Here is a 44,494-nt window from a genome sequence, read left to right as displayed (position 1 = left end):
CGGACGCGGGGTGGAGCAGCTCGGTAGCTCGTCGGGCTCATAACCCGAAGGTCGTCGGTTCAAATCCGGCCCCCGCAACCAACTCTTTCGTCAGCCTGCGATTGTGTAAACAGTCGAAAGCAGACAAACGCCACCAGGCTACTGCTCGGCTTGAGGGTGACAATTCGGACGCGGGGTGGAGCAGCTCGGTAGCTCGTCGGGCTCATAACCCGAAGGTCGTCGGTTCAAATCCGGCCCCCGCAACCAACTTTCTGTACGTTCCCTTCCTGCATTGCCAATTATTGAACAATCCTTCTTGATGCTCGTCACCGTCTGGTGATTGCTGCTATTTCTGACGCTTTTTCAAGACCAAAACTGGTCGTATCAACCATTTGTTGGGTATCATCAGGTATCTCTTCATGGATGAGGCACGCGCCTGTGATCACTCCCTTCACCTATCTTCCTCCTGCTATTGAAAGCCGGGATGCCACGCTGGCCGAAGCCCTTGCCCAAGGGCTGCCGTTGCAACTGCTGCTGATCGCCGAAGAGCAGAAGGAGTCCTTGCTTTCGCTCCCCGCCCTTGCGGGTCTCCAGACCCAGCTTGCGCTGGGGAAAAAAGCGCCCTTTACCCTGATGCACGGCAATACCCTGTTGCAGGTGATGTTTGTGACCGGCAGTGTGACGCGGGATCACCGCCTCTATAAACAGATCAGAGGCTGGATTGCTCCTCTTTCTGGGCTCAATGTGGAGCGCCTCGGGCTGCATCAGGAAGGTTTTTCCCCCTCCGAGCGAGTCATGCTGGCCGAAGTGATGTTGTCGGCCCTGCTTGCCGCCAATATTTCGTTGCCCACCAGCAAGCGCCGCAGCGAAATCAGCTGGAGCTATCAGCAGATCAAGGTTTCACCCTCAGTGGTGCTGGACTTGGCGCGCCTCTACAGCGAAGCGGGGGGCAACGGGCTGGCTCGCCATCTGGCGGTGTTGCCTGCCTCCGAGCTGACGGCCGCCAGCTATCGCGAGTTTGTCAGCAAGCTGGCGCAAGATGAGGGGTGGCAGTGCCATCACTATGATCAGGCACAGCTGGCCGAGTTGGGGGCGGGGGCGTTTCTGGCCGTTGCTCGTGGCTCGGAAGACAATCAGGGGGCCATGGTCAAGCTCAGCTACTATCCACCCAAGCCGGTGCGCCGCATTGCGTTGGTGGGCAAGGGGATCTGCCACGACTCTGGCGGTTACAACCTCAAGGTCTCCGGCAGCATGTATGGCATGCATCTGGACATGGGGGGCAGCGCGGTGGCGCTGGGGGCCCTCTACGCCATCAGCCGAGCTCAGCTACCCTACGAGGTACACTGCTGGCTGGCCATTGCCGAGAACCATATCGGCCCTCACGCCTATCGTCCTGGCGAGGTGGTGACTGCCATCAATGGCACCTCCATCGAGGTGGTCGATACCGATGCCGAAGGGCGAATGGTACTGGCCGATACCCTGGCGATGGCGGTGCAGGATACTCCTGATCTGCTGCTCGATTACGCAACCCTGACCGGGGCCTGCAAACGGGCGCTGGGTAGCCGCTACAGCGGCGTCTTTACCAATCGCAGCGAATGGATTACATCGCTGGTCAATCTGGGTCAGCGCAGCGGTGAACGAGTCTGGCCCTTCCCGCTTGATGACGATTACGACGACAACATCGAAAGCGAGTGGGCCGATCTGTTGCAGTGTGCGCCGGGAAGTTCGCCGGATCACATTGATGCGGCCCGTTTCCTCGCCCACTTCGTGCCCGAGCAGACCCCCTGGCTGCACTTCGACCTGAGCGGTTTTCGCAACAAGGGGGGCAATGGGGTGGTCTCCAGCGAAGTGACCGGCTTCGGCGTGCGTCTCACGCTGGATCTGCTGGCCAGCCCGCTTGGCAGAGTTGGTCGCCAAGCCTCTGAACAATCTGAATGATAACAAGGAGTTCTGTGAAACAACCAAGCTATGACTGGGTGCTGTTCGATTTGGATGAAACCCTGCTCGATTTTCCGGTCGCCTCCGCGCTGACGCACACCCTGCAGATCTATGGCGTACAGGCTGATGACGCCAGCATGGCGCAGTACCACGCCCTCAACCACGGGCTCTGGCAGCAGTACAACGACGGCGAGATCGATGCAACGGCGTTGCAGCAGACCCGCTTCTCCCTCTTTGCCCAGCAGGTTTCCGCCGATCCCATGGCGATGAACAACACCTTTCTGGAGCAAATCATTGCCCTTAGCATGCCTCTCGAAGGAGTGGTCGAGACCCTGCAGCAGCTGCGCAGCAAGGTGCGGATGGGGATCATCACCAATGGTTTCAGCGTGCCTCAGCGGGGGCGGCTCGGCAAACTGGGCTGGAGCGAGTGGTTCGAGCCGCTGGTGATCTCCGACGAGATCCGGGTGACCAAGCCGGCGCCAGCTATTTTCCAGCACACCCTCTCCCTGATGGGGCAGCCGGATCCTGCGCGGGTGCTGATGGTGGGGGATAACCCGAAGACCGATATTGCCGGGGCGGCGGCGCAGGGGCTGGCAACCTGCTGGTACAACCCGGCGCGGCAAGCGGGCGAGTGCGATGCCACCCACGAAATCCACCACTTCGCCCACCTTGCCGACATTGTGCTGGGACGCTGATAGCCAGGCTTAACCCATCACGTTATCGATGACCAAAGCGTCCTGGCAAGTTGCTACCAGGGTTGTTTGAGAACGGATTGGGTTTGCTTGAGACAGTAAGGGGAGCTGATGCTCCCCTTACTTATGAGTATTTTCCTGTGAATGCAGGGATCTGAACTGGTAGCGATCGAGGATCTGCTGATAGTCGGGACTCTGTTTTAATTTATCGATAGCCTGATTGATCCGCTGCAGTTGCGCTTCAGTGGTGCTCTCTTTGCTCAGCATCAGGTGAACTGGTGTCTGTTCGATATGCAGCAGAATATACAGCTTGTCCTGCACGCCATCCTTACCCTGCCACTCCTGCAGTCCGTGGGGGTCCAGAATAAACCCCTGGATCCGACCCCCTTGCAACATCTTCAGCAACTGATCCAGCCGCAGGCGCATCTGCAGACGGGGCTGCAGCTCGGGCCTTGCCATCAACTGGCGGAAGGTATTGCCATAATCAAAGCCCTTGAGCACCCCGATATGAAAGTCAGGGGTGTTGATCAACTGCTCGAGGGTGTTGATCCCGCGCCAGCGATCGGCATCTTGCCGACGGATGACGATGGCCGTCTCCTCTTCCCGATAGGGGTGGCTGAAGCGGGCATATTGCTGCCGCTCGGCGGTGATATTGGCTGACATGGCCAGTTGAACCGTGCCGAATTTCAGCTCGTGCAGCACGCGAGCCCAGGGCATTTCACTGAATTTGGCCTGATAACCGGCCCGCAGGAAGATGGCGTTGAGCAGCTCCACATCCAGTCCGCGGAGCTGTTGCTGTTCATTGCGATAACTGAAGGGCTGCCAGTCGACCCAGCCCACGACCAATGACTCCTGTGCCGTAGCCTGGCAACACAAACACCATAACAACAAGAGTCTGTACACAACGCATACCCTCGAACAGGCTGATACGGTGAGTATTGGACAGGAACGACGGAGTAACCAGTGCTGAGGGTTGAGCGGATGCACAGATGTGCATCCCTCACAGTTCGTGGGCGTGGAATCCCTTGCGATAGCGGGCTTCGCAGCGCGGGCAGCGTTGCAGGGTCGGATCCTGTTCCAGCTGTTCGATGGAAAGCGGCTCTTCACAATCGGAGCAGAGGCCATAGAGGCCGAGATCCATCTGGCAGAGTGCTGCATCGATCCGCTTGAGGCGGGCCACGCTCTGCTCAACCTTCGGCAGATCCAGCCGGCTGGTCAGTTCCACCAGTTGATCCTGCTCGCAGTGACCGACCTGCTCGGCCCACTCGTCACGGCGGCAGGCTTTGAGCTGACCGATCAGCGTTTCTCGTACTTGGGCCCAGTCTGACAGCAGGCGATTACGCCAGACAGTCAACTGTGCTTGCGTCATTTCACACACATTATCCCCCACAGGACAGACGACAGATTCGGGGCAGTATAGGGATCCGATAACTCTATCAAGATGATATGCGTCAAGTTAAACGTGGTTAGCCGTGGCTTTTGGCTGCTTGCAGCAGGGCATCGCGGATGGGAGCCGTCTCTTTGAGCACCCGGATCTCCTGAAACAGCAGGTCCGCTTCGGGATATTCCCGCTTGAGATAGCTGAACCACTGTTTGATGCGGCTGGGGTAGTAGTCGGCTTTTTCGCTGGCCAGATCTTGTTCGGTATAGCCCACCATCAACTGCAGCACCTCGGCCCAGCTCATGTGCGGGCAGCCGGTTTTCATCACGTTGGCCAGATTGGGCAGGGAGATGGCGCCGCGCCCGACCATCAGGGCATCGCAACCCGAGACTCTGGCGCAGGCGATGGCATCTTTATGATCCCAAATCTCGCCGTTGGCGGTGACGGGGATGGGCAGGGCGCGGCGAATGGCGTCCACATATTCCCAGTGGGCGGGGGCCTTGTACCCTTCGCGCTTGGTGCGCGCATGAACGGCCAGCTCGTTGGCGCCCCCCTGGAAGACCGCCTGAGCGTTCTCCAGATAGAGATCCTTGTCGTCGTAACCGAGGCGAATTTTGGCGCTCACCGGCAGATGGGCGGGCACCGCCTCGCGCACCGCCTTGACGATGCGGTAGATGGTCTCGGGCTCTTTGAGCAGCACCGCACCGCCCTTGCTCTTGTTGACCGTAGGGGCGGGACAGCCGAAGTTGAGATCGACGCCGGGGGAGCCCAGCTCGATGGCGCGCACGGCGTTCTCGGCCAGCCACTCGGGGTGTTGCCCCAGCAGTTGTACCCGCACCGGGGTGCCTGCGCGGGTTTTGCCATCTTGCAGCAGTTCAGGGCAGAGGCGGTAGAACACCTTGGCGGGCAGCAGCTGATCGACGACCCGGATAAACTCGCTCACGCAGAGATCGTAATCATTGACGGAGGTGAGTACCTCCCGCATCAGGTGATCCAGTACCCCCTGCATGGGGGCCAAAATAACGCGCATAACGGCTTTCCGACGAGAGTGGCAAGAAAAAAGAGCGCAGATTGTAGTGGGGTTGCGGCCCGCTGTCAGCACCCGCTCAAACTCTGTTAGGCTAGAGGGAGATAAATCACGCAAGGAGACGGAATGAAGCGTTGGTGTCTGATGGCGCTCGGGTGGCTGGCATTTGCCACCGGTATTGTGGGCATTGTGCTGCCGCTCTTGCCGACTACCCCCTTCATGTTGCTGGCTGCCGCTCTGTTTGCCCGCTCGTCGCCCCGTTTTCATCGCTGGTTGCTGACCCATCCCTGGTTTGGCCCGCCCATCGTCGATTGGCAGCAGTATCGCGGTATTCGTCGCCAGGCCAGACGGCGCGCCATTATCTTCATTTTGCTCACCTTTTCGGTGTCGCTGGCGGTGGTGCCACTGCTGTGGGTCAAGGGGCTGCTGGTTGTCATAATGGTGATCCTGCTCACCTGGTTAATGCGCCTGCCGGTGCTGGAGCCAGTTGCAATGGTGAAGTGAAGTCCCTAAGCTATTGCAGCAATAATGCTATGGAGTCGGCCTGTCATTTTTGCGTGACAGGCTTTTTTATTTCCCGCAGAAGGGAATTGAGAAAAAATGGCCACCCCTGGGTCAAAAAAATAAGCGGTCAACACATGAATCCGGAAACCCTGAAATTTATCGAAGCAAGCATCAAGACCATTCCCGACTATCCGAAGCCGGGCATTCTGTTTCGTGACATCACCAGCCTGATTGAGAACGCCGAGGCCTTCAAGGCCACCATCGATCTGCTGGCCAATCATTATCGTGATCAAGGGATCACCAAGATTGTTGGCACCGAAGCCCGCGGCTTCATCTTTGGCGCGCCGGTTGCCTATGCCATGGGGCTGGGCTTCGTGCCGGTCCGCAAGCCGGGCAAGCTGCCGCGCGAAGTGATCGAGGAGTCCTATGCCCTCGAGTACGGCACCGACACCCTGCAACTGCACACCGATGCCATCGTGCCTGGTGACAAGGTGCTGGTCGTGGACGATCTGCTGGCGACCGGTGGTACCGTTGATGCGACCGTCAAGCTGATCCGCCGTGCCGGTGGTGAAGTGGCCGATGCGGCCTTTATCATCTCCCTGCCGTCTCTGGGCGGCGATGCCCGCCTGACTGCCGCTGGCATCAAGGTGGTCTCACTGGTCGAGCTGGCCGGCGAGTAATGTCTCTTCGGCCCGATCCTCTGCATCGGGCCTGCGTTGAACCGGTGCCCTTTCGGGCATCGGTTTGAAAATCAAGCGATCCCTCCCGCTCTGACCGATAGCCGATACAGCCAGCCCGCCATTTGTGTTAGCATCCGGCCTCAATGCCCTGTCTTCCCTGCATGATGGATTTATGAGCTATCAGGTTCTGGCGCGTAAATGGCGCCCCCATACGTTTGAACAAGTGGTAGGCCAGCAACATGTGCTGACCGCCTTGACCAACGCCCTGGATCAGGGACGGCTGCATCACGCCTATCTGCTGAGCGGTACCCGCGGGGTCGGCAAGACCACCATCGCCCGTATTCTGGCCAAGAGCCTCAACTGCGAGCAGGGGATCAGCAGCCATCCGTGTGGCGTCTGCGATACCTGCCGCGAGATCGATCAGGGCAACTTTGTCGACCTGCTGGAGATTGACGCGGCGTCGCGAACCAAGGTGGAAGATACCCGCGAGCTGCTCGACAACGTGCAGTACCGTCCGGCCCGCGGCCGCTTCAAGGTCTACCTCATCGATGAAGTGCACATGTTGTCGCGCCACAGCTTCAACGCGCTGCTGAAAACCCTGGAAGAGCCGCCCCCTTATGTGAAGTTTCTGCTGGCCACCACGGATCCGCAGAAGTTGCCCATTACCATTCTCTCGCGCTGCCTGCAGTTTCATCTGAAGAGTCTGGATCAGACCCAGATCGCCAAGCAGCTCGAATGGGTGCTGGATCAGGAAGGGCAGCCCTTCGAGCCACGCGCCCTGCTGGCCTTGGCCAAAGCCGCCGACGGCAGTATGCGCGATGCACTAAGCCTGACCGATCAGGCGCTGGCCCACGGCAATGGCAGCGTGCGCCTCGAGAGTGTGCTGGCGATGCTGGGCACGCTCGATCACCGCCATCTGCACCAGCTGCTGGAAGCCATTTTGCGGCAAGATGCCCCCGCGACCATGGCCAAGATCACCGAGATCGCCACCCTGGGTCCCGATTTTGATCAGCTCCACGCCGAGCTGGAAGGCTTGCTCCATCGCATCGCCATGGCGCAGCTGCTGCCTGCCAGCGTGCAGGAGCAGGGGGCGGATGCTGATTCCCTGCTGCAACTGGCCAAGGCGATGAGCCCGGAAGAGGTGCAGCTCTGCTACCAGATCGTGCTGGGTGGCCGTAAAGATCTGCCCTGGGCCCCCGATGGCCGCACCGCGCTGGAGATGACCTGCCTGCGGATGCTCGCCTTCTCCCCAAGGCGCGATGCCCTGCATCCGGCCAGCCTCACCGCGTTGCCCCCGTCAATGACGAGCAGTGCGGCGAGCAGCGCTACTTCGGCTGCCTCTTTGCCGGGAAAGCGCCCGGCCGCTGAATCGGCTGCAGTGGCACCGATCAGCGGCGCCGTGCCTGCACCGCTAGCCAGCCCTGTTGCCAGCACGCCTGTTGCTACCAGTGCAGTGCCCGCGGTTGATGTCTCCCTGCCTGCGATGACGGATGACATCGGCAACCCCGCCGACAGCGAGGAGGATGCGCAAGCCGCCGAGCTGTTCAGCCAGCAGGATGAGCTGCTGCGTGAAGCCGCAGGCATGGGGTATCAACCAGAGCCCGCGTTGACCCATGCGCAGCCCGATGTGTCTGCGCACTCAGCTGCACAGCCCGCAGATGCTGATGAACAAGCTTCTGCCGCAGCCTACGCGGACCATTCCCGTGGCGAGTCGCTGACTGCCAGCATCGAGCCCGCGCTCGAACCGACAACCACGCCGGTTAGCGCACCTGAAGCTGTTTCAGCGGTGTCGAGCATGCAAAGCCTGCTTGGCAAGCGAAACATGCTGCGCAGCCGCCAGCGTGGTCAGGATGCCCCGGCGGCGCCCGCGCCGCGCGCGGTGCCGGTTACGCCAGCGCGCCCTGTCGCGCCCGCCGCCGCACCGGTCGTTGCTCCACAGCCTGCCCCGATCAGCCAACCGGCCGGGCAGGGGATAGCGGCGATGGGTCACTATGATGATCTGCCGCCAGTGGATCTCTATGGCGACGGTTACGAGCCACAGGGTGACAACGGGGAATACGAGGAGTACCTCAATCAGGGCTTTGCCGAGCAGACTCAGGTGATGAGCCACGCCCCTGTCACGGCACCGGCCCAGCCAACCGATCTGCCACCTTGGGATCTCGACGGGCAGCCGAGCTATCGACCCGGTGAACGCAGTGCTGCGGCGCCTGCGGTGACGCCAGCCCCTGCGACCCAGCCGTCCGTTGTTACCACGGCGGTGGCTGCTGCCCTTGTGACGCAGGATGAGCCCGCTCAGCCAGTGATGGAGACCATCGACTGGGATGAGCTCGAGAGCGACAGCGAGCCGCAAGAGGGGGAGGTGACTCGCCTTATCCCCTCCTCGCTACTCAATGGTTGCGGCGATGCTTGGGCCGAGTTGATCGCCCACACTCAGGTGGGAGGGCGGCTGCGCCAGCTGGCCATCAACTCGGTGATGACGCGGGAAGGGGACAAGGTACTGCTGACCCTCAAACCCGAGCAGCGCCATCTGGTGAGCGACAAGGCGCGCGCCGATCTGGCCGAGATCATCGGGCCAGCGCTGGGTCAACCGGTGCAGGTCGAGGTGACGCTTGGTGTGGTGCCTGACAAGGAGACCCCCCTTGAGATCGAACATCGCCTTTATCTCGGGGTGCGCGAGCAGGTGACCCGGGATCTGGAGCAGGATCCCAACGTGCAGTTTTTAGTTCAGCGGTTTGGTGCCGTGCTTCATCACGAGAGCATCGAGCCCCTCAACCGCTAAATTCCGTGGCCGGGAGCTTGCTTCCGGTTGAAAAGCAGTTTGGCTGTCCCCATCTAGGACAGACAAGCCCACAGCCCGGCGCTGGATGCCGGATTTCAAGACGAGAGACGACATATGTTTGGTAAAGGTGGAATGGGGAACCTGATGAAACAGGCCCAACAGATGCAAGAGCGTATGCAGAAGGCGCAGGAGCAGCTGGCTCAGATGGAAGTGACCGGTGAAGCCGGTGCTGGCATGGTCAAGGTCACCATGACCGGTAGCCACAGCGTCCGTCGCATCGAGATCGACCCCTCCCTGATGGAAGATGACAAGGAGCTGCTGGAAGATCTGGTTGCCGCCGCTTGCAACGATGCCGTGCGTCGTGTGGAAGAGCAGAACAAGGCCAAGATGGGCGAGCTGACCGGTGGCATGCAACTGCCGCCAGGCTTCAAGATGCCCTTCTAAGGCGACTCTCCCCGCGCATTCTTGCTCCCTTGTCGCTGACCATTCGGGTCACGGCAAGGGGGACGGCCGAGAGACCCAAAGACGCAGCGTTATTGCTCAGACGATACGCTGCGTTTTTTTATGGGCGCCATGCTGGCGTGGACGGGCTCTAACTATCTCTTCTGGGGAGAGGTTGCTACAGAGCAGGCCGATTGCGCCATGAAACGCAGCCGCCTTGCTAAGGCGGCGCTATTTGTCGATACCCGCTATCGGATATCCCGGTTTGGCGTGGCCGGGCTGGATCGGCATAATGGCGGCTTGCCGTATTGAGGAGATTGTATGAAATATATTGGAGCCCACGTCAGTGCGGCCGGCGGGGTGGAAAATACCATCGCCCGCGCCCAGGCCATCGGGGCCAACGCGTTTGCCCTCTTTACCAAGAATCAACGTCAGTGGCAGGCCGCCCCCTTGTCGGATGCCACCATCCGCGCCTTCAAGGCGGCCTGTGACAAGGCCGGTTTTCTGCCGGAGCAGATCCTGCCCCACGACAGTTACCTCATCAATCTGGGCCACCCGGATCCCGATGGTCTGGCCAAATCCCGCGATGCGTTTCTCGACGAGATGAAGCGTTGCGAGCAACTGGGGCTCTGTTATCTGAACTTCCACCCCGGTAGCCATCTCAAGCAAATTCCCGAATTGGCCAGCCTCAAGCTGGTGAGCGAGTCCATCAACTGGGCGTTGGAGCGTAGTGAAGGGGTGACGGCGGTAATCGAGAATACCGCCGGGCAGGGGACCAACCTCGGCTGGTCGTTCGAGCACCTAGCCACCATCATCGAGGGGGTGGAGGACAAGAGCCGGGTCGGGATCTGTTTCGATACTTGCCACGCCTTTGCCGCTGGCTACGATCTGCGCACTGCCGAGAGCTGCGCTGCCGTCTTTGCAGAGTTCGACCGCACGGTGGGTTTTCACTATCTCAAGGGGATGCATATCAACGGCGCCAAGTGTACCTTCGGTAGCCGTGTCGATCGCCACCACAGCTTGCGGGAGGGCAATCTGGGAGAGGCAGTATTCCACCACATCATGAATGATGATCGCTTCGATCGCATTCCGCTGATCCTCGAGACCATAGACGAGTCCATCTGGGGCGAGGAGATCAGCTGGTTGCGCAGTCTGGCGAAGTGATACTCAGAAGCGAATCAAAGAGAGGGAGCCGTGGCTCCCTCTCTGCTTTTTCCCATTGGTGTGCAGGTCTGCGAGCGGCGCTCCGAGCGGGCGTTACTCTGCGCGGCTCACCTCGGCATCCTTCACCTGAGCACGGCAGAAGTGGATAAAGTGGCGCAGGGAGGTGGAGTGGTACTTCTGCTTGTGCCAGATAAGGGAGAGCTGGCGCGGGAAGCGACGGGAGAGGGGCAGGGCGATCAGCCGCCCATCTGCCAGGCGATCCGAGGCTGCCAGCCGGGAGATAAATGAGATGCCAAGCCCCTTCTCCACCGCCAGCATCACCGCCTCCAGAGTGTTGAGTTCAAGCCCTGGTTGCCAGCGGGGCAGCTCGGGCTGGATCTGCTGGATAAATTGCTCGCGGCTGCCCGATTGTGCTTCACGCAATACCCAGGTCTCGCCCCCCAGTCGGGAGAGGGAGAGATCCTTCTTGTTGGCAAGCGGGTGACCGGGTGGAGCTACCACCAGCATCTCGTCCTGCAGCCAGGGTTCGGCGAGCAGGTCGGGGTGGTGGTTCTCCCCCTCGATCAGTGCCATATCCAGCTCGAAGTTGGCCAGCGCATGGCAGAGCAGGTGAGTGTTGTTGATGGTCACCTTGGGGGGGAGTCCCAGCTCCTGTTTGCTGCTGGCGAGCAGGGTGGGGAGCAGGTAGTTGCCGATGGTCTGGCTGGCTCCAAGGCGCAGCTGGCCGCTCGGCTCGGCATCGGGGCTGAACAGGTTCTCGATATCCTGCATCCGGGTCAGCAGCTCTTCGGCGGCCGGTTGCAGCAGGCGCCCCTCGTTGTTGAGCTGCAATCTGGGGTGAATGCGGTCAAACAACGGGGTAGAGAGCTGGCGCTCCAGCTCCTGCAGCGACTGGGAGACAGCCCCCTTGCTCAGGCAGAGCTCGTTGGCGGCAAGGCCAAGGTTTCCATAGCGGGCAATGGTGGCGAACACTTTCAGCTGCTGCAGGGTCAGTTTCATCGTGTTTGGTTTTCCTGAATGATTGATTTAATTCATTTAGATATCGTAAACGATAAGAGACCATTATCCTATCGCCATAGTCATCAATAGAAAGGTGTCATCATGATCGCAAGAACCCGTAAATCACTGGCTGCCGCCCCAACCCCCATGGCGGGTTTGGCGCTGGGCATCGCCAGCCTTGGTTGGTGTTGGGAAAATGCCGGTCACTTCGATGGCCGGATGCAACTGCTGGGCGCTGCCATCGCGGCCGTGCTGCTGGTGATCCTGACCTTCAAGTTTCTGCTTCACCCCCGCCTGCTGTTGCAGGATCTCGCTCACCCCGTGGTGGGCAGTGTGGTACCGACCTATGCCATGGGCACCATGGTGGTCTCCAAAGCGTTGGGTATGATTGCGCCGCAAGCGGGCGAGGCCCTCTGGCTGTTTGCCGTGGCGGTTCACCTGCTGTTCCTGGCCACTTTTATCTGGCATCGTGCCAAAGAGTTTGAAATTCACCACATGGTGCCGAGCTGGTTCGTGCCACCGGTGGGGATCATTGTGGCTGACGTCGCCTTCCCGGGTGGTCAGTTTGCCCCGCTGGCCAACGGTCTGCTCTGGTTCGGGATCATCTGCTACGGCCTGATGCTGCCGCTGATGCTCTATCGCCTGATCTTCAGCCATGAAGTGCCGGATGCCGCCAAACCGACCATCGCCATTCTGGCTGCCCCTGCCAGCCTCTCTCTGGCCGGTTACCTGACCGTCAGCCAGGAGCCGTCACTGCTGCTGGTGGCCGTGCTGTTGGGGATCGCCATCCTGATGACCGGCATCATCTATCTGGCCTTTATCAAACTGCTGCGTCTGCCTTTCTCGCCCGGTTATGCCGCCTTCACCTTCCCGCTGGTGATCGGTGCCACCGCTCTGTTCAAAGTGGCTCATCTGGTGGAAGGGTTTGCGCAAGGGAGTCACTACGTCGAGCAGATCAGCCTGCTGGCCCACTTCGAGCTGGGGGTGGCTACCGTGATCGTCGGGTATGTGGCACTGCGTTACCTGATGTTTTTTCTGCCGCAGCGTAATACCGAAATGAATAACGGCATGGCCCGCCAGGGTGCTCACCGTTAAATCTTGAAGAAGATGTGACATCGGGAAATGGATAAGCAGTGCGCTCCGAGAGCGACGGGATAAACGACCAGTCATACGATGGATGGACAAAGAGCCTCCACCCTGGTTGTGTAACGAGCAAAATGCCCCGCGGTGCGGGGCATTTTTTTATGGTTTTTTGATGTGGCGCTCGTGGCGGGCTATTTGCCATGGATTTAACTGGTATTACCTGTCAGGACGACTACAATGCAGCACCACTTTTTCGCTCGACCCCAATACATGTCGTCCCAAGATCCCGTATTTGACTCCTCTTTTGAAGCCCGTTTTCTGCATCCCCGCTACTGGTTCAGCTGGCTGGCGCTCGGCGTGCTGATGTTGCTCGCCTTTGTGCCGGTGCGATTGCGCGACCGTTTGGCCGAAGCCTTGGCACCGCTGGTGTTTCGTATCTCGAAAAAACAGATCTATATCGCCAGAACCAATCTGGAGATCTGCTTCCCGGACAAGAGCCCGGAAGAGCGGGATACCATTGCACTGACCTCGATCCGGGTCGGCCTCAAGAGTCTGTTGGGATTTGGCGAGTTCACCATGCGCAGTCAGCGTTATTTGATGAGCCGGATGCAGGTGATCGGTTGGGAGCATATCGAGGCGGAGCGGGCTGCCGGTCGTCCAGTGATCCTGGTAGTGCCCCATACTTGGCCGGTGGATGCAGCCGGTTACTGCTTTACCCAGCGCGGGGTGCCCATGTGCACCATGATGAAACGGGCGCGCAATCCGGTGTTTGACTGGCACCTCAACCGGGCACGAGCCAAGAACGGTTGCCGTGTTTATGAGCGCAGCGCCGGGATCAAGGCGGTGATCAGGACCATCAAGAGCGGTCGCAGCTTCTTCTATCTGCCGGATCAGGATCATGGCCGCGAGAAGAGCATCTTCGCCCCCTTCTTTGGCTATCCCAAAGCGACCCTGCCTGCTTTGCCCCGTCTGGTGCAGGTCAGCGGCGCCAAGGCGGTGCCGCTGCTCGCCTGCTATGACGAAGAGAACCACTGCTACCGGCTGGAGATTGAGGCACCGTTCGACAACTATCCCACCGAGGATGTGATGGCCGATACCTGTCGTATGAATGACATGGTGCAACAGCAGCTGATGCGCCATCCGGGTCAATACATGTGGTTCCTCAAGATCTTCGATACCCGTGAAGATCAGGAGGGGCTGGATGGCCTTTACGAGGCGGGGATCCAGCGGATCCGCAAGGGATTGTCGCCCCACGGCTGACCCAGAATTTGCGTTGATTGAAATGGCCCCAGGTGGGCCATTTTTTATGATAACTAGTCTGATCAGTGCCTTGCAGGTCGATGGCCTGTCTCCCCAGGGTAGAAAAAAATGTCAGGATAACTACAATAACCGTTTGTTTTTGATGACTTGATGGCCGCCATGTCTGCGTTAGATCCGGTATTTGATACCTCATTTCATAGCCGCCTGCTGCATCCCAAATGGTGGGGTAGCTGGTGTGCGCTGGGCCTGCTTTCCCTGCTGGCATTTACCCCCGCGAGACTGCGGGATCGCTTTGCCGATCTGGTCTCTCCAACCCTGCTGCGTTTTTCGAAAAAGCAGGCCTATATCGCCGATACCAACCTCAAGATCTGCTTTCCCGAGCTGGATGCCGCTGCACGGCAGGCGCTGCTGCTCAAATCGATCCGGGTCGGGCTCAAGACCTTTATGGGCTTTGGCGAGCTCAGCTGGCGCAGCAAGGCGCGGCTGACCCGTCGCATCAAGGTCACCGGCTGGGAGCATGTGCAAACCGAGCAGGCAGAAGGCCGTCCGGTGATCCTGGTGGTGCCTCACACCTGGGCGGTCGACATGATTGGCCGCTACTTCTCCATGATGGGCATCGAGATGTGCACCATGATGAAGAGCCCGAAAGATCAGGTGTTCGACTGGTACATCAACTGCGAGCGGGCCAAAGGAGGTAAAGTGTACGAGCGCAGCGCCGGCATCAAACCGGCGATCAAGTCGATCCGCGCCGGTGCCAGTTTCTTCTATCTACCGGATCAGGATCACGGCCGCGAGGCGAGCGTGTTTGTTCCCTTCTTTGGCCGCCCCAAGGCAACCCTGCCAGCCTTGCCCAAGCTGGTGAAGCTGACTGGTGCAAGAGCGGTGCCCATCTTCGCAAGCTATGACGAGGATGCGGGACGCTATCTGCTGGAGATCGAGCCGCCGTTTGACCCTTATCCCACCGCCGATCTGCTGGCAGACGTCAATGCCATGAACCGGGTGGTGGAGATGCAGGTGGCCCGCCATCCCGAGCAGTACATGTGGTTTCTCAAGATCTTCGAAACCCTGGAGCATCAGGAGGGGGATGACGGCCTCTATGAAGCGGGGATCCAGCGCATTCGTCAGGGTTTGCCGCCCGAACCTTGAAAATTGGCCCGCTTGCGGGCCATTTTTGTTGGTGCAGGGGCCTTTCGTATTTGGTCTGCTGCTGGTGGTTTTTAAGGCGAACAGGTGGACAAAAACAGCGCAAACAGGGGATAACAGGGTGTCTTATGAAAGGGAGAGGCAGGTGAGCGTGCGCGGAGCTATCTTCGAGAGCGGAAATAGGGTAAAAGGGCGGCCATGAAAATTCCAAATCGAATCCAACCTCTGGTTGATGACGGCCTGGTCGATGAGGTCGTCAGCCGGTTGATGAGCGGCAAAGAGGCCGACGTCTATGTGGTGCGCTGCGGCGACGAGATCCGCTGCGCCAAAGTCTATAAAGAGGCGTCCAAGCGCAGCTTCAAGCAGGCCGTGGTCTATCAGGAGGGGCGCAAGGTGCGTAACAGCCGCAGCGCTCGCGCCATGGAGAAGGGCTCCAAGTACGGCCGCAAACAGCATGAAGAGGTGTGGCAGAACACCGAGGTCGACGCCCTGTTCAAGCTGGCGGCGGCCGGTGTGCGGGTGCCGCAGCCCTATGTCTGCCTCGATGGTGTCCTCTTGATGGAACTTATCACCGATGAGGATGGCAATGTCGCGCCGCGCCTCAACGATGTGGCTCTCACCCCTGAGCAAGCGGTCATCGATCACCACAAGGTGATCCGCTATGTGGTGCGCATGCTCTGCGCCGGTCTTATCCACGGCGATCTCTCCGAGTTCAATGTGCTGGTGGATGAACAGGGCCCTGTCATCATCGACCTGCCCCAGGTGGTGGATGCCGCCGCCAACAACCAGGCCAAGGCGATGCTGGAGCGGGACGTCAACAATATGCGCAACTACTACGGTATGTATGCCCCCGAGCTGCTCAAGACCCGTTATGCCCAGGAAATGTGGGCGCTGTTTGAAGATGGCAAACTCACCCCCGATAGCGAACTGACCGGTCACTTTGAAGAGAGTCGCGCCGCCATCGATCTCGATTCGGTGCTGCAGGAGATTGAGAGCGCCGAGGAGGAGGCCTATGCCCGTCAGGCCCGGATGAAGGCGGAGCAGGAAGACAGCTACTAACGGTCTTGCCACGTTCGCAAAAAGGAGCGCCTTCGGGGCGCTCTTTTTATTACTGCTGCTATGCTCGGCTGGGGCAGGGGGCTAGCTGATACATCTCCAGCCAGTTGCGATCCCCCGGATGGAAGCGCCGCCCCAGCAACACGCCCCCGGCGGCCGTAATGACCTTGCGGGAAGCCAGATTGTCTAGGTCACAGCAGATCAGCACCGGCGCCGCCAGTACCTGTTGTTGCACCCAGCGCAGCAGCACGGTCGCGGTCCCTTCGCCACGGCGAGAGGGGCGAGTTTCGTAACCGATATGACCCAGCCACTGGCGGGTTGCCTCATTGTCACCGTGACGCAGACGCAGGGTGGCGATGATCTCCTCGCCATCGAGGGCAAAATAGGTGGTGGTCGGCAGGTATCCACTGGGCAAGTTGCGCCCTTCGGCGTGATCCAGCAGGCTCTGTAGCCAGCCCTCCGGGTCAAATTGTGCCACCTGATAGAGCGGCTGTCCGTCTTTGGCGCATTCGGTGACATAGCGCCGGTAAGCCGGGGCATCTGCCAGCCTGGCCGGTCGGCACTGCAGAGCGAGCACTGCGCTCATGACAGGAGCGCACAGGGCGGCAGCGGTTGCGGCTCGTTGTGGTGGAGCTCCTGCACGCAGGCCCGTTGCCTTCCAGCCTGTTTGGCGGCGTAAAGGGCCCGATCCGCGCGCAGGTAGGCCGCTTCAAACCCCTCGTCAGGGTGCAGCGAGGTGAGGCCGATGCTGAGGCTGATGGGGCCACCGGCCAGCTCCCGGGTCGCCTCGGCGATCTGCTGTTGCAGGCTGTGGCAGTAGTCGGGCAGGGTCTGCGGGTCCGCCATCAGCAGCAGGGCCAGCTCATCGCCGCCAAGCCGACCGGCCATGCCCTCGGCAGGTAGGGTATTGGCGATCACCCGACCCACGGCGCGCAGCATGGCATCACCGGCGGGGTGGCCGTGGCGGTCGTTGATCTGTTTGAAGTTGTCCAGATCGATCAGCAGCAGCTGGCCGGGGCCCGTCACCTCGCGGGCACGCAGGGCAACCTGGCGTTCGAAATAGTGGCGGCTGAAGAGGCCGGTCAGCTCATCCTGATTGGCGCGCCGCTCCAGCTTGCGCTGGGTGGCCAGCAAGGCTTGCTGCTGGCGGGTGTGGACCAGGCTCAGCAGCAGATAACTGCGGGCGATGGTAAAGAGCAGGCTGAGCAGGATCACAGGCCCGAGCAGCGGGTCGGTGAAGGAGTTGGCCGCCAGCTCCGGCTGCCAGAGGTGTTTGGCGATCCGCAGCAGTTGCAACAGCAGTTGCAGGCCGAGCAGCAGAATGGCAAAGCGCAGCACCCGATAGACGGGGGCCAGCCGCTGGTAGCGCCAGAGCTGCCAGATAAGCAGCGCAATCTGCAGCGAGAGCACGCCGGAGAGCACGATGATCCGGCTGTGCACATCAAAGAGGGGTTGCTGCAGGGCGGTCAGGGCAAACAAAACGAAACCGCCGAGGGTAACGGCGGGCAGCAGCCAGCCCAGTTGGTCGGCTTCACGGCGAAAGAAGTGGCGCATACCCCGTTCATAGAGCAGGGTGGTCGACATCAACAGCAGGTTGGTGCAGAGAATATTGGCAAGGGATGCATTTCCCTCAAGGGGGCGCAGCAGCAGGCAGCAAAAAGCCCCCGCGATAACCAGTTCCCCCGCTGACCAGTAGATCAATGCCCTGATCTGGCGATGGGTGTGCCACATGGCGGCGAAAATGGTGGCGACCCCCACATGTGACAGCGTGACGAACAGCACCAGACTCAACAACTGGGCCGAGGAAAACAGACTTGGCATCAAGGGGCTCTCTGGGAAGTCACCTGTGAACGAACAGGCGATGGGGTATCGCCCGCTGGCAGTGGCCGATCACAACATGAATCCAACCTATTATCAATGGGTTAAATGGCCGAATGTGCTCACCTCCGACTTCTTGCACGATGGCAACTGCTGACTCGATTTATCAGAGCTCATGGGGGTATTTTATTGTCTTTTCAGTCAATTGTGTTGCGTGAACGGTGGTGGTGTTGGCGGCAGGGTGAACCCAACCGCCAGACGTTGTGCTAATCGCAGGTTGCAGCAGGCAAGCGCATTACGATGGCCTCCCTGTCCAGATGGGTCAGCAGACGGCGCACGTCGTCGAGGCGGATGATCAGAGTAGCGGTGTTGACCAGCGGATGGCACTGCACCTGTTCGGCCTGCCAGATGGCCTCGTCCACCACCAGCTCTACCGCTTTTTCCCTGTCGCGCACCATGGCGAGCAGGGTTACCGAGCCCGGGGTAAGGCCGAGCACCGCATCGAGTCGCTCGGGGGAGCCAAAGCTCAGCCGTTTGACCCCGAGCATTGCTGCCAGCGCCTTGAGGTCGACCCGGTGCTCCTCCGGACTCACCACCAGAAACAGCCGCTCGCTTTTTGGGTCGCGCAAAAATAGGTTTTTGGTCTTGGCGGCGGGCAGGTCGGGCAGCAGCCTGCTCGCCTCCTCACAGGTAAACACCGGGTGATGATCGACACGCTGGTAGGGGATAGCCAGCTGATCCAGCAGAGAATAGATTGCCACATAGACTCCTTTCGTCGGTGAAGAGTGGTCAGAACGGGATGGGCGGGAATAACGGCCGGATCGAGCTTACCAGTTTGACTCCCGCCTCGCAGCCCGCGTGACGATTGCGAGCAGGCACTGTATGAACGTACAATAGTCCCATTCTCGAACAGCCCTTTTACGCTTCATGACTGCAACCCAGCCCACCGTACCCGCCACTCCGCCCCTCGACGGTTTTATCCTGACCCGCCACGGTCGGGACGTGCGCGGTCGTAACGGGCTGCCTGCAACCACCGAAATCGTGATGTGGCTCTGGAGCGCGCAGGGGCCGGTACGGGTGGTGGTGCCGGGGCAGGAGCCGGTGTTCTTCCTGCCGCAGAGCCATATGGCAGAAGCCGCCGAGCTGTTTAAAGGGGCCGGGGTGAGCGGGCGGTTTCGCCGCCTGCCGATGCACACCTTCGACGGTCGCCCTGTGGTGGGCTGCTATTTCGCTACCCTGAGCGCCTTTCACCGCGCCATCGAGCTGCTGCTTATTCGCGGGCTGGAGCACTTCGAGGCGGATATCCGGTTGCCGGAGCGCTTCCTGATGGAGCGCTTCATCACCGCTGGTGTGCGCTTCGATGGCCGAGCGGTAAAAAAGGGGGGCAAACAGGGCTACTGGGAGGTGAACGAGGCGCGCTGCGCGCCGCAGGCGGTGACGCCAACCCTCTCCTGGGTGTCGCTCGACGTGGAGTGCGCCATGGACGGGGCGCTGTTCTCGGTCGGTCTTTACAGCGAGCAGGATGCGCGGGTCATCATGATCGGCACCCCGGAGGCGGATACTGAGAGCTGGGGCACCCAGGTCCAGTGGGTAGAGGACGAGAGCGCCCTGCTGAGTGCGCTGGAGAGCTGGTTCAGCCAGCATGACCCCGATCTGGTGATTGGCTGGAACGTGGTCAATTTTGACTTTCGCCTGCTGCTGCGCCGCGCCGAGCTTAACAAGCGGCGGCTGCGGCTCGGGCGGGGGCGCGAGCTCTGCTTCTGGCGCTCGTCACGGGGCGATCCCCAGACCGGCAACGTTATTATCCCCGGGCGCATGGTGCTCGATGGTATCGATACCCTGAAAAGCGCTACCTGGCAGTTTGCCAGCTACAGCCTGGATGCGGTGGCGAGCGAACTGCTTGGCCGTGGCAAGGATATCGAGGACGTGGCCAATCGGGGGGAGAAGATCACCGAGCTGTTCCACTCCGACAAGGAGGCGCTCGCTCGCTACAACTTGGAAGATTGCAAGCTGGTGTGGGAGATCTTCGACTACTGCCACCTCATCCCTTTTGCCATCGAGCGCGCCTCCCTCACCGGCCTTGAACTGGACAGGGTAGGGGGCTCGGTGGCGGCCTTTACCAACCTCTATCTGCCGCGGCTGCATCGTGGCGGCTACGTGGCCCCCAATTTGCCAGCCGACGGTGGGCTGGCGAGCCCCGGCGGCTATGTGATGGACTCCAAACCCGGCCTCTATCGCCATGTGCTGGTGCTCGATTTCAAGAGTCTCTATCCCAGCATCATCCGCACCTTCTGCATCGACCCCATGGGACTTATCGAAGGGCTGCAGCATCCCGAGCACGCCATTCCGGGCTTTCGCGGCGCCATGTTCTCCCGCGAGCGGCACTTCTTGCCGGGTCTCATCGCTACCTTGTGGGCGGCGCGGGATCGGGCCAAGGCCGCCAGCAACAAGGCGCTCTCCCAGGCCATCAAGATCATCATGAACTCTTTCTACGGCGTGCTGGGTTCGGGGGGCTGCCGTTTCTATGATCCGCGCCTAGCCTCCTCCATCACCCTGCGTGGTCACAGCATCATGCAGCAGACCCGCGAGTGGATTGAAGAGAAGGGGTTCGAGGTGATCTATGGCGACACCGACTCCACCTTTGTTCATCTGGGGCGCGAGACCAGCCCCGATGAGGCGGACGAGATTGGCCAGCGACTGGCTCAAATGATCAACGATAACTGGGTTGCACTGATCAGGCGCGAATTCGACCTGCCGAGTTATCTCGAGATCCAGTACGAGACCCACTACCGCCGCTTTCTGATGCCCACCATTCGCGGGCTGGAGAAGGGCAGCAAGAAGCGCTATGCGGGGCTGGTTGGCAAGGCCAGTGAGGGGAGTGAACAGCTGGTATTCAAGGGGCTCGAATCGGTGCGCACCGACTGGACCATGCTGGCCAAGCAGTTTCAGACCCGCCTCTATGAACTGGTGTTTCACGATGAAGATCCCAGCGGCTATGTGCGCACCATGGTGGACGAGACCCGCGCCGGTCGTCACGACGATCTGCTTATCTACCGCAAACGGCTGCGCCAGAAGCTCGAGGAGTATCAGAAGAATGTACCGCCCCATGTGCGGGCGGCGCGGCTGGCCGATGAGGAGAACCTGCGCCGCGGTCTGCCCCAGCGCTATCAGCATCGGGGCTCCATCGCCTATCTGATGACCCTCAATGGCCCAGAACCGCTGGAGTACCGGCGCAGCGCCATCGATTACGAACACTATATCGACAAGCAGTTGCGACCCATTGCCGACGCCATCCTCCCCTTTATCGGCGAGTCGTTCGACCGGATCTGCGGTCAGCAGCTGGATCTTTTCTGATTGGTGCAAGTTGGCACTTTACTTCCCATGAACACTGGATAAAAATACAGTTATAAATCATGGAGAAGTTTCCTATGCGTCTTGAAATCATCATCGACAGAAAACATCAGATCCCGACCTCGACCATGGAGGCGCTGCGTCAGGAGCTGCTCAAGCAGCTTGGCGAAAAATTCCCCGACATCCATGTGCGGGTCGCGCCGGGCAGTGCCATGGCCCTGACCGTCAGCCGTGCCAGCAAGGAAGATAAAGAGCTGGCCGAAGCCATGGTGCAGGAGGTGTGGGAGAACGCCGAGAGCTGGATGCCGGAAGAGAATGTCGCCTCTTGATCCCGCACTGTCAGTGGATAACTCGGGCGTTGGATAAATGGGTCGCTGATAAACGGGCATGCCCGCGAATGATCCGCCGATCCTCGGACAACAAAAACGCAGCCAGGTGGCTGCGTTTTTTGTTGGTGGTGAGAGGTTCGCGGTGGCTTGTCTGGCTCTGGGTTGAGCCATGCCCGTTACAACCCCGCCCAGCTTTTCAGGCTCTGCTGCTGCACCCGGCGGTTGGCTTCGCGGATCTCCCCTTTGGCGCGCAGGTCGGCCAGCGCAATGGGCAGTGCGGTGCGGATCTCGTCACTGCTCATTCCGGCTTTGAGGGCCGGGTGATAGGCCATCTTGAGCAGCACATAGTCGAGGCCAGTCAAAAAGCTGTCGATGCTGTTGTCATTGAAGATGGAGGGAAACACCTTGTCCGAGTCGTTGGGCAGCCCCATCACCTGGGTGAACTCCTCCACCACGCAGTCGAGAAAGCGTCCCTTGGCCCGGCTGTAGTCTACCGGAATGATGATGGTGGCACGGCTGATCTCGTGTTTTGCATTGGTTGCGAAGTTGGCAAGGCAGAGCCCCTCCTTGAGCGCCATCTTGACTGATGGATCCCCCCCCATGGTGCGGTTGGCCCAGCTCTTCATCTTGCTGTAGTCGGTCATGATCAGGGTGAGGTTGGGCTTTGCGGCCACCATGCTGATGGAGTGGCCGGTGATGCGGGCCAGATGGGCTGCCTGTACCTTCACCACGTCGGCCTGCAGCGGCTTGTCACCCGATTCGTTGATAAGTTGCAGCCGGATCGGCTGCTGCCAGCGGGCAAAACGGGTCTGCCTGGCTTGGCCATACTCCCGCTCCATGGCGATGGCCATAAAGCTCTCGACCAGATAGCTGTCGCTCTGCCAGCGCTCATCGGCACGGGCGCTGTGGCCCGCGAGCAGAAGCAGCAGCGCCAGCAGCCCACGTGACGCGCGGCGGGGATGGGCAGCGCGGCCCAAGCTGGCCATTACCAAAGTGGCAATAAAGCGCGTGGCACCAAAGGGGGTTGCGGCAAATGACATGTTTCCTCCCTGAAACGGTTGTCTACCTAGCGGTTGGCCTTGTCGATATCACGCCAGGTGAGCCAGAGCCTGAGATCAAACTCCAGTTGATGATAGTCCGGCTCCATATGCTGGCAGAGCTGGTAGAAGCTCTTGTTGTGATCCTTCTCTTTGATATGGGCCAGCTCGTGCACCACGATCATTTTCAGAAACGGGGGGGGCGCCTCCTTGAACAGGGCGGCGATGCGGATCTCGTTCTTGGCCTTGAGCTTGCTGCCCTGCACCCGGCTGACGTAGGTGTGCAGACCGAGGGCATCCTTGATCACGTTGATCTTGCCATCGAACACCACCTTTGACAGGGGCGCCGAGCTCTTGAGGTAGCGGTTCTTCAGCTCCATGGTGTAGGCGAGCAACGCCTTGTCGCTCTGGATCTGGTGGCTCTCCGGATAGCGTTTGGCCAGCATCTCCCCCAGCTTGCCCGCCGCAATCAGCTGCTGTACCTGTGCCTTGAGGGGGTCTGGATAGCCGCCCAGATAAGTCAGTTCCGCCATGGTGTCACTCGTTACATCAAAAAGAGCGTCATTGTAGTTATCTCGGGCGGGCTTGCCTACTGCGGGCCGCTGCTGCAAGGGGCTTTGGCGCAAGAAAAAGGGCGGCCATTGCAACAATGGCCGCCCTGCGGGGCGTATTGACGATCAGCGTCGGCGATAGAGACCCGGATCCACCTCTTCGTAGTGGCTGGTCAGGTATTGATAGAAGGCAAGATGGGAAGGGGAGCTGGGTTTTTTAAGCTCTTCGCTCACCCGATCCGGCTTGGCGATGACGAACTTCGGATTCTGGCGCTGGATATCGGCCAGCACCCGCTCGCGCACGTCATAGGGCGGATTGACGTTGGCAAAGAAGAGGTAGGCGGACGCTGGCTGGCGATCGGTCCAGAGATAATATTGCGGCTGGATGCCATCGACCCAGATCTTGTCGCTCGGGACTGTCTCGGCCTTGATGCGCTCGACCCGTACCTGCGCCGCCGGATTGAAGGGGCGACCCTTGAGGGTCCCCTCCCAGGCGTTGTTGATCATCAGCAGCAGCATGGCCAGTGTCGCCAGCCAGGGGGTGGCACTGCGCACATCCCAGGCGCGCCAGAGGGGGATGAGGATCAGCACCGGCAGCGCCCACAGCAGGCTGGTGCCGAGCACCTCGTTGACCCGCTCGAGGGACCACTCCTTGGTGCTCCAGCCAAAGGCGAGCTGCTGGGCCAGCAGCCAGCTGGCGGTGAGTACCACCAGCGAGATGCAGAGCAGGCCGATGGCATCAGCCTGCTGTTCGCTGCGATCCAGCAATACCGCCAGCGGCAGCACCGCCAGTTGCAGATAGAGCACGTCGTAGTGATCGAACACATGGCCGGAGACCGAGTTGGCGATCAGGGTAAACAGCACCCCAAACAGGGTCGCCAGCAGGGCGGGCAGATACCACTCCTGACGGCGGCTCAGCATCAGAATGATGAAGGCGGGCAGCAGCATCACAAGGCCGGTGCGCAGCAGGCCGACGGCGCCCACCATGGGAGAGAAGCCGTTGCCGTAGCTCCCTTCGAAGAAGATGTCGAAGGCGTAGTATTTGAAGGCTGCCAGCAGATCATGCTGCTGGAAGTAGGCGTAAAGCGGGCCGCCAATCAGCGCCAGTCCCAGCAGGCTGGAGATGAGCAGCAAGATGGCGTCACGCCACTTCTCATGCAGACACCAGTGGCAGAACAGCACCAGATACCAGGCCCCCCAGAAGGCGCCGTTGTTGGTGCGCATCCAGGCGACGATGGCGAAGGTGAGGGCCGCCACCAGCGCCGGCCACCAGCGAAATCCCTTGTCCAGCAGCAGGGTAATGAAGGCCCACTGGGCGATGAGGGCGAGGTGGAAGGTCCAGTCCTCGGTCATGTTGCCGTAGTAGTAACGGGTGCCGTAGAGAGCCAGCACCGCCAGCATGGCGCCGAGGCGTGCCTTGAACGAGAGTCCCAGTTGGGCAAAGGCCTGCCAGCTGGCCAGCAGTCCGAGCCAGCAGAGCACCCACTCCAGCGCCCAGACCCCGACAAAACCCCCCATTCCATAGCCCAGCGCGTCGAGGGCGAAGATCATCGGCCCCTTGATGTCGATCATGTCGCGATAGAGTACGCCCCCTTCGCTCCACATCTTGCCCATCACCGCGAACAGAGAGGCATCAAAGCCCGGCGCCATGGCGTGGAAGAGCGGATTGCGCAGACAGAAGAGCAGCGCCAGCAGGGCGGTCAGCAGCACGATGGCTGGCTTGATACCCGGGTTGACGCGAGGGGGAGTGAAACGGATGGAGTGATTCATGAAGTCGCCTGTTCCTGCAGCTGGTCTTGAAAGCGGGCCTATCTTGCCGAGCTAGTGAGTGCGATGCAATGGGGCAGGCCCGTGTGGGGCAAATATTCTCGAAAAAGCCCGGTTCTTGCAGGGAACCGGGCGCTGGCTGCGGCAATATTGGCCGTCAGGGGGATGTGGCAAAGCCATTCCCCCTCTGCATCAATGGATGTACTCAAGCAGGGGCGGCTGCGCTTCCAGTGTCGGCAGGTGACGGGCCCAGCGGATAAAGGCGTCGGCCAGGGTGATGCCGAGCTCCTGATTGTGCTGGGTCAGGGTCCGCGCCAGTGCGGTGTAGCCCTCCTTGCCGGAGGCGGTATAGGCGCTCGACACTCCGCGATAGACCTGTTCGGCATTGACCGCTTGCCACTGGCCGGGGGCGGCTTCCCACTCCAGTCGGGTGATGCGCTGGCCCTTGGGCCGATCGGCCTGATAGGTGAATCGCACCCCCGCGGTGTAGGGGAAGCTGCCATTGCCATTGCCGACCACGCCGTTGTTGGTGGCGTTGTCGATGGCATTCTCCAGCGCCTCCGCCAACTCGTGACCGTGCACCCGATAGAGGGTGAGGGGAATGGCAAACGGCAGCAGGCGACCGGCGATATCCGCTTCGCTCAGGGGGCCCGGCTCCAGCGAGCAGCGCACGCCGCCAGCATTGTGCAGGGCAAAGTCCACCTCGCCTACCTGTTCACGGGCGGCGGTCAGCATGGCGCGGGCCACCAGCGGGGCGAGCTGGCTGCCGTGGGGCAGGGTGGCATCCGGCAGCCGCTGATGGGGCAACGGCGCCGCCAGTCGGGTGACGATGCGCTGGCTCATGGTTTCTATCTCAGGCCGATAGCGTTTGGCCAGATGTAGTTCCAGTTGTGGATCCGGCTCGCAGAAGGTGAGCCCGGCAGGTGGCGTGGAGGCGTACGGCCAGGGCTGCCAGGGGAGCCACTCCAGCTGCCCCTGACTCTGCACGACGCGGCCCGCCTCATCGAAGGTGAGCTCGCAGACACCGAGGCAGAGGGCGCTGTGGCCAGCATGCAAAATAGCCACCCCGTTGTTCATCAGCGGATAACTGCCTTCGCTTGGCAGACCCAGCGGCGCGAGATCGCCTAGCAGGCTGTGGGTGTGGCCGCCAATGATGAGGCTGAGCTCGGGGAAGCGCTCGGCCAGCAGCTTGTCCTGATCCAGCCCGAGGTGGCTCAGCAGCACAATATGGTGGATCCCTTCGCGCTTGATCTCCCGCAGCACCCGGGTGAGGGTCTCGGCGACCGCGTGGAAACGGGTGTGGGGATCCGGGTTGGCGATGGCAGCCATCTGGGCGAGGGTGATGCCGAGCAGCGCAAAGGGAACCCCGTCGATCACCCGACGATGCCAGGGCTGATGGGCGTCGTAGAGGTGGGGAATATCCCACAACCCAAGCGGCGTGTCAGCTGGCTCCTGACTGTTGTCCAGATTGGCGGCCAGCACCGGAAAATCGAGCTGGCGCAAGAACTCCACCAGCGGGCCGTTGCCCAGATCGAACTCGTGGTTGCCGAGCACCATGGCATCGGGGGCGAGCATGGCGAGCAGGTCGGCGTTGGCGCGCCCTTTGAAGCGGTTGAAATAGAGAGAGCCCTGAAAGGAGTCGCCACCGTGCAGAAACAGAAAACGCTGGCCAGCTGCTGCGGCTTGGGCACGCAGTTGGGTCAGTCGGGTCAGGATCCGGGCATAACCGCCGCACTGGGTGCGCCACTGGCCTTCACCGACAGGGGAGAAGCTCATGGGCGCGCCATCGAAGTGGGAGTGGCAATCACTGAAATGGGCAAGTTGAACCGTAATACTCATCTCGGTCCTCCTTAGGGGGAAAATGAGCACCGAGTCTACTGCAAAGGGGGGGGAGGATACCAGCCCGGCAGGGTGCCGGGCTGGTCAGCGATCAGGCGGGTACCATGATCTGGGTGGCGACGATCACCACCAGCAGGCCGACGGCGACCGGCATACTGGTGCGCTTGACCACCTCGAACGGCGAGAGCTTGCCCATCCCGGCACAGGCGACCACCACCCCGGAGACCGGAGAAATGGTGCGACCCAGGTTGGAGGCTTGCAGCATGGGAATCACCAGATAGGCCGGGTTGATGCCAAGGCTGCTGGCCAGGTTGGGGATCAGCTCCACGAAGGCGTAGAAGGGGGCATTGCCCGAGCCGGTGGTGAAGGCGGCCAGGGTGGTTATCACCACCAGTGACAGCATCATGATCAGGCCGCCGGAGCCGAGATCCTGCGCGTGAGCCAGCAGGGTGTCGATAAAGCCGATGGTCATCAGACCCTGGGCGAAGACACCGGCACCGACCAGCAGCATGACCACACCGGCAAAGGCGTCAGCCATGTTGCGCCAGCAGACCTGCAGACCGTCCAGCAGCTCCTTGCCATTGCGGATCCGCACCAGCTCCAGCAGGCTGGCCAGCACCATGCACATGACGATGATGGTGACGATATCCAGCTGAGGACCCCATTTGCCGTCAAACACCAGCACCCCGATGATGGGGGTAAAGGGGAGGATGGCGTAGAAAGCGGGGGCAGTCGTCACCAGGTCACCCGGGGCGACCGGTTCGTTGTGCTCACCGGATTTCTGGTCAAGATAACGCTGCCAGAAGAAATGGGTCACCGCCATGCAGGCGATCGCCACCAGCGAGATGGGCAGGGTCAGCTTGAAGGCAAAATCCAGCAGCGGCATGTTGGCGGCCTGAGCGGCCATCACCACGTCCCCTGAGGTCGGTGCCAGAATGATGGCGGCTGGCGAGGCGCACACGGCCGCCGCCGCGCCACGGGAGATCCCCATGTTGACCATTAGCGGGAACAGGGTTGCCATCAACAGCACGCCGAGGCCGGTGGCGGAGCTCACCGCCAGCGACATGGCGCAGGCCACCAGATAGGCAGCCACCAGCAGGATATAGGGGGACTTGATGATGCCGAGCGGTTTGCTGGCCAGCTTGACCAGAATGGTGTTGGCGCCGATATGGCTCATGTAGCCGGCGAAGCCGCACAGCACCATGATCAGCATCCCCAGTCCACCGCCACGGTCATTGAGCAGGAAGCGGACGTATTCGAAGATATCGGTTGCGATATAACCGGTGCTGACCACCTTGCTCGGCAGTACCGGCTTGCCCATCATGGCGGTGATGACCAGCAGCAGCAAGCCGCCGCTCAGCAGCACCCCGGTCGCGGAGTATCCTTTGAAAATGGCACGGCCCACCACCAGGGTGACCAGGGTGCCAACGATGAGTTCCAGCATATGTTGCCTTCTGATTGGATGAGAGTGGAGGGAGTCTATTCCGATAGGGGTAGAGTGGCGACTGGAAACAGGATGTTGTGTGAGCTAAATCAACGTTTAACCCCATGAACAGAATTAAAGAAAGGTAAAGGTACTTTACCCAGCGGGTTTGGCTACCTACCCTTGCCAGCCTTGGTTGTCTTTTGAGGCTTTTATATGGTGGCTGGTGATTTTTCAGGCATTAAACGCTCTATTTTCCTGCTTGCGATGCTATTTTCACCTACTTGCGTGTTTGCAGTAACCAATGACGGTTTTCATCAAACAGGTCCTCATCAGGCGGTCGCTATGCGGCGTCTCATGGCTCCTCACTCTTACGGCGTACTGGTGGTTGCCGAGGGGAACAAACCCCGTTTTGCCGCGCTGGCATCCAAAACCACGGAAGCAAACTGCCTGGCCCGTCATGCCATCCGGGTAGATGGGGTTGCGCTGCTGGTCACCCCGAGATTCTATGCCAAAGAGGGAAAACGGGGACTTTGCGAGCTGTGGCTCAATGAGGGGGCAGATCAGGACTTTTTTGCCAACCGTCTTAAAAATGATCATTTTATTCAGATAGATGGTCATGACATCAATGTGAAAAACTATCACCTCGACTGGCAGCGCATCAGCCGTCATGCTCAATAAAAATACAGTTTTGGCCTTGTGCCATACTCTGCTCACGCAACCTGTGAGCGTGCTCTGATTTCTGGGCGCATCATTGTATTGCGCCGCCTCGTCGTCACACATAGGCTATACCCGTCATCTGTGTGGCGGTGGGGTTAACCAAGGTTGGTACTCCGCCCGTGCAATCAAGGAAGGTAGTCTGGCATGGTCAGCAAGGTTTATGGAGTAGTGGGGGTCGGGTTGTTGCTGTTGCCCCTGATGAGTCAGGCTCAGCTGAGCCGGCCACAAGTGGTGCCAGAGTCCCGCATCAATGTCCGTTTTTATGAGGTCAATGCAACCAGTCCGGAGCAGCTTGCCCGGGCGATTGCCCAGAGTGCTCCCAAGGTGAATGGCAAGCCCGTACTCGGCAAGGCGAGTTATCAGGTGGACTGGCAGCTGGATACCGAGCAGTTGCCGGGGCGCTGCCAGCTCAACCGGGTGACGGTGACCACCAACGCCACTGTGTTGCTGCCCCGCTGGCGTCAGAGCGCGAACAGTAACGATCCTGCCCGCCAGCGCTGGGGGCGGCTGCTCTCCAGCATGTTTGACTACGAATCCCGCTTCAAGGAGATGGTGCTGCAAGGGGCCAATCAGGTGGGTGGCGCGATTGCGGGATTACCCGGTCATGCAGATTGTCAGGTGCTGCGCTATGCCGCGTGGGCTGCAGGTAGTGGCGAGCTGAGCAAGGTCAAGGGACGGCTCGATGGATTCCAGCGTCAGACAGGTTACGGCGAACAGCTCGGGGTGCACTGGCCCAAGTAAGCGCTATCTCAAGACGCAATGTCCAGCATCGCACGATTTGATAAATAGAATGGCCGCCTGATGGGCGGCCATTCTATTTGCTTGCAGAGTCCGGTTCAGACCAGCGCTTTGCCTTTGAGCAGCTTGCGTACCCAGTAACGGGCAGGGTGGAGCGCTTCCAGCAGATCGGCGGCCAGCGGCAGGGGATCGCCGCAGATCTCGCTGGCGAGCAGCTCACCACAGAGCGGCGCCGAGCAGAGGCCCCGCGAACCGAGCGCCCCCAGCACATAGAGGCCGGGGTGAAGGGGGAGCGGCTGGGCGTTGTGCTGATCATGCTGCAGCTGCGCATAGTGATCCGCCAGACCTTGCAATCTGGCCACTGGCCCCACCACCGGCAGGTGATCCCGACTGGCGCAACGCACCCCTACGCGCGCCTTGTTGCCACTCACATCCACCTCGGCGGGCCAGGTTTGCTCTGGCAGGCAGGCTTGCAACCGCACCTGATTCTGGATTTGCTCCTCGGCACGAAACTCAAGGCTGCTCTGGTTGCGGCCATAACTGGCGCCGATGCAGTGTTGATCGTTGTGCATTGGCGTGAGGTAGCCATCGTAGCAGAGCACGGTCTTGAGCTGACGCAAGCTGGCCGTGGTCGGCACATGGCTCACCTGACCGCGCACCGGATAGAGCGGCAGCTCGGCAAAGGGGAGCTGTGATGGCAGCTTGTGTCCGGCGGCGACCACCAGATTGGGGGCCTGCCAGTGGCGGCCATCCTGGCTCTCTATGTGCCAAGCATCTGTCTGCTCGGCAATGGCAACCACCTCGGTGTTGAACACCACCTCAAGCAGGCCGCTGGCTTGCGCCTCTTTCAGGGCGGCTCGGGTGAGATCGGCCGGACAGAGCCAGCCTCCCAGCGGATAGCTGACGCCGCTGTGGCCGCAGGGCAGGCCAACCACCTGCTCTACCTCTGCTGTAGAGAGGGGATGCATCAGTTCGGACGGGAAGGGGCCCTGACTCATCTTGGCCAGCTTGGCTGCCGATTTGTCGTCATAACCGAGCTGGGTTACCCCGCACAGTGCAAAAGCGATGGGATGACGCTCGGCCAACGCCAGCAGCCGTTGGTGGGCATAGCCAAAAGCGAGCGAATAGAAGCGTGACAGTGCATCGTGCTCGCCGTTAAGCAGCGGATAAAGCGCCCCCTGGCGATTGCCTGAGGCGCCGGTAGCCGGTTCGCCATCTGCGCACAGCAACGTCACCTTGCGACCCCGCTCCACCAGAGAGAGCGCCGTCATGGCCGAGGCGATGCCGCCGCCGATGATCACCACCTCGCCAGCGCGTCCGGCAGGACGGGCATACCAGGGGGCGATGGTCTGCTGCGGCTGCTTGTCGGTGCGATCCCCCACCAGCATCTCCCGCTTGCTACCGTGGCCCTTCACCTTCTTCATGGCAAAACCGGCGGCAATCAGGCCGCGACGGACAAAACCGGCACAGGTAAAGGTGGCGATGGAGCAATCGGGACGGGCGAGGCGAGCGAGACCATCAAACAGATCCTGTGTCCACATCTCCGGGTTCTTGGCCGGGGAGAAACCATCTAGATACCAGGCATCCACCAGACCTTCTGCCCGGTGAGGCACCTGCGGCAGCATATCCTTGATGTCGCCAAACCAGAGATCGAGGCGAATGCGGCCACCCGCAAAATGCAGACGGTGGCAGCCGGAGACCGGCAGCGGCCACTGGGCGACAAGATCCTGACTCAAGTGGCCAAGTTCAGGCCAGGCGGCCAGCGCTTTGCGCAGATCGTCTCGGGTCAGGGGGTATTTCTCGAAACTGATGAAGTGCAGACGGGAGCCGTTGCCGGATTGGGGCGCCTGTTCCAGGAAGGCTTGCATTGTCGCCAGAAAGTTAAGACCTGTGCCGAAACCTGTTTCACCTATCACGAAACTGTCACTATCGTGGTGCGAAAATCGCGCAGGTAGCCGGTTTTGCTGCAAAAAGACGTAGCGGGTTTCACTTAGACCGTTATCATTGGAAAAGTACACATCCCCGAAGTCACTGGAGACAGGAGTTCCCGCTTCATTCCAGTCCAATCGGGCATGATGTAAGGATGTTTGACTCACGTTTTCCTCGGCTCGCGTCACAAAATCGCGGGCATTCTACGTGAAAGCAGACCAGTTTGGCAGCCGAAAGCGGGTAGACTTGGCGCCAGTTTTTCCAGACGAGATGAATTAATGAGAAGAGCAGTGATCACCGGTATCGGCGTCATCTCCAGTATCGGCAACAACAAGGAAGAAGTGCTGGCCTCCCTGAAAGCAGGTAAATCCGGCATCACCTATTCCGAGCAGTTCGAGCAGCACAACCTGCGCAGCCGTGTCTGGGGTAACATCAAACTCGATCCGTCTGAACTGATCGACCGTAAAGTCATGCGTTTCATGGGCGACGCTGCGGCCTACGCCTACCTCTCCATGCAGCAGGCCATTGAAGATGCCGGTCTGGCGGAAGATCAGGTCTCCAACGAGCGTACCGGCCTGGTGGTCGGTTCAGGTGGTGCCTCCGGCAAGAACACCTCGGAATCTGTGGACATCGCCCGCGAGAAAGGGGTCAAGCGTGTGGGCCCTTACATGGTGCCGCGCACTATGTCTTCCACCACCTCTGCTTGCCTCGCGACCCCGTTCCAGATCAAGGGGGTCAACTACTCCATCAGCTCAGCTTGCGCTACCTCTGCGCACTGCATCGGTCACGCGCTTGAGCTGATCCAGCTTGGCAAACAGGATGTGGTCTTCGCCGGCGGTGGTGAAGAGCTGGACTGGTCCTCTACCATCCAGTTTGACGCCATGGGCGCGCTCTCCACCAAGTACAACGACACGCCGGAAAAAGCCTCCCGTACCTATGATGCGAACCGCGACGGTTTCGTTATCTCCGGTGGCGGCGGCATTCTGGTGATCGAAGAGCTGGAACATGCGCTGGCGCGTGGTGCTCACATCTATGCTGAGCTGACTGGCTACGGTGCTACCTCCGATGGCTATGACATGGTCGCGCCGAGCGGTGAAGGCGCGGTGCGTTGCATGAAGATGGCGATGCAGGGGGTGGGCAAGGTTGACTACATCAACACCCACGGCACCTCCACTCCGGTCGGTGATACCAAAGAGCTGGAAGCTATCCAGACGCTGTTTGGCGCCAACGGTCCCAAGATCTCTGCCACCAAGGCGATGACCGGCCATGCGCTGGGCGCTGCGGGCGTGCATGAGGCTGTCTACTCCCTGCTGATGATGGAACACGGCTTTATCGCCCCCAGCATCAACATCGAGACCCTGGACGAGAAGGCTGAAGGTCTGCCCATCGTGCGTGAGTACGAAGCGGCCGAACTCAACACCGTCATGTCCAACAGCTTCGGCTTTGGCGGTACCAACGCTTCTCTGGTGTTCAGCAAGTTCAAAGCTTGATCATCCGGTTGATATGAAAAAAGCGCCTCAGGGCGCTTTTTTTGTCTTCGGGATCTGCCATCACTCATTGCAGAGCAGAGCAGAGCAGAGCAGAGCAGAGCATCGGCCATTGTGGAATAGGAAGAGTGGGTTAGTGGCAGATTTCAGCGCAGATGGTGGGGGGAGGTGACGCCACACCAATGAACCTGATCTACATCTCTCTAGCGGGGCAGATAGCAAGAAGGGAGCCTGAGGCTCCCTTCTTTGTTAGCGGTAATGTGATGGCTGTTGGCTAGAACCAGAAGCCGATTATAAAGGAGCCCGCCAGGGTCAGCATCACGTTGGCCACCGCATAGGTACCGGCATAACCGAGCGCCGGAATGGAGCTGTTGGCTGCCTCGTTGACCACATCCATCGCCGGGGCACAAGTACGGGCACCTGTGATGGCACCGAGCAGCAGCGCCGGGTTCATCTTGAGCACCCAGACCCCGAACAGATAGCCAACCAGCACCGGCAAGGTGGTCACCAGCATGCCGGAGAAGAGCACTACCGTACCCACCTCGCTGAGGTGGTCGAGGATGCCGCCACCGGCTTTCAGGCCCGTGCTCACCATAAAGACCGCCAGACCGAGATCCTTGGCCAATCTGAGCGCACCGGGCGGCACATAGCCGACCGTCGGGTGGTTGGCCCGCAGGTAACCCATCAGAATACCCGCCAGCAGTAGGCCGACGGCGTTGCCGAGACCGAATTCGATCTGACCGAACACCAGCGAAACGGAGCCGATCAGCAGTCCCAACACAAAGAAGGTGGTGAAGGCCACCAGATCCGTGGTCTGACTGTGAATGCTGATAAAGCCGATCTTGTTGGCCAGCAGTTTGACCCGCTGCTTCTCGCCGCTGATCTGCAGCACGTCGCCTTTTTGCAGCATGATGTTGCGATCGAACGGCATCTCGATCTGGGAGCGCACTACCCGGTTGAGGAAGCACCCTTTCTCGGTGAGGTTGAGCTCCACCAGATGGCGGCCTACCACGGAGTCATTCTTTACCACTATCTCTTCGGTGACGATCTGCAGGTCGAGCAGGTTGCGGTCAAACACCTCTTTACCGTTGCGATAGTTGACGTCCAGCTTCTCGTGGCTCTCGGGATAGCCCACCAGGGCGATCTCGTCCCCTTCCTGAATAACGGCATCACCATCGGGACTGGCCAGAATGCCGTTGCGGCGGATCCGCTCTACATAGCAACCGGTATGGGGATAGATGCCGGTCTCTCGCAGGGTACGACCACCTATCCATGCCGCCAGCTCAGGGCCCACCCGATAGGCGCGGATGATGGGCAGATAGGTCTTGCGACTATCGCTATCGGAGAGACCCCGCTCACGGGCGATTTTTTGCGCCTCGGTATTGAGGTCGAGGCCTGCCAGCGAGGGGAGGTAGCGCACCACCAGCATCAGACCCACCAGACCCACCAGATAGGTCAGGGCATAGCCGATGCCCATGTTGTCTAGCACCGCCTGCATATCGGTCTGATGGGGCAGGTTGAGCAGACCGCTGCGCAAGGCATCCTGGGCACCCACCAGCGCCGGGGTCGAGGTGAGGGAACCCGCCAGGATCCCCGCCGCCATGCCCGGCCCCAGATTGAAGAACTTGGCCAGCCCCACCGTCAGCAGCAGGGCGGTCAGCAAGATCACCAGGGTCAGGGTGATGTAGTGGATGCCGTCGCGCAGGAAGACGCTGAAGAAGTGAGGGCCCGCCTCGATCCCCACACAGAAGATGAACAGCATAAAGCCTACGTTTTCAGTGGTGGCTGCAAATTCGAAGCCCATCTGGCCGAACAGCAGGGCGGTAAACAGCACACCTATGGTGTTGCCAATCTGAAAGTTGCCAATTCGCACCTTGCCCAGCAGCAGGCCGAAGGCCAATACCACGAACAGCAGCAGGGAGTCGCTTTGATGTAGCAGTGTCACGAAATCTATGGTCATGCCCGGAAAAACCGAGGAAAAAAGTGGGGTCGATATTGTGCCGGATCTATCCCCAATAAAGAAGCGCGAGGGAGCGATTAATCGGACGTTATCGGACGCTATTTGTGGAACCGGCGGCGTGATAGGGAGACAAGCGGATGAAATCTGGCAATTTTTGCTGTAACCGTCGTTGTCAATTAGTGAAATCTGCTGCCCGCGACCGAAGTGCTCTGGCGCAGGCCGATATTTTAGATTCTGCTGTCCGGCCGCTTGGCGGGGATCAGTTTCAGCAGATTCAACCGATGGCCGCCATGGTTGGCTGAGGGTCAAATCAGCTTGATATTTGCCCGTTCGCCCACAGGGAAAGGGTTGGCAAAAAGATACCTCTGAAAAGTGCCAATAGAGCCTGTCACCCCGCTGTTCCTGAGGGGGCAAAAAAACAGCATAAAATCAGGTTGGCCAGCAAAATGACTCTTCGCCGGGGGCCATCAAGGGCAATCCCGCGTCCTGACAGGGCTTGCTGCACTTACCCACAGAATCTGTGGATAACCCTGTTTATGAAACTTGTTCATCGCCCTGAAAGCCGCGCCAGTACTGGGATGCAAGGGCTGTTCAAAAAATACCGGAAGAAAAATGTTTGTATAAAAATCAAATAGTTAGGTGCAACAGGAGAAAACTCTGTCGAGCCGGAACGGGTAACAAAAGGGAGCGTCAGCAGCAAGAAGGATCTTGTGCATTAAAATTGGCAGGAGAGGGCACTAAAGTGGATAACTTGCACCGAGATGGTGAGGAATTGGCTCCCCCGACTGGACTTGAACCAGTGACATACGGATTAACAGTCCGCCGTTCTACCGACTGAACTACGGGGGAACATCAGGCAAGGAGGAGCATCATACAGAAGGTGTCCTGGGTGGTCAAGCCATTCGCGGTATGATGGCACGGGTGTACCGCTGCCAAACCCTCGGTTACACTGCTCCTCTGCTGTTTTGTGTCGGGAGTGTTCATGAGCAAATTGTTCAAGTTAGCCAGCCAGTTTCAACCCGCCGGGGATCAGCCCACGGCGATTGCCCAACTGCTGGATGGCATCGAGTCAGGGCTGGCCCATCAGACCCTGCTCGGGGTGACCGGTTCGGGCAAGACCTTCACCATGGCCAACGTTATCGCCACCCTGAACCGCCCGACCATGATCCTGGCTCCCAACAAGACCCTGGCCGCCCAGCTCTATGGCGAGATGAAGGAGTTCTTCCCCGACAACGCGGTGGAGTATTTCGTCTCCTACTACGACTACTACCAGCCCGAAGCCTATGTGCCGACCACCGACACCTTTATAGAGAAGGATGCCTCGATCAACGATCACATTGAGCAGATGCGATTGTCGGCCACCAAGGCGCTGCTGGAGCGGCGCGACGTGGTGATCGTTGCTTCGGTGTCAGCCATCTATGGTTTGGGGGATCCCCAAGCTTATCTGAGCATGATGCTGCATCTCAAAGTGGGGGATGTGATCAACCAGCGGGATATCCTGCGTCGCCTCGCCGAGCTGCAGTACACCCGCAACGACATGGCGTTCCAGCGCGGTACTTTCCGGGTGCGCGGTGAAGTCATCGACATCTACCCTGCCGAATCGGACAAGCTGGCCCTGCGGGTAGAGCTGTTTGATGAGGAGGTGGAGCGCCTCTCCCAGTTCGATCCTCTGACCGGCGCCATCGAGCAGACGGTAGTGCGCTACACCATCTACCCCAAGACCCACTACGCCACCCCGCGTGAGACCATTCTGGGGGCTATCGAGCATATCAAGGAGGAGCTGCGCAGCCGCCGCGAGCAGCTGTTGTCCCTCAACAAGCTGGTTGAAGAGCAGCGCATCAGCCAGCGCACCCAGTTCGACATGGAGATGATGCAGGAGCTGGGTTACTGCTCCGGCATCGAGAACTACAGCCGCTACCTCTCCGGCCGTGCGCCGGGGGAGCCGCCGCCCACCCTGTTTGACTACCTGCCGGGGGATGGCCTGCTCATCATCGATGAGTCCCACGTTACGGTGCCGCAGATCGGCGCCATGTTCAAAGGGGACCGCTCCCGCAAGGAGACCCTGGTGGAGTACGGCTTCCGGCTCCCCTCGGCGCTGGACAACCGGCCACTCAAGTTCGACGAATTTGAAGCGCTGATGCCGCAGACGGTGTTTGTCTCGGCGACTCCGGGCCCCTACGAGCAGGAGAAGTCCGGCGGCGATGTGGTGCAGCAGGTGGTGCGCCCAACCGGCCTGCTAGATCCGGAGATCGAGGTGCGTCCGGTGACCACTCAGGTGGACGATCTCCTCTCCGAGATCCGCAAGCGGGTCGCCGTCGAGGAGCGGGTGCTGGTTACTACCCTGACCAAGCGGATGGCGGAAGACTTGACCGAGTATTTGGCGGAGCATGACGTCAAGGTGCGCTACCTCCACTCCGATATCGATACGGTCGAACGGGTGGAGATCATCCGCGATCTGCGCCTTGGCAAGTTCGATGTGCTGGTGGGCATCAACCTGCTGCGGGAAGGTCTCGACATGCCGGAGGTGTCGCTGGTGGCGATTCTGGATGCGGATAAAGAGGGCTTCCTGCGCTCGACCCGCTCGCTGATCCAGACCATCGGCCGGGCGGCGCGTAACCTCAACGGCAAGGTCATTCTCTACGGCGATACCATCACCAACTCGATGAAGGTAGCCATTGAGGAGACCGAGCGGCGCCGCGCCTTGCAGCATGCCCATAACCTCAAGCATGGCATCACCCCCAAAGGGCTCAACAAATCCATTGGCGATGTGATGGACATGGGCGGCAGCCGCACTGCAGGCAAACCAGGCAAGGGAATGCGCAAGGCGGCCGAGCCGCAAGGGGAATACCATGTCCGCTCTGCCAGCGAGATTGCCAAAGAGATCAAGCGGATGGAGGAGCAGATGTTCCAACATGCCCGGGATCTGGAGTTCGAACAGGCGGCGGCACTGCGGGATCAGATCCAGCGGCTGCGCAGCGAGTTGATCGAATCATGAGCCGCAAACGCTGGCTGATTTGGCAACGACTTCGTCGTCTCTATCAGGGCTTTCGCCATCCCGGTACCCCCTGGTGGGCGAGGGGGCTGGTGATCCTTATCCTGCTCTATGGCATCAGTCCGGTGGATCTTATCCCTGACGTGGTGCCCTTGCTGGGCTGGTTCGATGATGTGACCCTGCTGCTGGTGTTGCTATGGGGCTGGGAGCGTTGTTTGCCCCCCGCAGTGCGCAGCGATCTGGAACAGGCCTCCTAGTTCACCTTTTCAACAACATACTCGGCTTCTCTCTTTGTGCTCCCACCCTCGAAGGAAGCGGAAAAACGGTTTCATTTGAAGGTGGGCACTGCGGGACAAAAAAGAGGCTGCCCCGGTGATTGTCGCCCGGATGGCATTGGCGTAGACTCCACGCCGTTCACTTTATGGGTATGGAAAAAATGGATCTGATCCTCTTTGCAATCGACTTTATCCTGCACGTTGACGTGCATTTGAAAGAGCTGTTCGAGAACTATGGCGTTTGGGTTTACGCCATCCTGTTTCTCATCATCTTCTGTGAAACCGGGTTGGTAGTGACGCCGTTCCTGCCGGGTGACTCCCTGCTGTTTGCCGCCGGTGCGCTTACCGTGGGCAGCGTGCTGGACGTCCATACCCTGGCGGTCGTGCTGATCATAGCTGCCGTGCTGGGCAACGTGGTCAACTACACCATTGGTCACTTCTTCGGCGAGCAGCTGTTCTGTAACCCTGACTCCAAAATCTTCCGCCGGGATTATCTGGAGAAGACCCACGCCTTCTATGCCAAGCATGGCGGCAAGACCATCATCATCACCCGCTTCCTGCCCATCGTGCGTACCTTTGCGCCGTTCGTGGCAGGGATGGGGGCCATGACCTATCCGCGCTTCCTGGCGTTCAACCTGGTTGGCGGCCTGCTGTGGGTACTCTCCTTCGTTTATGCCGGTCACTTCTTTGGCAATCTGCCGGTGGTGCGTCACAACTTTACCCTGCTGATCTTCGGCATCATTGGTATCTCCCTGTTGCCCATGGTAATTGGCGCGGTCAAGGCCAAGATGGGTACTGCCAGGGCGTAACCAGAAATAGGGTCAACCAGAACGAGAAAGGGGGAGCCATTATGGCTCCCCCTTTTTATCTCCACGTGGTTATCTCCACGTGGGCATGACACTCAGTTGCAGCAGCGTCCTTTCACCAGATTGCCGATGGCCACCACGGTGAAGACCAACAGGTAAGCGGCGAAGATGACAACCAGCCACTGGGGCATGGAGTAACCGAAGAACTGCCAGGTGATCTGGGCACAATCCCCTTCCGGCATAAATAGCCAGGGAAGCCACTGATCGAGCGGAGCCCAGCTCGGGAAGTCGGCAAACGGGCTGCAGACGTTGAACGGGGAGGGGTTGACCTGATAGTCCACATGCTTGAGGGCCAGCTGGAAGCCGCGGAAGGCACTGTAGCCCCACAGCAACATGGCACTCCAGCGAACATACCACTTATCCGGCGCCACCATGCCGAGTAGACCAGCGGCCAGCACACCCAGGGTCGCCAACCGTTCGTAAACACACATCACGCACGGGGAGAGGCCCAGCACATGCTGGAAGAAGAGGGCGCACAACTCGAGGAACAGGGCTGATGCTGCCAACAAGCCCCAGGCCAGCCGATGGGCGGCGATATGGCGGAGAAACTCGATCATCTAATTGATCTCTCAGAAAAAACAGTGGCTGAATTAGAGCAGAGCGGGGCAGAAAAGAAAAGGGCCCTGAAAGGGCCCTCGGAAACCATATCAATGGATTAATGCAGCGCTGGCTGTACCGCTGGCAGCGTACTCTCCATCACCAGCCATCCGTGCTGATAGAACCACTCGGTGGCAGGGCCAAGCAGCAATTCGACAGAGAAAAAGCCGATCAGCCCCAGCACCAATGTGTAGGGCAGCGCCATCCAGACCATGCGGCCATAGGAGAGACGCAGCAGCGGCGCCAATGCAGAAGTGAGCATAAACAGGAAGGCGGCCTGACCATTGGGGGTGGCGACCGACGGCAGGTTGGTACCTGTGTTGATGGCTACCGCCAGCAGATCGAACTGGGCGCGGTCGATGGCACCATTGAGCATGGCCGTCTTCACCTCATTGATGTAGACAGTGCCGACAAAGACGTTGTCACTGACCATGGAGAGCACCCCGTTGGCCAAATAGAAGAGGGCCAGCTGGTTCTCCGGTTTGGCTGCCAGTACCAGCTGGATCACCGGCTTGAACAGCTGCTGATCGATGATGACGGCGACCACGCTGAAGAAGACCGCCAGCAGGGCGGTGAAGGGGAGTGCCTCCTGGAAGGCTTTACCCAGCGAGTGCTCCTCGGTGATCCCGGTCAGGGAGGTGGCCAGCACGATAACCGAGAGGCCAATCAGGCCAACGGCTGCCAGGTGCATGGCCAGGCCGACAATCAGCCAGACCGCAATCAACGCCTGAACGATCAGCTTGGCCTTGTCTTGCGGGCTGCGTTTTGCCTCTTCGTAGCGATTGTACTCCTCCATGATGGCACGCACCGTGTCCGGCAGGCGTGCACCATAGCCAAACCAGCGGAACTGCTCTACCAGCACGCAGGTCAGCAGACCGCAGATAAAGACGGGGACGGTGACGGGTGACATGCGAATGGCAAATTCGGCGAAGTTCCAGCTGGCTTGCTCGCCGATGATGAGGTTTTGCGGCTCGCCCACCAGGGTGCAGACACCACCCAGCGCGGTACCGATGGCGGCATGCATCATCAGGCTGCGCAGGAAGGCGCGAAAATCGTCGAGATCCTGGCGATTGAGCTCGGCGACTTCCTTATCATCGGTATGGTCATGGCTGTGACCAAACTCCTTGCCGGACGAGACCTTGTGATAGATGGCATAGAAACCGGTGGCGACGCTGATCACCACGGCAATCACGGTCAGGGCATCGAGAAAAGCTGACAGGAAGGCGGAGACCAGACAGAAGGAGAGGGAGAGCAGGATCTTGGAGCGTACGCCGATCAGCAGCTTGGTGAAGACATAGAGCAGCAGCTGCTTCATGAAATAGATGCCTGCCACCATGAACACCAGCAACAACAGCACTTCGATATTGGCGACCAGCTCGTGTTTGACCTGATCGGCGGAGGTCATGCCGATCAACACGGCTTCGATCGCGAGCAGACCACCTGGTTGCAGGGGGTAGCATTTGAGGGCCATGGCCAGGGTGAAGATAAACTCAACGACCAGTAACCAGCCCGCAATGAAAGGATCAAGGTGGAAGGCAATCGGATTGATCACCAGAAATAGCAAGATGGCGCTTTTATACCACTGTGGTGCATTGCCCAAGAAGTTCTTGGCGAATGCCTGCCCTAGGCTTATTGGCATGATAATGGGTCTCAACTTTGTTGTTAGGATCTGCTTCTATGCAGTCAAGGATGATTCGACCTGTGCCTCCGGATGTTGGCCTTTATCTGTCTGATTCCTCGTGATTTTAATCAAAAAGCGTGACGATTATAAATGATAGCCGATGGATCTCTGCCCATCTGTCTGTTTTATAACCACCTTGTCGGGGTTGGCTGGCTCCCCTGCGGCGATTAGATACATATTCCCAACACTATATTTGCCATATGTGAGCAGAGGACTGACCTTATGCTTGCCAGCCATCATCGCTTTGATATCATTCGTCAGCCTTTTTACGCATTACAACAGAGTCAATTCATGGTTATAAAAGCGCAGAGCCCAGCTGGGTTTGCCGAGGAATACATCATCGAGTCCATCTGGAACAATCGCTTTCCTCCCGGATCTATTCTGCCCGCCGAGCGTGAATTATCCGAGTTGATCGGGGTGACGCGGACGACCTTGCGGGAAGTGCTGCAGCGACTGGCCCGTGATGGCTGGTTGACCATACAGCATGGCAAGCCGACCAAGGTGAACAATTTCTGGGAAACCTCCGGCCTCAATATTCTGGAGACGTTGGCTCGTCTGGATCAGGACAAGGTACCTGATCTGATAGCTCAGCTGCTCTCCGCCCGTACCCACATCTGCACCATCTTTATCCGCGGGGCGATCCGTCACAATCCGGAACAGGCCGCCGAGATCCTGCGTGGCGCAGATGGGGTCGAGAACAACGCACAGGCTTATGCCGAGTTCGATTATCGCCTGCACCACCAGCTGGCGTTTGCTTCCGGCAATCCGATCTACGCCCTGATCCTGAACGGTTTCAAAGGGTTGTACAGCCGGGTCGGCAGCTACTACTTCTCCGACAAGCAGGCTCGCGAGACCGCAGATGCCTACTACAAGACCCTGCTCAATCTGGCCGAGACCAAGAACCACGAAGCCGTGTTCATGACGGTGCGTCAGTACGGTATCGAGTCCGGCAAGCTGTGGACACGCCTGCGTCAGGACATGCCAAGCGATCTGTGCGACAACTGATCCCTTGCCTGTGCTGTCCAAGAAACGCGCCATCCGGCGCGTTTTTTTATTCTGCCGTGTTTGTGTCTATCCTAGATTGGTGATGGTAATTGCTTGAACTGCATGGATATTTGGCCAATAAGCTTGATCCAGCGCAAATGAACCCTGCATTTATCACTTTGGTGGCATAGGACCCAACCGCTGATTGAGGTCAAATGGAGGCATCAAGAGCGGAGCCAATATCCGCCAGAAGGAACACACCTTTCACCGGATGAAGGACACAACAATGAGTCTTCTTGAACACACCATCTGGACAGTACTGGGATACGGGGCCATGCCCTTTATCTTTCTGAGCGGATTCGTGGCGGTGGCAGTGACCTGTTGCATGCTGCTGAACGCGTTCGGGGTACAGTCCGCCGAGAAGTGAGTCGCTTCTCCATGCCGCCAAATGCCAGTCTTCGGACTGGCATTTGTTTTTTGTGTCTTTTAAAGCACTTATCCCGGCAGGGAAGGGGAAATCTTTGGCCAGGATGGTCGAACCTGCCGCCGATTTTGATTACACTGGCGCCCGTATTTCCCACTCACCCTTCTCTTATCAGGTGTTCAAGGTTTTCTATGGCTCTCAAGGCAACCGTATTCAAGGCCCAGATCAGTTTGTCTGATATGGATCGCAATCTGTATCAGGACTTCTCCCTCACGCTGGCGCGCCACCCCTCCGAAACCGATGAGCGGATGATGATCCGGCTGGCGGCCTTTGCCTGGCACGCTGCCGAGCGACTGGAATTCACCAAGGGATTGAGCGCCGATGATGAACCCGAGCTCTGGTGCAAGAACTACTCGGACGAAATAGAGCTCTGGATCGAGCTGGGCCAACCCGATGAAAAACGGCTCAAAAAAGCCTGCAACCGCGCCCGTCAGGTGGTGCTCTATCTCTACGGTGGTCGTGGTACAGCCGTCTGGTGGAAGCAGAACCAGGGCAAGCTGAGCCAGCATGACAACCTCAGCATCATCGAACTCTCCGACAGCCAGACTCTGCCGCTCACCGCCATGGTCGAGCGCACCATGCAGCTCACCTGCACTATCTCCGATGGTCAGCTCTGGGTCAGTAACGGCGCACTGGAAGTGACGCTGGATCCGGTGGTGCTGATGGGCAAGCCGGCCTGCAAACTGTAACGGATGCCGCCCATGTTCAGCGCCCTGCTCAATATCGTCATTCCGGTGTTCGGTGTGGTCGGGCTCGGCGCCCTCTACGGGCGATTGCGACCGGGGGCTGCGCTCGGTTACGTCAATCGAGCCAATATCGAGCTGTTTACCCCGGCGCTGGTCTTCTCCGCGCTGGTCAAGTATCCGCTGGCACTGGCGGAGCATATGCCGCTGATTGCGGCGGGGGCGCTGGTTATTCTGTTACCCGGCCTGCTGCTCGCGCTGCTCAAACTCAAAGGGATTGAGCGGGCTGCCCTGATCTTGCCCGCCATGTGTAACCTACCACTAAGAATGAAAAACCGGGAGCTGGTGAAAACAAGTGGGAGATGGCGGGACAAACTCAGGAATGGTGGGGCTTGTAGCGTGATACGGTTAAACCAAGCCGTTTGTAGTGGTCAACTAAATCCGGACACTTGGTTAGGCCAAACCTCGGCTTTTGCTGGCGGTATCCCGTCATTGTGGTGATGTGGACGCCGCCAGTTGTAGTAATTCATCAGGTAATAACTGATATCTCGTTTTGCCTCTCGCAAGCTCATGTATCCCATAGCCGGGAGCCACTCTGACTTCAGGCTTCTGAACAACCGTTCCATCGGGGCGTTATCCCAGCAGTTGCCACGCCGACTCATGCTCTGGGTTATGCGATAACGCCACAGTCGTTGCCGAAATGCCCGACTGCCATATTGGCTGCCCTGGTCGGAGTGAAATAGCGCACCGGATGGGCAACCCCGCTGCTGATAGGCCATCTCCAGTGCTTTGATTGCCAATTCTGCATCAGGTTTATCAGACATCGCCCAGCCCACGACCCGCCGGGTGTGCAGGTC

Annotated in this window: 40 protein-coding genes, 3 tRNA genes and 1 pseudogene; 26 read left to right on the top strand and 18 right to left on the bottom strand. The window is 59.6% G+C overall.

What is annotated here, in order from left to right; all coding sequences use genetic code 11:
- Nucleotides 1-4 precede the first annotated feature (4 nt).
- The 4 genes from AB5Y83_RS09630 (at nt 5) to yjjG (ending at nt 2,612) form a co-directional block, all read left to right on the top strand.
- A tRNA-Met gene (locus AB5Y83_RS09630) sits at nt 5-81 on the top strand.
- An 88-nt stretch (nt 82-169) separates the two neighbouring features.
- Nucleotides 170-246 (top strand) — tRNA-Met (locus AB5Y83_RS09625).
- 171 nt (nt 247-417) lie between these two features.
- Nucleotides 418-1,917, top strand: a complete 1,500-nt coding sequence (locus AB5Y83_RS09620; RefSeq protein ID WP_368175079.1) for a leucyl aminopeptidase family protein — start codon at nt 418-420, stop codon at nt 1,915-1,917.
- 14 nt (nt 1,918-1,931) lie between these two features.
- Nucleotides 1,932-2,612, top strand: coding sequence for a pyrimidine 5'-nucleotidase (gene yjjG / locus AB5Y83_RS09615; RefSeq protein ID WP_005361017.1), 681 nt, complete (start codon nt 1,932-1,934; stop codon nt 2,610-2,612).
- A 117-nt stretch (nt 2,613-2,729) separates the two neighbouring features.
- Here yjjG and AB5Y83_RS09610 read toward each other — a convergent pair whose 3' ends face one another.
- From AB5Y83_RS09610 to dusC, 3 genes are all read right to left on the bottom strand, one after another.
- A complete protein-coding gene (locus AB5Y83_RS09610) occupies nt 2,730-3,449 on the bottom strand; it encodes an ABC transporter substrate-binding protein (protein WP_202005614.1) in 720 nt (239 codons plus the stop codon).
- A gap of 160 nt (nt 3,450-3,609) precedes the next feature.
- The gene (locus AB5Y83_RS09605; protein ID WP_019445807.1) at nt 3,610-3,978 is read right to left on the bottom strand and encodes an RNA polymerase-binding protein DksA; all 369 of its coding nucleotides are present in this window, start codon (nt 3,976-3,978) and stop codon (nt 3,610-3,612) included.
- Between the two features lie 97 nt (nt 3,979-4,075).
- The gene (gene dusC / locus AB5Y83_RS09600; RefSeq protein ID WP_368175078.1) at nt 4,076-5,020 is read right to left on the bottom strand and encodes a tRNA dihydrouridine(16) synthase DusC; all 945 of its coding nucleotides are present in this window, start codon (nt 5,018-5,020) and stop codon (nt 4,076-4,078) included.
- 123 nt (nt 5,021-5,143) lie between these two features.
- Between dusC and AB5Y83_RS09595 the strand changes: the two genes are divergently transcribed.
- The 5 genes from AB5Y83_RS09595 to nfo all read left to right on the top strand — a co-directional run bounded on the left by AB5Y83_RS09595 (nt 5,144) and on the right by nfo (nt 10,585).
- Nucleotides 5,144-5,521, top strand: a complete 378-nt coding sequence (locus AB5Y83_RS09595; protein WP_005352406.1) for a YbaN family protein — start codon at nt 5,144-5,146, stop codon at nt 5,519-5,521.
- Between the two features lie 134 nt (nt 5,522-5,655).
- Nucleotides 5,656-6,201: an adenine phosphoribosyltransferase gene (apt, locus tag AB5Y83_RS09590; protein WP_005352403.1), complete on the top strand. Its 546-nt coding sequence runs from the start codon at nt 5,656-5,658 to the stop codon at nt 6,199-6,201.
- A gap of 172 nt (nt 6,202-6,373) precedes the next feature.
- On the top strand, nt 6,374-8,980 hold the full coding sequence (gene dnaX / locus AB5Y83_RS09585; protein WP_368175077.1) for a DNA polymerase III subunit gamma/tau: 2,607 nt from the start codon (nt 6,374-6,376) through the stop codon (nt 8,978-8,980).
- Between the two features lie 114 nt (nt 8,981-9,094).
- Nucleotides 9,095-9,424, top strand: a complete 330-nt coding sequence (locus AB5Y83_RS09580) for a YbaB/EbfC family nucleoid-associated protein (protein WP_005333445.1) — start codon at nt 9,095-9,097, stop codon at nt 9,422-9,424.
- Nucleotides 9,425-9,742: 318 nt separating this feature from the next.
- On the top strand, nt 9,743-10,585 hold the full coding sequence (gene nfo, locus AB5Y83_RS09575; protein WP_106843572.1) for a deoxyribonuclease IV: 843 nt from the start codon (nt 9,743-9,745) through the stop codon (nt 10,583-10,585).
- A gap of 93 nt (nt 10,586-10,678) precedes the next feature.
- On the opposite strand, the gene AB5Y83_RS09570 is transcribed toward nfo, so the two are convergent.
- The gene (locus AB5Y83_RS09570) at nt 10,679-11,584 is read right to left on the bottom strand and encodes a LysR substrate-binding domain-containing protein (RefSeq protein WP_150389018.1); all 906 of its coding nucleotides are present in this window, start codon (nt 11,582-11,584) and stop codon (nt 10,679-10,681) included.
- Nucleotides 11,585-11,686: 102 nt separating this feature from the next.
- Here AB5Y83_RS09570 and AB5Y83_RS09565 point away from each other — a divergent pair, with 102 nt between their 5' ends.
- The 4 genes from AB5Y83_RS09565 (at nt 11,687) to AB5Y83_RS09550 (ending at nt 16,129) form a co-directional block, all read left to right on the top strand.
- A complete protein-coding gene (locus tag AB5Y83_RS09565) occupies nt 11,687-12,679 on the top strand; it encodes a TDT family transporter (RefSeq protein WP_042055422.1) in 993 nt (330 codons plus the stop codon).
- Between the two features lie 258 nt (nt 12,680-12,937).
- Nucleotides 12,938-13,927 (top strand): lauroyl-Kdo(2)-lipid IV(A) myristoyltransferase, encoded by a 990-nt coding sequence (lpxM, locus tag AB5Y83_RS09560; protein WP_042055448.1) that lies wholly within the window; start codon nt 12,938-12,940, stop codon nt 13,925-13,927.
- 150 nt (nt 13,928-14,077) lie between these two features.
- Nucleotides 14,078-15,073, top strand: coding sequence for a lauroyl-Kdo(2)-lipid IV(A) myristoyltransferase (locus tag AB5Y83_RS09555; protein ID WP_368175076.1), 996 nt, complete (start codon nt 14,078-14,080; stop codon nt 15,071-15,073).
- A gap of 195 nt (nt 15,074-15,268) precedes the next feature.
- A complete protein-coding gene (locus AB5Y83_RS09550) occupies nt 15,269-16,129 on the top strand; it encodes a PA4780 family RIO1-like protein kinase (protein ID WP_019445814.1) in 861 nt (286 codons plus the stop codon).
- Nucleotides 16,130-16,187: 58 nt separating this feature from the next.
- Here AB5Y83_RS09550 and AB5Y83_RS09545 read toward each other — a convergent pair whose 3' ends face one another.
- The 3 genes from AB5Y83_RS09545 to AB5Y83_RS09535 form a co-directional block, all read right to left on the bottom strand.
- Entirely contained in the window at nt 16,188-16,712 is a 525-nt protein-coding gene (locus AB5Y83_RS09545) for a GNAT family N-acetyltransferase (protein WP_042055417.1), read from the bottom strand.
- Entirely contained in the window at nt 16,709-17,947 is a 1,239-nt protein-coding gene (locus AB5Y83_RS09540) for a GGDEF domain-containing protein (protein ID WP_368175075.1), read from the bottom strand. The genes AB5Y83_RS09545 and AB5Y83_RS09540 overlap by 4 nt, the downstream gene beginning before the upstream one ends.
- Nucleotides 17,948-18,210: 263 nt before the next feature.
- A complete protein-coding gene (locus AB5Y83_RS09535; protein ID WP_279487568.1) occupies nt 18,211-18,705 on the bottom strand; it encodes a prolyl-tRNA synthetase associated domain-containing protein in 495 nt (164 codons plus the stop codon).
- A gap of 166 nt (nt 18,706-18,871) precedes the next feature.
- Here AB5Y83_RS09535 and AB5Y83_RS09530 point away from each other — a divergent pair, with 166 nt between their 5' ends.
- Both AB5Y83_RS09530 and AB5Y83_RS09525 read left to right on the top strand, forming a co-directional pair.
- Complete coding sequence (locus AB5Y83_RS09530) at nt 18,872-21,298, top strand: DNA polymerase II (protein WP_368175074.1); 2,427 nt, start codon at nt 18,872-18,874, stop codon at nt 21,296-21,298.
- Between the two features lie 74 nt (nt 21,299-21,372).
- Nucleotides 21,373-21,624, top strand: coding sequence for a DinI family protein (locus AB5Y83_RS09525; RefSeq protein ID WP_005333426.1), 252 nt, complete (start codon nt 21,373-21,375; stop codon nt 21,622-21,624).
- 176 nt (nt 21,625-21,800) lie between these two features.
- Here AB5Y83_RS09525 and AB5Y83_RS09520 read toward each other — a convergent pair whose 3' ends face one another.
- From AB5Y83_RS09520 to dcuC, 5 genes are all read right to left on the bottom strand, one after another.
- The gene (locus tag AB5Y83_RS09520) at nt 21,801-22,664 is read right to left on the bottom strand and encodes a DUF2927 domain-containing protein (RefSeq protein ID WP_368175073.1); all 864 of its coding nucleotides are present in this window, start codon (nt 22,662-22,664) and stop codon (nt 21,801-21,803) included.
- A gap of 26 nt (nt 22,665-22,690) precedes the next feature.
- A complete protein-coding gene (locus AB5Y83_RS09515) occupies nt 22,691-23,194 on the bottom strand; it encodes a M48 family metallopeptidase (RefSeq protein WP_005333421.1) in 504 nt (167 codons plus the stop codon).
- Nucleotides 23,195-23,338: 144 nt separating this feature from the next.
- Nucleotides 23,339-24,982, bottom strand: coding sequence for a hypothetical protein (locus AB5Y83_RS09510; protein ID WP_368175072.1), 1,644 nt, complete (start codon nt 24,980-24,982; stop codon nt 23,339-23,341).
- A 189-nt stretch (nt 24,983-25,171) separates the two neighbouring features.
- Nucleotides 25,172-26,818, bottom strand: a complete 1,647-nt coding sequence (locus AB5Y83_RS09505) for a bifunctional UDP-sugar hydrolase/5'-nucleotidase (RefSeq protein ID WP_368175071.1) — start codon at nt 26,816-26,818, stop codon at nt 25,172-25,174.
- A 91-nt stretch (nt 26,819-26,909) separates the two neighbouring features.
- Complete coding sequence (dcuC, locus tag AB5Y83_RS09500; protein ID WP_005336914.1) at nt 26,910-28,262, bottom strand: anaerobic C4-dicarboxylate transporter DcuC; 1,353 nt, start codon at nt 28,260-28,262, stop codon at nt 26,910-26,912.
- Between the two features lie 195 nt (nt 28,263-28,457).
- On the opposite strand from dcuC, the gene AB5Y83_RS09495 reads away from it, so the two are divergent.
- Together AB5Y83_RS09495 and AB5Y83_RS09490 are read left to right on the top strand one after the other, a co-directional pair.
- Complete coding sequence (locus tag AB5Y83_RS09495) at nt 28,458-28,922, top strand: hypothetical protein (RefSeq protein WP_368175070.1); 465 nt, start codon at nt 28,458-28,460, stop codon at nt 28,920-28,922.
- A gap of 183 nt (nt 28,923-29,105) precedes the next feature.
- Nucleotides 29,106-29,702, top strand: a complete 597-nt coding sequence (locus AB5Y83_RS09490) for a DUF922 domain-containing protein (RefSeq protein WP_219296634.1) — start codon at nt 29,106-29,108, stop codon at nt 29,700-29,702.
- A 95-nt stretch (nt 29,703-29,797) separates the two neighbouring features.
- Here AB5Y83_RS09490 and mnmC read toward each other — a convergent pair whose 3' ends face one another.
- On the bottom strand, nt 29,798-31,816 hold the full coding sequence (mnmC, locus tag AB5Y83_RS09485) for a bifunctional tRNA (5-methylaminomethyl-2-thiouridine)(34)-methyltransferase MnmD/FAD-dependent 5-carboxymethylaminomethyl-2-thiouridine(34) oxidoreductase MnmC (protein ID WP_368175069.1): 2,019 nt from the start codon (nt 31,814-31,816) through the stop codon (nt 29,798-29,800).
- Between the two features lie 90 nt (nt 31,817-31,906).
- Here mnmC and fabB point away from each other — a divergent pair, with 90 nt between their 5' ends.
- Nucleotides 31,907-33,118, top strand: coding sequence for a beta-ketoacyl-ACP synthase I (gene fabB / locus AB5Y83_RS09480; RefSeq protein ID WP_005336905.1), 1,212 nt, complete (start codon nt 31,907-31,909; stop codon nt 33,116-33,118).
- Nucleotides 33,119-33,389: 271 nt separating this feature from the next.
- Here the strand turns inward: fabB and AB5Y83_RS09475 are convergent, their stop codons facing one another.
- Nucleotides 33,390-35,075, bottom strand: coding sequence for an aspartate:alanine antiporter (locus AB5Y83_RS09475; protein WP_236322259.1), 1,686 nt, complete (start codon nt 35,073-35,075; stop codon nt 33,390-33,392).
- A gap of 137 nt (nt 35,076-35,212) precedes the next feature.
- Here AB5Y83_RS09475 and AB5Y83_RS09470 point away from each other — a divergent pair, with 137 nt between their 5' ends.
- A complete protein-coding gene (locus AB5Y83_RS09470; RefSeq protein ID WP_155728475.1) occupies nt 35,213-35,377 on the top strand; it encodes a hypothetical protein in 165 nt (54 codons plus the stop codon).
- A 471-nt stretch (nt 35,378-35,848) separates the two neighbouring features.
- Here the strand turns inward: AB5Y83_RS09470 and AB5Y83_RS09465 are convergent.
- A tRNA-Asn gene (locus AB5Y83_RS09465) sits at nt 35,849-35,924 on the bottom strand.
- Between the two features lie 133 nt (nt 35,925-36,057).
- Here AB5Y83_RS09465 and uvrB point away from each other — a divergent pair.
- The 3 genes from uvrB to AB5Y83_RS09450 all read left to right on the top strand — a co-directional run bounded on the left by uvrB (nt 36,058) and on the right by AB5Y83_RS09450 (nt 39,151).
- On the top strand, nt 36,058-38,070 hold the full coding sequence (gene uvrB, locus AB5Y83_RS09460) for an excinuclease ABC subunit UvrB (RefSeq protein WP_368175068.1): 2,013 nt from the start codon (nt 36,058-36,060) through the stop codon (nt 38,068-38,070).
- Entirely contained in the window at nt 38,067-38,324 is a 258-nt protein-coding gene (locus tag AB5Y83_RS09455; protein WP_005360976.1) for a YkvA family protein, read from the top strand. Before uvrB ends, AB5Y83_RS09455 begins: the two co-directional genes overlap by 4 nt.
- 179 nt (nt 38,325-38,503) lie before the next feature.
- Complete coding sequence (locus tag AB5Y83_RS09450) at nt 38,504-39,151, top strand: DedA family protein (protein WP_021231351.1); 648 nt, start codon at nt 38,504-38,506, stop codon at nt 39,149-39,151.
- Between the two features lie 92 nt (nt 39,152-39,243).
- Here the strand turns inward: AB5Y83_RS09450 and dsbB are convergent, their stop codons facing one another.
- Nucleotides 39,244-39,765: a disulfide bond formation protein DsbB gene (dsbB, locus tag AB5Y83_RS09445; protein ID WP_120414356.1), complete on the bottom strand. Its 522-nt coding sequence runs from the start codon at nt 39,763-39,765 to the stop codon at nt 39,244-39,246.
- A gap of 98 nt (nt 39,766-39,863) precedes the next feature.
- A complete protein-coding gene (gene nhaB / locus AB5Y83_RS09440; protein WP_120414355.1) occupies nt 39,864-41,444 on the bottom strand; it encodes a Na(+)/H(+) antiporter NhaB in 1,581 nt (526 codons plus the stop codon).
- A 333-nt stretch (nt 41,445-41,777) separates the two neighbouring features.
- Here nhaB and fadR point away from each other — a divergent pair, with 333 nt between their 5' ends.
- From fadR to AB5Y83_RS09420, 4 genes and pseudogenes are all read left to right on the top strand, one after another.
- Entirely contained in the window at nt 41,778-42,491 is a 714-nt protein-coding gene (gene fadR / locus AB5Y83_RS09435) for a fatty acid metabolism transcriptional regulator FadR (protein ID WP_026034983.1), read from the top strand.
- 265 nt (nt 42,492-42,756) lie between these two features.
- Nucleotides 42,757-42,897 carry a TIGR02808 family protein gene (locus AB5Y83_RS09430; protein WP_005345965.1) on the top strand — a complete coding sequence of 47 codons (141 nt, stop codon included), beginning with the start codon at nt 42,757-42,759 and terminating at the stop codon, nt 42,895-42,897.
- 188 nt (nt 42,898-43,085) lie between these two features.
- A complete protein-coding gene (locus AB5Y83_RS09425; RefSeq protein WP_139401999.1) occupies nt 43,086-43,643 on the top strand; it encodes a YaeQ family protein in 558 nt (185 codons plus the stop codon).
- Between the two features lie 12 nt (nt 43,644-43,655).
- Nucleotides 43,656-43,946, top strand: a pseudogene (locus AB5Y83_RS09420) (AEC family transporter); the annotation flags it as partial.
- A gap of 122 nt (nt 43,947-44,068) precedes the next feature.
- Here the strand turns inward: AB5Y83_RS09420 and AB5Y83_RS09415 are convergent.
- Nucleotides 44,069-44,494: IS3 family transposase (locus tag AB5Y83_RS09415; RefSeq protein ID WP_368175067.1), on the bottom strand; the 426-nt coding region annotated here is incomplete at its 5' end.

Origin of the sequence: Aeromonas sp. R5-4 (assembly GCF_040908215.1) — a bacterium.
GTDB classification, from domain to species: Bacteria; Pseudomonadota; Gammaproteobacteria; order Enterobacterales; family Aeromonadaceae; genus Aeromonas; species Aeromonas veronii.
Note: the sequence above shows the minus strand (reverse complement) of the source record. Positions and strands in the feature narration are given on the sequence as shown.

Bases quoted from the DNA above. Each gene is read 5' to 3' on its own strand.
- AB5Y83_RS09605 (WP_019445807.1), bottom strand. From the start codon at position 3,978: ATGACGCAAGCACAGTTGACTGTCTGGCGTAATCGCCTGCTGTCAGAC.
- dusC (WP_368175078.1), bottom strand. From the start codon at position 5,020: ATGCGCGTTATTTTGGCCCCCATGCAGGGGGTACTGGATCACCTGATG.
- AB5Y83_RS09595 (WP_005352406.1), top strand. From the start codon at position 5,144: ATGAAGCGTTGGTGTCTGATGGCGCTCGGGTGGCTGGCATTTGCCACC.
- apt (WP_005352403.1), top strand. From the start codon at position 5,656: ATGAATCCGGAAACCCTGAAATTTATCGAAGCAAGCATCAAGACCATT.
- dnaX (WP_368175077.1), top strand. From the start codon at position 6,374: ATGAGCTATCAGGTTCTGGCGCGTAAATGGCGCCCCCATACGTTTGAA.
- AB5Y83_RS09580 (WP_005333445.1), top strand. From the start codon at position 9,095: ATGTTTGGTAAAGGTGGAATGGGGAACCTGATGAAACAGGCCCAACAG.
- nfo (WP_106843572.1), top strand. From the start codon at position 9,743: ATGAAATATATTGGAGCCCACGTCAGTGCGGCCGGCGGGGTGGAAAAT.
- AB5Y83_RS09570 (WP_150389018.1), bottom strand. From the start codon at position 11,584: ATGAAACTGACCCTGCAGCAGCTGAAAGTGTTCGCCACCATTGCCCGC.
- AB5Y83_RS09565 (WP_042055422.1), top strand. From the start codon at position 11,687: ATGATCGCAAGAACCCGTAAATCACTGGCTGCCGCCCCAACCCCCATG.
- lpxM (WP_042055448.1), top strand. From the start codon at position 12,938: ATGTCGTCCCAAGATCCCGTATTTGACTCCTCTTTTGAAGCCCGTTTT.
- AB5Y83_RS09555 (WP_368175076.1), top strand. From the start codon at position 14,078: ATGGCCGCCATGTCTGCGTTAGATCCGGTATTTGATACCTCATTTCAT.
- AB5Y83_RS09550 (WP_019445814.1), top strand. From the start codon at position 15,269: ATGAAAATTCCAAATCGAATCCAACCTCTGGTTGATGACGGCCTGGTC.
- AB5Y83_RS09545 (WP_042055417.1), bottom strand. From the start codon at position 16,712: ATGAGCGCAGTGCTCGCTCTGCAGTGCCGACCGGCCAGGCTGGCAGAT.
- AB5Y83_RS09540 (WP_368175075.1), bottom strand. From the start codon at position 17,947: ATGCCAAGTCTGTTTTCCTCGGCCCAGTTGTTGAGTCTGGTGCTGTTC.
- AB5Y83_RS09530 (WP_368175074.1), top strand. From the start codon at position 18,872: ATGACTGCAACCCAGCCCACCGTACCCGCCACTCCGCCCCTCGACGGT.
- AB5Y83_RS09525 (WP_005333426.1), top strand. From the start codon at position 21,373: ATGCGTCTTGAAATCATCATCGACAGAAAACATCAGATCCCGACCTCG.
- AB5Y83_RS09520 (WP_368175073.1), bottom strand. From the start codon at position 22,664: ATGTCATTTGCCGCAACCCCCTTTGGTGCCACGCGCTTTATTGCCACT.
- AB5Y83_RS09515 (WP_005333421.1), bottom strand. From the start codon at position 23,194: ATGGCGGAACTGACTTATCTGGGCGGCTATCCAGACCCCCTCAAGGCA.
- AB5Y83_RS09510 (WP_368175072.1), bottom strand. From the start codon at position 24,982: ATGAATCACTCCATCCGTTTCACTCCCCCTCGCGTCAACCCGGGTATC.
- AB5Y83_RS09505 (WP_368175071.1), bottom strand. From the start codon at position 26,818: ATGAGTATTACGGTTCAACTTGCCCATTTCAGTGATTGCCACTCCCAC.
- dcuC (WP_005336914.1), bottom strand. From the start codon at position 28,262: ATGCTGGAACTCATCGTTGGCACCCTGGTCACCCTGGTGGTGGGCCGT.
- AB5Y83_RS09495 (WP_368175070.1), top strand. From the start codon at position 28,458: ATGGTGGCTGGTGATTTTTCAGGCATTAAACGCTCTATTTTCCTGCTT.
- AB5Y83_RS09490 (WP_219296634.1), top strand. From the start codon at position 29,106: ATGGTCAGCAAGGTTTATGGAGTAGTGGGGGTCGGGTTGTTGCTGTTG.
- fabB (WP_005336905.1), top strand. From the start codon at position 31,907: ATGAGAAGAGCAGTGATCACCGGTATCGGCGTCATCTCCAGTATCGGC.
- AB5Y83_RS09475 (WP_236322259.1), bottom strand. From the start codon at position 35,075: ATGACCATAGATTTCGTGACACTGCTACATCAAAGCGACTCCCTGCTG.
- AB5Y83_RS09470 (WP_155728475.1), top strand. From the start codon at position 35,213: ATGAAATCTGGCAATTTTTGCTGTAACCGTCGTTGTCAATTAGTGAAA.
- uvrB (WP_368175068.1), top strand. From the start codon at position 36,058: ATGAGCAAATTGTTCAAGTTAGCCAGCCAGTTTCAACCCGCCGGGGAT.
- AB5Y83_RS09455 (WP_005360976.1), top strand. From the start codon at position 38,067: ATGAGCCGCAAACGCTGGCTGATTTGGCAACGACTTCGTCGTCTCTAT.
- AB5Y83_RS09450 (WP_021231351.1), top strand. From the start codon at position 38,504: ATGGATCTGATCCTCTTTGCAATCGACTTTATCCTGCACGTTGACGTG.
- dsbB (WP_120414356.1), bottom strand. From the start codon at position 39,765: ATGATCGAGTTTCTCCGCCATATCGCCGCCCATCGGCTGGCCTGGGGC.
- nhaB (WP_120414355.1), bottom strand. From the start codon at position 41,444: ATGCCAATAAGCCTAGGGCAGGCATTCGCCAAGAACTTCTTGGGCAAT.
- fadR (WP_026034983.1), top strand. From the start codon at position 41,778: ATGGTTATAAAAGCGCAGAGCCCAGCTGGGTTTGCCGAGGAATACATC.
- AB5Y83_RS09430 (WP_005345965.1), top strand. From the start codon at position 42,757: ATGAGTCTTCTTGAACACACCATCTGGACAGTACTGGGATACGGGGCC.
- AB5Y83_RS09425 (WP_139401999.1), top strand. From the start codon at position 43,086: ATGGCTCTCAAGGCAACCGTATTCAAGGCCCAGATCAGTTTGTCTGAT.